This is a genomic window from Pseudomonas iridis (genome assembly GCF_017980685.1).
Classification (GTDB): Bacteria; Pseudomonadota; Gammaproteobacteria; order Pseudomonadales; family Pseudomonadaceae; genus Aquipseudomonas; species Aquipseudomonas iridis.
The window spans coordinates 1-57,062 of record NZ_JACXXO010000010.1; the positions used below are offsets into that span (position 1 = coordinate 1).

Annotated in this window: 50 protein-coding genes and 1 riboswitch (1 of these 51 running past the window's edge); of the genes, 25 read left to right on the forward strand and 25 right to left on the reverse strand. The window is 58.0% G+C overall.

What is annotated here, in order from left to right:
* Positions 1-74: 74 nt before the first annotated feature.
* The 4 genes from IEQ42_RS17015 to IEQ42_RS17030 all read right to left on the reverse strand — a co-directional run bounded on the left by IEQ42_RS17015 (position 75) and on the right by IEQ42_RS17030 (position 3,057).
* A complete protein-coding gene (locus tag IEQ42_RS17015) occupies positions 75-587 on the reverse strand; it encodes a radical SAM protein (RefSeq protein ID WP_228732000.1) in 513 nt (170 codons plus the stop codon).
* Positions 588-609: 22 nt separating this feature from the next.
* On the reverse strand, positions 610-1,671 hold the full coding sequence (locus tag IEQ42_RS17020; RefSeq protein ID WP_210704237.1) for a hypothetical protein: 1,062 nt from the start codon (positions 1,669-1,671) through the stop codon (positions 610-612).
* A gap of 275 nt (positions 1,672-1,946) precedes the next feature.
* Complete coding sequence (locus IEQ42_RS17025) at positions 1,947-2,552, reverse strand: pyridoxamine 5'-phosphate oxidase family protein (protein ID WP_210704238.1); 606 nt, start codon at positions 2,550-2,552, stop codon at positions 1,947-1,949.
* Positions 2,553-2,571: 19 nt separating this feature from the next.
* Entirely contained in the window at positions 2,572-3,057 is a 486-nt protein-coding gene (locus tag IEQ42_RS17030) for a GNAT family N-acetyltransferase (protein WP_210704239.1), read from the reverse strand.
* Positions 3,058-3,198: 141 nt separating this feature from the next.
* On the opposite strand from IEQ42_RS17030, the gene IEQ42_RS17035 reads away from it, so the two are divergent.
* From IEQ42_RS17035 to IEQ42_RS17045, 3 genes are read left to right on the forward strand one after another with little or no spacing between them, the layout of a single operon-like run.
* On the forward strand, positions 3,199-3,624 hold the full coding sequence (locus tag IEQ42_RS17035) for a YybH family protein (protein WP_210704240.1): 426 nt from the start codon (positions 3,199-3,201) through the stop codon (positions 3,622-3,624).
* Positions 3,625-3,664: 40 nt separating this feature from the next.
* Positions 3,665-4,009 (forward strand): YciI family protein, encoded by a 345-nt coding sequence (locus tag IEQ42_RS17040; RefSeq protein WP_008081988.1) that lies wholly within the window; start codon positions 3,665-3,667, stop codon positions 4,007-4,009.
* Complete coding sequence (locus IEQ42_RS17045; RefSeq protein WP_210704241.1) at positions 4,002-5,243, forward strand: RNA polymerase sigma factor; 1,242 nt, start codon at positions 4,002-4,004, stop codon at positions 5,241-5,243. Before IEQ42_RS17040 ends, IEQ42_RS17045 begins: the two co-directional genes overlap by 8 nt.
* A gap of 167 nt (positions 5,244-5,410) precedes the next feature.
* Here IEQ42_RS17045 and IEQ42_RS17050 read toward each other — a convergent pair whose 3' ends face one another.
* Positions 5,411-6,265 (reverse strand): LysR family transcriptional regulator, encoded by an 855-nt coding sequence (locus IEQ42_RS17050; RefSeq protein WP_150592921.1) that lies wholly within the window; start codon positions 6,263-6,265, stop codon positions 5,411-5,413.
* Positions 6,266-6,354: 89 nt separating this feature from the next.
* Between IEQ42_RS17050 and IEQ42_RS17055 the strand changes: the two genes are divergently transcribed.
* Entirely contained in the window at positions 6,355-6,792 is a 438-nt protein-coding gene (locus IEQ42_RS17055; protein WP_210704242.1) for a multidrug/biocide efflux PACE transporter, read from the forward strand.
* Positions 6,793-6,848: 56 nt separating this feature from the next.
* On the opposite strand, the gene IEQ42_RS17060 is transcribed toward IEQ42_RS17055, so the two are convergent.
* Positions 6,849-8,351, reverse strand: a complete 1,503-nt coding sequence (locus IEQ42_RS17060) for an inorganic phosphate transporter (RefSeq protein WP_395593809.1) — start codon at positions 8,349-8,351, stop codon at positions 6,849-6,851.
* Between the two features lie 290 nt (positions 8,352-8,641).
* On the reverse strand, positions 8,642-9,664 hold the full coding sequence (locus tag IEQ42_RS17065) for a transporter (RefSeq protein WP_042560570.1): 1,023 nt from the start codon (positions 9,662-9,664) through the stop codon (positions 8,642-8,644).
* A 274-nt stretch (positions 9,665-9,938) separates the two neighbouring features.
* On the opposite strand from IEQ42_RS17065, the gene IEQ42_RS17070 reads away from it, so the two are divergent.
* Positions 9,939-11,561, forward strand: a complete 1,623-nt coding sequence (locus IEQ42_RS17070; protein ID WP_210704244.1) for a methyl-accepting chemotaxis protein — start codon at positions 9,939-9,941, stop codon at positions 11,559-11,561.
* Positions 11,562-11,827: 266 nt separating this feature from the next.
* On the opposite strand, the gene IEQ42_RS17075 is transcribed toward IEQ42_RS17070, so the two are convergent.
* Entirely contained in the window at positions 11,828-12,133 is a 306-nt protein-coding gene (locus IEQ42_RS17075; protein ID WP_210704245.1) for a PepSY domain-containing protein, read from the reverse strand.
* Positions 12,134-12,295: 162 nt separating this feature from the next.
* Positions 12,296-13,423 (reverse strand): glycerophosphodiester phosphodiesterase, encoded by a 1,128-nt coding sequence (locus IEQ42_RS17080; RefSeq protein ID WP_210704246.1) that lies wholly within the window; start codon positions 13,421-13,423, stop codon positions 12,296-12,298.
* A 222-nt stretch (positions 13,424-13,645) separates the two neighbouring features.
* On the opposite strand from IEQ42_RS17080, the gene IEQ42_RS17085 reads away from it, so the two are divergent.
* Positions 13,646-13,972, forward strand: a complete 327-nt coding sequence (locus IEQ42_RS17085) for a DUF2025 family protein (protein WP_210704247.1) — start codon at positions 13,646-13,648, stop codon at positions 13,970-13,972.
* A 290-nt stretch (positions 13,973-14,262) separates the two neighbouring features.
* On the opposite strand, the gene IEQ42_RS17090 is transcribed toward IEQ42_RS17085, so the two are convergent.
* The 4 genes from IEQ42_RS17090 to IEQ42_RS17105 all read right to left on the reverse strand — a co-directional run bounded on the left by IEQ42_RS17090 (position 14,263) and on the right by IEQ42_RS17105 (position 18,315).
* Positions 14,263-14,793 (reverse strand): DUF1003 domain-containing protein, encoded by a 531-nt coding sequence (locus IEQ42_RS17090; RefSeq protein ID WP_210704248.1) that lies wholly within the window; start codon positions 14,791-14,793, stop codon positions 14,263-14,265.
* Positions 14,794-14,976: 183 nt separating this feature from the next.
* Entirely contained in the window at positions 14,977-16,296 is a 1,320-nt protein-coding gene (locus tag IEQ42_RS17095) for a methyl-accepting chemotaxis protein (RefSeq protein WP_210704249.1), read from the reverse strand.
* A 178-nt stretch (positions 16,297-16,474) separates the two neighbouring features.
* Entirely contained in the window at positions 16,475-17,551 is a 1,077-nt protein-coding gene (locus tag IEQ42_RS17100; RefSeq protein ID WP_210704439.1) for a diguanylate cyclase, read from the reverse strand.
* A 155-nt stretch (positions 17,552-17,706) separates the two neighbouring features.
* Positions 17,707-18,315 carry a TetR/AcrR family transcriptional regulator gene (locus tag IEQ42_RS17105; protein ID WP_210704250.1) on the reverse strand — a complete coding sequence of 203 codons (609 nt, stop codon included), beginning with the start codon at positions 18,313-18,315 and terminating at the stop codon, positions 17,707-17,709.
* A 216-nt stretch (positions 18,316-18,531) separates the two neighbouring features.
* Here IEQ42_RS17105 and IEQ42_RS17110 point away from each other — a divergent pair, with 216 nt between their 5' ends.
* Positions 18,532-19,587, forward strand: a complete 1,056-nt coding sequence (locus IEQ42_RS17110) for an MBL fold metallo-hydrolase (protein ID WP_210704251.1) — start codon at positions 18,532-18,534, stop codon at positions 19,585-19,587.
* Positions 19,588-19,654: 67 nt separating this feature from the next.
* On the opposite strand, the gene IEQ42_RS17115 is transcribed toward IEQ42_RS17110, so the two are convergent.
* Both IEQ42_RS17115 and IEQ42_RS17120 read right to left on the reverse strand, forming a co-directional pair.
* On the reverse strand, positions 19,655-19,972 hold the full coding sequence (locus tag IEQ42_RS17115; protein ID WP_210704252.1) for a helix-turn-helix domain-containing protein: 318 nt from the start codon (positions 19,970-19,972) through the stop codon (positions 19,655-19,657).
* 93 nt (positions 19,973-20,065) lie between these two features.
* The gene (locus tag IEQ42_RS17120; protein WP_210704253.1) at positions 20,066-20,833 is read right to left on the reverse strand and encodes an AraC family transcriptional regulator; all 768 of its coding nucleotides are present in this window, start codon (positions 20,831-20,833) and stop codon (positions 20,066-20,068) included.
* 113 nt (positions 20,834-20,946) lie between these two features.
* Between IEQ42_RS17120 and IEQ42_RS17125 the strand changes: the two genes are divergently transcribed.
* From IEQ42_RS17125 to IEQ42_RS17135, 3 genes are all read left to right on the forward strand, one after another.
* A complete protein-coding gene (locus tag IEQ42_RS17125; protein ID WP_210704254.1) occupies positions 20,947-21,762 on the forward strand; it encodes a sulfite exporter TauE/SafE family protein in 816 nt (271 codons plus the stop codon).
* Positions 21,763-21,810: 48 nt separating this feature from the next.
* Positions 21,811-22,497 carry a DUF6933 domain-containing protein gene (locus IEQ42_RS17130; protein ID WP_210704256.1) on the forward strand — a complete coding sequence of 229 codons (687 nt, stop codon included), beginning with the start codon at positions 21,811-21,813 and terminating at the stop codon, positions 22,495-22,497.
* 118 nt (positions 22,498-22,615) lie between these two features.
* Positions 22,616-23,812, forward strand: a complete 1,197-nt coding sequence (locus tag IEQ42_RS17135; RefSeq protein WP_210704257.1) for a hypothetical protein — start codon at positions 22,616-22,618, stop codon at positions 23,810-23,812.
* Between the two features lie 3 nt (positions 23,813-23,815).
* Here the strand turns inward: IEQ42_RS17135 and IEQ42_RS17140 are convergent, their stop codons facing one another.
* The 8 genes from IEQ42_RS17140 to IEQ42_RS17175 form a co-directional block, all read right to left on the reverse strand.
* Positions 23,816-24,805 (reverse strand): hypothetical protein, encoded by a 990-nt coding sequence (locus IEQ42_RS17140; protein ID WP_210704258.1) that lies wholly within the window; start codon positions 24,803-24,805, stop codon positions 23,816-23,818.
* A 138-nt stretch (positions 24,806-24,943) separates the two neighbouring features.
* Positions 24,944-25,174, reverse strand: coding sequence for a DUF7683 domain-containing protein (locus tag IEQ42_RS17145; protein WP_210704259.1), 231 nt, complete (start codon positions 25,172-25,174; stop codon positions 24,944-24,946).
* A gap of 43 nt (positions 25,175-25,217) precedes the next feature.
* Complete coding sequence (locus IEQ42_RS17150; RefSeq protein WP_150592936.1) at positions 25,218-25,451, reverse strand: DUF7683 domain-containing protein; 234 nt, start codon at positions 25,449-25,451, stop codon at positions 25,218-25,220.
* A complete protein-coding gene (locus IEQ42_RS17155) occupies positions 25,448-26,641 on the reverse strand; it encodes an S-type pyocin domain-containing protein (protein ID WP_210704261.1) in 1,194 nt (397 codons plus the stop codon). The genes IEQ42_RS17150 and IEQ42_RS17155 overlap by 4 nt, the downstream gene beginning before the upstream one ends.
* Positions 26,642-26,999: 358 nt before the next feature.
* Positions 27,000-27,734, reverse strand: coding sequence for an HNH endonuclease (locus tag IEQ42_RS17160; protein WP_210704262.1), 735 nt, complete (start codon positions 27,732-27,734; stop codon positions 27,000-27,002).
* Positions 27,735-27,850: 116 nt separating this feature from the next.
* The gene (locus IEQ42_RS17165; RefSeq protein ID WP_210704441.1) at positions 27,851-28,384 is read right to left on the reverse strand and encodes a BRO-N domain-containing protein; all 534 of its coding nucleotides are present in this window, start codon (positions 28,382-28,384) and stop codon (positions 27,851-27,853) included.
* A gap of 350 nt (positions 28,385-28,734) precedes the next feature.
* Positions 28,735-29,985 (reverse strand): ribonucleotide-diphosphate reductase subunit beta, encoded by a 1,251-nt coding sequence (locus tag IEQ42_RS17170; protein ID WP_042560552.1) that lies wholly within the window; start codon positions 29,983-29,985, stop codon positions 28,735-28,737.
* A 551-nt stretch (positions 29,986-30,536) separates the two neighbouring features.
* Positions 30,537-30,797 (reverse strand): DUF2790 domain-containing protein, encoded by a 261-nt coding sequence (locus IEQ42_RS17175; protein WP_042560551.1) that lies wholly within the window; start codon positions 30,795-30,797, stop codon positions 30,537-30,539.
* Positions 30,798-31,261: 464 nt separating this feature from the next.
* On the opposite strand from IEQ42_RS17175, the gene acs reads away from it, so the two are divergent.
* From acs to argR, 7 genes are all read left to right on the forward strand, one after another.
* A complete protein-coding gene (gene acs / locus IEQ42_RS17180; RefSeq protein WP_042560550.1) occupies positions 31,262-33,217 on the forward strand; it encodes an acetate--CoA ligase in 1,956 nt (651 codons plus the stop codon).
* A gap of 734 nt (positions 33,218-33,951) precedes the next feature.
* Positions 33,952-34,725, forward strand: coding sequence for an ABC transporter substrate-binding protein (locus IEQ42_RS17185; RefSeq protein WP_210704264.1), 774 nt, complete (start codon positions 33,952-33,954; stop codon positions 34,723-34,725).
* Between the two features lie 91 nt (positions 34,726-34,816).
* Positions 34,817-35,506 (forward strand): ABC transporter permease, encoded by a 690-nt coding sequence (locus IEQ42_RS17190; protein WP_007912702.1) that lies wholly within the window; start codon positions 34,817-34,819, stop codon positions 35,504-35,506.
* A complete protein-coding gene (locus tag IEQ42_RS17195; RefSeq protein WP_042560548.1) occupies positions 35,503-36,201 on the forward strand; it encodes an ABC transporter permease in 699 nt (232 codons plus the stop codon). The genes IEQ42_RS17190 and IEQ42_RS17195 overlap by 4 nt, the downstream gene beginning before the upstream one ends.
* A 1-nt stretch (position 36,202) precedes the next feature.
* A complete protein-coding gene (locus tag IEQ42_RS17200; RefSeq protein WP_210704265.1) occupies positions 36,203-37,315 on the forward strand; it encodes a M14 family metallopeptidase in 1,113 nt (370 codons plus the stop codon).
* A gap of 23 nt (positions 37,316-37,338) precedes the next feature.
* Positions 37,339-38,103, forward strand: coding sequence for an ABC transporter ATP-binding protein (locus IEQ42_RS17205; protein WP_210704266.1), 765 nt, complete (start codon positions 37,339-37,341; stop codon positions 38,101-38,103).
* A gap of 246 nt (positions 38,104-38,349) precedes the next feature.
* On the forward strand, positions 38,350-39,330 hold the full coding sequence (gene argR, locus IEQ42_RS17210) for a transcriptional regulator ArgR (protein ID WP_042560546.1): 981 nt from the start codon (positions 38,350-38,352) through the stop codon (positions 39,328-39,330).
* Positions 39,331-39,346: 16 nt separating this feature from the next.
* Here the strand turns inward: argR and IEQ42_RS17215 are convergent, their stop codons facing one another.
* Positions 39,347-47,134 carry a leucine-rich repeat domain-containing protein gene (locus tag IEQ42_RS17215; RefSeq protein WP_210704267.1) on the reverse strand — a complete coding sequence of 2,596 codons (7,788 nt, stop codon included), beginning with the start codon at positions 47,132-47,134 and terminating at the stop codon, positions 39,347-39,349.
* A 304-nt stretch (positions 47,135-47,438) separates the two neighbouring features.
* Between IEQ42_RS17215 and IEQ42_RS17220 the strand changes: the two genes are divergently transcribed.
* The 7 genes from IEQ42_RS17220 to astE all read left to right on the forward strand — a co-directional run bounded on the left by IEQ42_RS17220 (position 47,439) and on the right by astE (position 55,312).
* Positions 47,439-48,659, forward strand: a complete 1,221-nt coding sequence (locus tag IEQ42_RS17220) for an aspartate aminotransferase family protein (protein ID WP_047302712.1) — start codon at positions 47,439-47,441, stop codon at positions 48,657-48,659.
* 205 nt (positions 48,660-48,864) lie between these two features.
* Positions 48,865-49,884 carry an arginine/ornithine succinyltransferase subunit alpha gene (gene aruF, locus IEQ42_RS17225; RefSeq protein WP_042560545.1) on the forward strand — a complete coding sequence of 340 codons (1,020 nt, stop codon included), beginning with the start codon at positions 48,865-48,867 and terminating at the stop codon, positions 49,882-49,884.
* 52 nt (positions 49,885-49,936) lie between these two features.
* Positions 49,937-50,962 (forward strand): arginine N-succinyltransferase, encoded by a 1,026-nt coding sequence (gene astA / locus IEQ42_RS17230; protein WP_150604283.1) that lies wholly within the window; start codon positions 49,937-49,939, stop codon positions 50,960-50,962.
* Positions 50,959-52,428 carry a succinylglutamate-semialdehyde dehydrogenase gene (gene astD / locus IEQ42_RS17235; protein ID WP_210704443.1) on the forward strand — a complete coding sequence of 490 codons (1,470 nt, stop codon included), beginning with the start codon at positions 50,959-50,961 and terminating at the stop codon, positions 52,426-52,428. Before astA ends, astD begins: the two co-directional genes overlap by 4 nt.
* 166 nt (positions 52,429-52,594) lie before the next feature.
* Positions 52,595-53,941 (forward strand): N-succinylarginine dihydrolase, encoded by a 1,347-nt coding sequence (astB, locus tag IEQ42_RS17240; RefSeq protein WP_042560542.1) that lies wholly within the window; start codon positions 52,595-52,597, stop codon positions 53,939-53,941.
* 57 nt (positions 53,942-53,998) lie between these two features.
* Positions 53,999-54,289, forward strand: coding sequence for a topoisomerase II (locus tag IEQ42_RS17245; protein WP_150604280.1), 291 nt, complete (start codon positions 53,999-54,001; stop codon positions 54,287-54,289).
* 12 nt (positions 54,290-54,301) lie between these two features.
* Complete coding sequence (gene astE, locus IEQ42_RS17250) at positions 54,302-55,312, forward strand: succinylglutamate desuccinylase (protein ID WP_210704268.1); 1,011 nt, start codon at positions 54,302-54,304, stop codon at positions 55,310-55,312.
* Positions 55,313-55,465: 153 nt separating this feature from the next.
* On the opposite strand, the gene IEQ42_RS17255 is transcribed toward astE, so the two are convergent.
* On the reverse strand, positions 55,466-55,975 hold the full coding sequence (locus IEQ42_RS17255) for a 6,7-dimethyl-8-ribityllumazine synthase (RefSeq protein ID WP_115146184.1): 510 nt from the start codon (positions 55,973-55,975) through the stop codon (positions 55,466-55,468).
* A gap of 103 nt (positions 55,976-56,078) precedes the next feature.
* A riboswitch (FMN riboswitch) is annotated at positions 56,079-56,251 on the reverse strand.
* A gap of 276 nt (positions 56,252-56,527) precedes the next feature.
* Here IEQ42_RS17255 and ltaE point away from each other — a divergent pair.
* On the forward strand, positions 56,528-57,062 hold the 5' portion of the coding sequence (gene ltaE / locus IEQ42_RS17260) for a low-specificity L-threonine aldolase (protein ID WP_210704269.1). 470 nt of this gene lie beyond the right edge of the window; the window shows 535 of its 1,005 coding nt (coding positions 1-535); the start codon lies at positions 56,528-56,530; the stop codon falls past the right edge of the window.

Genomic DNA, 57,062 nt, shown 5'->3' on the forward strand with positions numbered 1-57,062 from the left:
CACGATCAGAGGAAAGAGCCGTGAATTAAAGACAAGAAGGGTCTGTTTTTCGGCCGACTTGGATTTTTTGAACCTCAAGCAGCGAGGGCCTCAAAAATCGGTGGGTACTTCAGACCTTCCCTAAAGCCTTCTCTCTGATAAATTTCTGACATTTTTTTACCGAGTGTATTTAAAAAGTCGACGGAAGGACGCGCTTTTGTGGCGTAGTGTGAGCCAGCGTCGGGGTGAAATACTGCAACCGCAGGCACCACTCCCATGTTTCCGAAATACTCGATTCCTTCAATTATTGACTCTAAAGGTTCCATGCCAGCTACAAAACCCGCGTAGACGTTTCCACGACCTAGAACCTCGACAGCAGCTTCAAACGCAGAAAGGAAACGTGGTCTTGTATAATCCTGTGACTTTCCAGGGCAAACTTCAGAAAACAGATCTGCGTTGAATACTTCCAAACTCATCGATAAGTTGTGGCCCAGTCCTTTGAATCGCTCAAAAAGTCGGAAATCTTTGGGGGGCATCGAAATTAAGTGGTAATCCAGATTGCTTGCAGTGTTTCTTTCCTTTACTCGTTCCATGAGATCTAGATGCATTGAGTAACCTGGGGGGTAACTGTTAATCCCATTCTTTGAGTAAGGTTGTTAGGCGTGGGGTATGGGAAGCAGCAAAGTATTTTTTTCTGAAGTAGTACTCGCACATTGAGGTTTTATGTTTGGTTTGTTTGCGCTCGTTGAACTCATTATCTAGTGCGGCAAGAGAAATTTTTGTCGTTGGATAGATGTCTTTTGTTTTTAGCAGGTCCTCAATTGCTAAGAATACCAAATCCATGTAGTCCAGTATCTCTTGGATGTAGGATCTGCATTCCATTTCTGTAGTTGCTCCTTGCCTAGCTAAAACAAAAAACGTGTTTTTGATGGTTTCGAATCCTTCAACTCGATACATATTTGAGTACACCCACTTATAGTGCTTGTTCGACGTGCCAGTGAGGTAGGTGAAACTCATAGTAGTCTTTAACATCATGTCTCTGGCTATCTCACAACCCATCCATAAATTTCCTGACTGCCAACAGCCTTGAATGTCCTGAAACGCGTAAAAGACGGGGAGTTTCTCACGATGTGCAATGTAGATATGCTTGTCCAAAGGGATTCTTGATTTTATAGATTTTAATCTTTCTTCGTTTGTAATGGCATGTCCGATAATAGAACGATGAATGATGTTGTTCTCTGTATTTGTTAGTATTGGGTTATATAGGAAGCGCTGATCAGAAATTACCTCGGTAAACGCCTTGTCGATTTTTTTATATATGTCTTCAATTTCCGAGAAGGTGATATAGTCAGCGTCAATGTGGATGCTGGAGTCTCCATAGAAGTCGGTTGTATTGTGAACTTCTTCGTTTTTTGTGATATGGCGATAATCTTCGTCTGTGACAAATGCGTGTTCGATATCCTTAATGCTTCTCGCTGTAGGGCGTTGCTCGCAGAGAATGATGCAGTCGATGTCGGAGTGAATCGTTCCTATGCCCTCTATGAGAGAGCCGGAAACAATAAGGATACTTTTCGGTTCTAAAAAAACTTTCTCTCGAATATAGGTTTTCGGAATAGAGATCTTTCCATTTAATATGATTATTTCATTATTTGTAATTTTTGACTCGGAGGTTTTAATTAGAGTGTTTGTCATACGGTGCTCCCCGTAAGATATCGAGTGCTGCTTTGCTTTAAGTGTTGGCCTCCATTCCGGAGTCCGCTTTTCGAAAATGGTAAATCTATTGAGTAAGTAATAAATTCGCATATGGCTAAAACCTAGAGTGTTTGACAGTGGGTCGTCAATCTCTAGGGAGAGAATCAGAATTTACTTACAGAGATATATGAGTTTTGGCCAGTTGAGACTTTCTGAGTGGGATAACTCTTACAGGATAATTCCACAGTCCTGTAAGAGAACATCAGATCTGTTTTTCAGTAGAGGCTTTCACGCGTTCGCTTCGACGCTTCGCTGTCGTAGTTTTCGGCATCAAACTGGCCGTCATTCAGGCGCTTGTGGAAAGTGCCAGCAGAGGGCAGTGCCGAGCGCGGCAGGTGCGTTTCCGGGTTCCACGCATCCGAACGCACAAACGCCTTCGAACAGTGGAAAAATGCCGCTTCCACCGTCACCAGCAACACCGTTTTCGCCGGTTTGCCGTTTACCGAAAAACTCTCCAATAACGCCGGTTCATCACTGATCAACGCCGTGCCGTTGACCCGCAACGTCTCGCCAATCCCCGGAATGATGAACAGCAGCGACACCCGTGGATCGTGCAGCACATTGCGCAAGGTATCGATGCGGTTGTTGCCCGGGCGGTCCGGCAGGGCCAGCGTGCGTTCATCGACGATCCGCACAAATCCCGGGGCATCACCGCGCGGCGAATTGTCGAGACCATCGGCACCCACCGAGCTGACGATTACCAGCGGCGAGAGCCGCACCATCGCCTGATAGTCTTCGTTGAGAAAAGTGATCTGCTTGCGCACCGCACGTTCGTGGGGCAATCCGTAAATAGCTTCCAGTGCTTCGATTGAATCGATCATCGTGCATCCCCTCGATGACTTAAAAAAACAGACCCATGCGCCGCTCGTAACCGATTCGGCCCTTGTACGCTTCGCCGCTGTCGACGTAGCCGTGTTTGGCGTACAGCGCGATGGCGGCATCGTTGTCAGCGTCCACCGACAGTTCCAGCCCCCTGATCTCAGGCCAGGCCTGGCGGGCAACCTCGGGCAACGCATGCAGACACGCCTTGCCGTAACCCTTGCCCTGCGCCCGGCGATCGACCTGCAACGCATGCAGCGTGGCGCTGTGTTCATCGGCCCATGCCGGTAACACCGGCGGACGCTTGAGCAGCAGGAACGCCACCGGCACTTCATCGGCCAGCAGTGCAAAACCCTTCACGCCAGGGCCGGGTTTCGACAGCAAGGTGTGCAGGGCGCCGTGGATGTCGCCGGAGAACTTGATTTGCTCGGGATGGATTTCAATCGCCTCGACTTGCTCACGCTGCTGCGCGTTCAGGCTGTCGTACGGCACGAGTTGGGCTGACACGGGAATTTCCTTTTTCCTACAAAGATAAGCCTCGGATTCTAGCGACTTTGCTTCCTGCGGAATTTTTTTGTTTCGTCTGTCGATCTGCCGAAGTGCCGAACGACTAAGGGTGTCTTTCCAACAAAAATCACGGAGAACACCATGAGCGCACAAGCTGACATCCAGACTCTGATCAATACCTACCGCGACGCCGTCATGACCAAGGACGTGGAGAAAGTCATGGCGCTGTACGCCGATGACATCGTCTCGTTCGACGCGATCAAGGCCCTGCAATTCAAGGGCAAACCGGCCTACCGCGCGCATTGGGTGGACTGCATGCAAATGTGCCCCGGGCCGCACATCTTCGATTTTCAGGAAGTCGTCATCGAAACCGCCGACAACATCGCCTTCGCCCACTGGGTCGCCAATTGCGGCGGTACCAACGAGAAAGGTGAAACCCAAAGCTGCTGGATGCGCGTCACCGCCTGCTATCGGCAGGTCGACGGCGCGTGGCGGATTGCCCATGAGCACTGGTCGGCACCGTTCGATCCGATGAGCGGCGCGACGCTGTTCGATGTGCAACCGTGATCTTCAGCCATAGTTGATCCGTTCGAATCAGGAGAGCGCCATGAAATATCTATGCCTGGTCTACAGCGATGAACGCCTGCTGCACTCGTCGCCCGACAGCCCCGAAGACGCTGAATGCTGGGCCTATGCCGAGTCGATCCAGGGCAGCGGGCGGATGGTTGCCGCCGAGGCGCTGGAGTCGGTGCAGACCGCCACCACGGTGCGCATGCGAAACGGCAAATTGTCGATCACCGATGGGCCGTTCGCTGAAACCAAGGAGCAACTGGCCGGCTTCTACCTGATCGACGCCAAGGATCTCAACGAAGCGATTCAGGTCGCCGGGAACATCCCGGCGGCCCGAGTGGGCAGCGTTGAAGTGCGCCCCGTGCGGCAGTTGAATGTCTGAGGTCGCGGCGCGGGTCGAGCAGGTGTATCGCGAAGACTCGCGGCGGATTCTGGCGACATTGATCCGCCTGCTCGGCGATTTTGACCTTGCCGAAGAAGCCTTGCACGAGGCGTTCTTCGTCGCGGTCGAGCGTTGGCAGCGTGACGGCGTGCCGGACAATCCGCGCACCTGGCTGGTGTCGACCGGGCGCTTCAAGGCAATCGACGTGCTACGCCGCCGTGCACGCTTCAAAGCCTCGCAGCCATTGTTGCTGGCGCAACTCGAAGAGCTCGAAGATGCCGACTGGAGCGACGAAGACGTGGAAGACGATCGCCTGCGGCTGATCTTCACCTGCTGTCACCCGGCGCTGGCGGCGGATGCGCAAGTGCCGCTGACCTTGCGTGAAGTCTGCGACCTCACCACCGAGGAAATCGCCCGCGCCTTTCTCTCGGCGCCGGGGGCCATTGCCCAGCGCATCGTGCGCGCAAAAGCCAAGATCCGTGACGCGAAAATCCCTTATCAAGTCCCCAGCCTGAGCGAACTGCCCGAGCGTCTGGACAGTGTTTTGCGGGTGATTTATCTGGTGTTCAACGAGGGCTATTCGGCCTCGATGGGTGCTGAGCTGACCCGCGAGGACCTGACCCGTGAAGCGATCCGGCTCGGGCGATTGCTGATGGAATTGTTGCCGGAACCCGAGGTGATGGGGTTGCTGGCATTGATGCTGCTGCATGAGTCCCGGCGTCCGGCGCGCACCTCGCCCGATGGCGAACTGGTGCTGTTGGATGATCAGGATCGCTCGCAGTGGGATGCTGAGTTGATCGCTGAAGGTTGCGCGTTGGTGGAGCGAGCGCTGACCACGCGACGATTCGGGCCGTACTGTCTGCAAGCGGCGATTGCCGCCGTGCACGCCGAGGCGCCAACCGCTGAGGAAACCGATTGGCAGCAGATCGTCGGGCTGTATGACGTGCTGTTGCGGGCGATGCCTTCGCCGGTGATCGAGTTGAATCGCGCGGTGGCGGTAGCCAAACGGGATGGGGCGTTGGCGGGGTTGACGTTGATCGAGGGGATATTGGCGCGAGGGGAGTTGCAGGGCTACCACTTGGCGCATTCGGCGCGGGCGGAGTTTTGTCGGCAGTTGGGCCGGGTCGAGGAGGCGCGGGTGGCTTATTTGCGGGCGTTGGAGTTAACCCGGCAAGCGCCTGAGCGGCGTTTTATTGAAGGGCGGCTCAGGGTGCTGGAATGGCCCTCACCCTAACCCTCTCCCAATGGGAGAGGGGACCGATCGGGGAATATTGGAGAGTCTCACCGACTTGCACGATTAACTTTGAATCCATAATCGACGAAATCTTTCAGGTCGCTGAATGACGCCAGACACCTCGGTCAACCCCCTCTCCCCCGGGAGAGGGTTGGGGTGAGGGGCTTCTATTCCAGCATCTTGCTCAGCAACCAGCTCCCCGCCGGCCCCGGCGGATACAGCCGCGACCACAAGGCATCGACAAACACCGGTTTCGGCCAGCCGCGCACTGTCAGCTCCACCAGCGTGCCATTGCCGAAACGCCCCACCAGCCAGCGCGGCAACGGCGCCCAGCCGAAACCCATTTCGGCCATTTCCATCAGCATCAGATAACTCGGCGCCGACCACACCCGGCCCTTGGCGCGACTGTCGTAGGGATTGACGATCGTCGCCAGACGCAACTCGCGATGCTGCTCCAGGATTGGCTGATCGACGTGTTCCAGTGTCGCCAGCGCATGTCCGCGACTGACGAACAGGGCGATATCGGTGCGCTCGGCCACAGTCGAGGTCACCAGGTCCGGCGGGTAATTGTCCTGCATCTCGGCAAACGCCAGATGCGCCCGACCGCGCTGCACCAGTTCGATCAAGTCATCGCATTCGGCAATCAGGCATTCGAGTTCCAGATCCGGATAGCGCTGTTCAAAACCGAACAGCGCCGCTTCGAAGCGCGCGGATTGATAAGTGTCGGAAATCGCCACGGTCAACTTCGGCTCAACGCCTTGGGACAATTGCCGCGCGGTCATTTCCAGGCGACTGTTGGCCGTAAGGATCGCCTCGGCGCGTTGCAGCATGACGTGGCCGGCAGGTGTCAGCGTTGGTTTGCGGCTGCTGCGATCAAACAACACCAGGTCCAGATCAATCTCCAGACTCGCCACCGCCGCACTGATAGTCGACTGACTGCGCCCGAGTTTGCGCGCCGCCGCCGAAAACGATCCCTGGGTCGCCGCCTGAACGAATGCCAAAAGCACTTCTTGCGATGCCATGAACTATCGCCTCAATCGATGGTTATTGGTTTTGAAGTATCGATGCGAGGATGGATCATGGCAACCATCTTCACTCAAGGAGTCAGGCCATGACTGCCCAAAAATCCATCACTGAACGCATCTTCCAGGCTGTTGGTTTCGAATTGCTGGCGATTCTGATCTGCACGCCACTGCTGGCGTGGATCATGAAAAAACCGCTGCTCGACATGGGCGCGGTGACGGTGTTGATCGCGATGCTGGCGCTGGGCTGGAACGTGGTGTTCAACCGGTTTTTCGAGCGCATGCTCGAGCGCATGAATGTTGCCCACAACGCTTGGGTGCGGGTCGTTCACGCCTTGCTGTTCGAGGGTGGATTGATCGTGATGGGCGTGCCGCTGATTGCCTGGTGGCTGTCAGTCAGCTTGTGGCAGGCGTTCTTGCTCGACATCGGCGTGTTGCTGTTTTTTCTGCCGTACACCTATGTGTATCACTGGGGCTACGACGTACTGCGCGAGCGCTTCCTGATGCGCAACGCCTGCCAGGGCTAACCCTCATTTCCGTGTAGGAGCTGCCTTCCGCAGCTCCTGCAGTGGGATTATTTCGGTTAGAAGATCTGGGTGAACAGCCAGTAGAGGCTACCCGACAGCAGGATCGCCGCCGGCAGCGTCAGCACCCACGCCATCAGCAGATTACGGATAGTCCTCATCTGCAATCCACCGCCATTGGCGACCATGGTCCCGGCCACGCCCGAGGACAGCACATGCGTCGTCGACACCGGCAAACCAAACATGTCCGCTGCACCAATAGTCAGCATCGCCACGGTTTCCGCCGAGGCGCCTTGCGCGTAGGTCAGGTGGGTGTTGCCGATCTTCTCGCCCACCGTCACCACGATGCGTTTCCAGCCGACCATGGTGCCGAGCCCCAATGCGATAGCAACGGCGATCTTCACCCACAGCGGGATAAATCGTGTGGCGTTGTCGATCTGTTGCTTGAACAGTTGCAGCTTGCCAGTGGTGTCGGCGTCGAAGTTGCCGACCTTGTTCTTGTCCATCAGGCGAATCGATTCGCTGGCCAGGTACATGTCATTACGCACGTTGCCCATCGCTTCGGCCGGGACTTTCGCCAGTGAACCGTAGCCTTTGACTTCCTCGCCGATGTGGCCTGTGAGGGCGGCGAGGGCGGGGATCAGTTGCGGCGTGGCTTCCTTGCTGCGCACGTAATCCGAGAGGATCGGGCGCGGATCGGCAGGTGCCGGCTGCGGCGCACTTTTCATCAGGGCTTGTTGGGTGACTTGCGCCACGGCGGCAAACTGCAGCGATTGTTCTTCGGGCATGGTGCGGTTCAATGCATAGGCCATCGGCAAGGTGCCGACCAGAATCAGCATGATCAGGCCCATGCCTTTCTGGCCATCGTTGGAGCCGTGGGCGAACGATACGCCGGTGCACGTCAGGATCAGCAGACCACGAATCCACCATGGCGGCGGGGTGTTGCCTTTCGGTGCCTTGTACAACGCGCGGTTCTTCACGAATGCGCGCAAGGCCAGCAGCAACAGCGCCGCACAACCGAAACCCACCAGCGGTGAAAGCAGCAACGCATAACCAATCTTGGTGGCCTGCGCCCAATCGACACCGCTGGTGCCGTCGCGGCCATGCATCAAGGCATTGGCCACGCCGACGCCGATGATCGAACCGATCAAGGTGTGCGACGACGAGGCCGGCAAACCCAGCCACCACGTGCCGAGGTTCCACAGGATCGCTGCGATCAACAGGGCGAAGATCATCGCGAAACCAGCAGACGAACCGACCTGCAGAATCAGCTCCACCGGCAACAGGGCGATGATGCCGAAGGCCACCGCACCGCTCGATAGCAACACGCCGAGGAAGTTGAAAAACCCCGACCAGACCACCGCAACATTCGGCGGCAGCGAGTGGGTATAGATCACCGTAGCCACGGCGTTGGCGGTGTCGTGGAAACCGTTGACGAACTCAAAACCCAGCGCAATCACCAACGCCACGCCGAGTAGCAGAAATGGCGTCCAAGTGGTGACCGTCGTGCCGAGCTCCTGCACGTCGTGCATCAGACTGTAGGCGGTGAACAGCATCCCCATGGCCAGCACTGCGAAAAACAATACGTAGGTGAACGGGCTGGTTTTCTTGTCGAGGGAGGGCCTGCCGCTGGCGGCGGACGCTGGGCTGGCGGTCAGGGAGGGAGTAGCCATGAGAGAACAATCCTGAGCGAGGGAAGGAATGTCGCCCATGATCGTTGCAGAATGTTACAGAGAGACTGCCTCAGGTCAGTGTTTGGATGAATCGCTGGAGGCAAAGTCAAAAAATCGCAGCCTTCGGCAGCTCCTGCAGTGGCAGTGTGGGAGCTGCCGAAGGCTGCGATCTTTTGATCTTAATAATCTCCACGCTTACGAAACGCCCACCGCCCCGCAATCACCGTAAACGTCGCCACCAACGCGACCAGTATCCAGAACCCATGCGCGTCCTGCGACAGCGGCACGCCGCCGACATTCATCCCGAAGAAACCGGCAATGATGTTGATCGGCAGCGCCAGCACCGTCACCACGGTCAGGGTGAACAGCGTGCGGTTGCTCTGTTCGTTGAGGTTGGCGGCGATTTCTTCCTGCAACAGTTTGATGCGCTCGCCGAGGGCCGTGAGGTCATTGATGATCAGCGCAAACTCCTCGGTGGATTTGCGCAGTTCCTTGACGTCCTCCTTCTGCAACCACGGCGGCGGGCGGTTGAGCAGGCGCAGTAACGAACCCGGCTCCAGTGCCAGCAGACGTTGCAATCTCACCAGCACTCGGCGGTTGGCACCGAGTTCGGCGCGGTTGGTTGACAGGCGCGAGGAGAGCAACTCGTCTTCGACCGTATCAACGCTCATGCTGGTCTTGCGCACGATCTGCGTCAGCACTTCGCCCTGATCGCGCAGCAGGTGCACGAGCAATTCCGAGGGCGAACGAAAACGCTCGCCGGCCTTCACCGACGAGCGCAACTTATCCACCGAGTGCAGCGGTTGCAGGCGCGCACTGACGATCAGTTTGCTGCGCACGCATACCCACAACGTCGACACGTCTGACGACACCATGCTGCTGAGGTTGAACACCACATCGTTGACCACTGCCAGCAACGCCGAATCAACGTGCTCGATGCGCGTCGAGCGCGAACCTTCGTGCAGTGCCTCGAAAAATTCTTCGGGTAATTGCAGATGGCTTTTCATCCAGCGCTCGCATGCCGCGTGGGCCAGGTTCAGATGCAGCCAGAGGAATTCGCCGCTGTCGTTGTCGTCTTGCAGGCAACGCAATGCAGTTGTCGAATCGACTTCGCGACCCCGTTCGCCGGGCAGGAAACGAAAGCCGTAGAGCAAACCGAACAGGTCCGGATCGCGATGGCTGATATCGAGGCTGTGGTTCATGGAGGCTCGCTGCGAGGAGGGCGCTGGGCGGGATTTTCAGATTCACCTGTGCCGAATCATCGCAATGTCACATGACGTTTGTGTGACAGCTAAATGACGTCAAATCAAAGTGTTACCGGCGGTCGGGATTTGTTCAAGAAGCACTCTGGCGCGCCGATCTCAGGTGAGTTAGGTTGCGCGCCACTGGCCGTTGGCCAAGGTTCGCCGACAGGGATGTCCGGCAATATTTCACGCCTTTTCCTGGCGTGTCTCATCCCTGTCCTGAGTATCTGCGATGCTGCAAAAATCCCTGAGAGCGCAAATTCTCGCCCTGCTGAGCGGCAGCCTGCTGGCGGTCTTGTTGATCGCGCTGGCGTGTTTCCATTTCCTGTCGAATGGCGTGCAAAGCTACAGCCAATTGATTGCCGGCCCGTTGCACACTTCGCAATTGATCGATGAAGCCAACCTGCAATTCAAGGTGCAGGTACAGGAATGGAAAAACGTCCTGTTGCGTGGCAAGCAGCCTGCGGATCTGGCCAAGTATTGGAGCCAGTTTGAAGATCGCCAGCGCGATGTGCAGAGAATCCTCGGCGAACTGGCCAGCCAGAAAGGCATCGAGCCAAGCCTGAAAACCCGCATCGAACGCTTGCAGGAAGAGCATCGTCAGTTGGCAGGCGCCTACCAGAAGGGCCGTGATGCCTACGTCGCCGCGGGTGGCGATGCTGCTGTCGGCGACGCCGCTGTCAAAGGTGTCGATCGCGCTGCCAGCGATCAGATGAGCGAGCTGGTCGCCGAATTGCGCAAGCAGGGCACCGAGCAGTCGGCGCTGATCAGTGCTGATGCCGATCGCACCGTATGGCTGGGGCTGTTGGTGATGCTCGCTTCGGGTCTGTTGATCGGGCTGTTGAGCCTGTGGCTGGTCAACCGCAACCTGATCGAGCCGATCCGCAAACTCATCGACTACGTCACCCAACTGAGCCGCGGCAAACTGGCCGAGCGAGTGGTCAGCGACCGTCAGGATGAGCTGGGTAACCTCGCCGCCGCAGCCAATACCCTGCGCGATTTCCTCGCTGATACGTTCACCCGTTTGCAGCGCAGCGCCAGTGATCTGGACAGCGCCAGCGGCGAGTTGAACGCCATCGCCACGACCATGGCCGGCGGCACCAACGAGCAGTTCAACCGCACCGACCAGGTGGCCACGGCGATGAACGAAATGTCAGCCACCGCCCAGGAAGTCGCGCGTCACGCCGCCGATGCCGCGCGAGCCGCCGACGATGCCGACCAGTCCGCCCAGCAGGGTGAAAAGGTCATGCAAAGCACCATCCATTCCATCACGCTGATGCGCAGCGAAATCGCCAACACCGCCACGGTCATTCGTCGTCTCGAAACCGACAGTGGCCGCATCGGCAAAGTGCTGGAAGTGATTCGCGGCATCGCCGAACAGACCAATCTTCTGGCGCTCAACGCTGCGATTGAAGCGGCGCGTGCCGGTGAGGCCGGGCGCGGTTTTGCGGTGGTCGCTGACGAAGTTCGCAACCTGGCGCAGCGCACGGCGGAGTCGATCATCGAGATCAACCAGATCATTCAGAGTGTGCAGACTGGCGCGATAGACGCGGCGCAAGCCATCGATAGCGGCCAGACCCGCAGCGACGAAAGCGTTGAGCAAGTGACGCAGGCAGGCGCCATGCTGGAGCGCATCACCCACGCGGTGGAAGCGATTCGCGACATGAACCGTCAGATCGCCACGGCGGCCGAAGAGCAGACTTCGGTCGCCGAGGACATCTCGCGCAACCTGACCGAAATCACCTCGATTGCCAGCACCAACCTCGACAACGTGCAGCGCACCGAAAGCGCCAGCCAGAATCTGCACGGCCTGTCCGGGCAACTGAACGAAGTCACCGCTCGCCTGAGCGCGTGATGCCATGTCCCCTCACCCTAGCCCTCTCCCGGGGGGAGGGGGGGCCGACCGGAGTGTTCTCGCGTCATACATCGACTTGAAGATTCAGTGTCGAACTCCGGATTCGAATATTCCCCCAATCGGCTCCCTTTCCCCCTCGCCCCCTCGGGGGGAGAGGGCTGGGGTGAGGGGGGGCGATCTTTCTTGCGACACATCATCCAGGCCAGACCCCAGACGTAAAAAAGCCGCACGATCTTTCAATCGTGCGGCTCTGGTTAAACGGTGTATCAAGTGTCTTGCTTGTCGCTCAGCACTTTGCCAGTGGTGGCATCGAAGTCGACATCGAACTCTTTGCCATCAGCCGTTTTCAATTCAACTTCATACTCGTAACCGTTGAAGTGGTTGTCCAGGTCAGTGTCAGTGATGGTTGCACCCGGATGCAGTTTCAATGCTTCGGCGTTCATCGACTCCAGCGACTTGATCTTGCCGGACTTGACCAACTCAGGGATCTGATCAACGCGAACATCAGCCTGAGCGATACCAGCGGTGAGGGTCAGGGCAGCAGCGGTAAACAGGGCAGTCAAAGTTTTCATAAGTTCATTCCTTGGTTTGTTTAAGTGCGTGTTCTGTTGAAGTGAGTTCAGATTAGCCAGCGCAACTTAATTCACCCTTAAATTTGCAAACTCTGGATACAACGCGGGCATAGAACCTGTGGGAGCGTACTTTGCCCGCGATGAAGGCGCGTTGTTCAGCGATCAGAAACCGTTGCGCTTTAACACCTGATCAACACTACCGGCCGCCGGGCGTTTGTAGAACTTCAACAGTTCACTGGCGCGGTTGGTGAAGATGCCGTCGACGCCTGCGGCCATGACTTTGTCGAAGTCCACCGGTTCATCGACCGTGTAGACATGCACCAGCATCCCTTGGTCGTGGGTGTACTGGTTCATCCACGGCTGCACCAGATCCGAATAGCTCTGGTCGCCACCTTGGGTGAGCTTCGCCGAAGGGCCTGTGCCGATTGCGCCCTGAGCCTTGGCGTAATCAATCCACTTTTTAAATTCAGCTTCGGATTTCGGCTCCTGCTTGCCGTAGAAAGCGTTTTTGTCTTTCTCACCGGACTCGGCAAACGTCACCTTGGATTTCGGCTCAATGCTGCCTTCGCCGACCCACAGAAGCAGGATCTTCGGCACTTGCGGCATTTCCTTTTGCAGCAGCTCGAGGCTGTTCTTCTCGAAGGTCTGCAGGATCACCTTGCCTTTGCCTTGACCGACACCCAGCGCACTTTTCGCCAGTTTCGAGCCGGCCGGGCTGAGCCAGCCGCGATCCTGCAGTTTCTCCTTCAGGTCTTTTTCGAGACCGGGGAACAACTGCGGCTCTTTGGTCTCGATGTACAGGCCCGGTTTGTGCTGCGGATTGGCTTGGGCGATGTCGATGACTTCATCGAGAGTGAGGATCTTCAGCCCGGCGTAGGACGGGCGCGCGCGGTCCGGGTATTTGGTGTTGTACCAACTGCCGGCATCGAGGGTTTTCAGCTCGGCCATGGTGAAGGCGTTGGCCGGGCTGTCCTTGCGATCCGGGAATTTGCTGGCAACGTCGGTGGTGCGCTGCAGATTATCGTCGTGCAGCACGAACAACACGCCGTCCTTACTGCGTTGCAGGTCCATTTCCAGATAGTCGGCACCGAGGTCACGGGCCAGTTTATAGGCCGCAGCGGTGGATTCCGGTGCATCGAAGGACGCGCCACGGTGAGCGATTACCGCCGGGTGCGGGATGCCGTGAGCTCCAGCCACGGCGTTCGGATCGCTGTGCGTGGCGGCATGCGCCTGACTGAAGCCGAGCAACAGGCTCAGCATGAGGGCGCTTTTGGTGAAAGTGGCGGGCATGGTCGAGGTCCTTTCGCAGGGCATTTTCAAAGACGCACCTTTTAACAACTGAATCGATTGCATGCTATCGCCAGACCGACATAAACCTATTAAAAGCGATATTTCCTGCACTTTTGTGGTGCTGTTTGCAGTACGCTTGCCCTCGGCAGACGTCCCGGCAGAGGGCGCGCCGTTCAGTTGTCCTGCGTGTAAACCATCGATCAACATTTCGTGAGGTTTACCATGCGCATCACCTCCCAACTCATCTGCCAGGCGGCCGACGACCTCAAGGGCTTTGTCGGCCTCAACCGCAAGACCGGCCAGTACATTGTGCGTTTCAGCGAAGACTCGTTCGGCATGGACGTAGCGGATGACGGCATTATCCCGACCAGCGAATTCGTCTGGGCCCAGATTTCGCCAACGACCATGACCTTGAAGCGTGAGTTGATTCAGTTGCTGCTGGATCAGAACATTGATGACCGCATCAACATCACCGAACCGTTGCGGGTGTATATGAGCAAGCGTGAAGTGCCGGAGATTGAGGCGGTGCGGAGTTTGGTGCGGGGCTGAGGTTTTTGCTGTGGCTGTCAGGGCCTCATCGCTGGCAAGCCAGCTCCCACAGGTACGGCGTGATCTTCAGAGCAACACCTAACCTGTGGGAGCTGGCTTGCCAGCGATGGGGCCAGTGAGTACACCGCAATACTCACTGGCCAAACCGATACTCACGCTCCACCCGACACACCCGCGTATGAAACGACGAATACCATCGACCGACCCCGCTGCTGAATAAATTCCGTAGATCGTGGCCATTATGCGCTGGGCGGTCACGTGAACCAGGGCGGGCCTTGCGGTTGCCCTGATCAACGCTGTGGGTTCTGGCACACGTGAGCGTGCAACTCGCTGGTCAGGCCTTCGATGCGCTCCGTGAGGTTTTTCGTCATTTCGGTAAGGCGGGTGTTTTGTTCCAGTAGCGCCAGCAATTGCGCGGAGTTCTTCGCCGCCTCAGCCTGACGTTCGGTATTGGCCTGTGCCAGCGCTTCACGGTGCTGCGCATCGGCGTCGGCCTGCGCTTTGTCGCGTGCGGCCTGACGGGTTTGTGCGAGCAGGATCAGTGGCGCGGCGTAGGCCGCCTGCAGGCTGAAGGCCAGGTTCAGCAGGATGAACGGGTAGACGTCGAATTGAGTCACGCCCCAAACGTTGAGGCCGATCCACACCGCAACAATCAAGGTTTGCGCGCCCAGGAACAGCGGCGTGCCGAAGAACCGCGCAAAGGCTTCGGCGCGCAGGGCGAAGGCGTCGTTGCCGAAAGTCGTGTTCAGGTGGGCGTGGGGGCGGTGGAAGCGCAGGTGATCGATGGGGGCGGGGGATGTTTCGGTTTTTTCGTTATTCATGGTGTGCTCGGCAGGACTTCGGACGTGCCGTCACTATAGCTCTGCGTTGTGGCGGCCCGCCTCTTCGCGGGCAATCCCGCACAGGTTCAGCAGTCGTACACAGCATGTGTGATTGACTCATTCCCTGTGGGAGCGGGCTTGCCCGCGAAGGTCGCGACTCGGTCTATCGCTCCTGCACAACCCTCAATTGGGCGCCCGCTCATTGGCAAACATGCTCACCGCCTGAACCGCTTCACTGGCGCCATCACGAATCTGCAAGATCACCGTACCCGCCTGATCCGCCAGTTCCACGCCCTGAGCCGCGCGATCGCGGGTGCCGTCCATGCTCTTGATCGCCTGGCGGGTTTCGCTCTGGATCAAACCGATCATGTTGGAAATTTCCGCTGTGGAGCCGCTGGTACGCGCCGCCAGTTGCCGCACTTCATCGGCCACCACCGCAAAGCCACGGCCCTGTTCACCGGCGCGCGCCGCTTCGATGGCTGCGTTGAGCGCCAGCAAATTGGTCTGGTCGGCAATCCCGCGAATAGTATTGACGATGGCCGTGATCTGCTCCGAGCGCTCACCCAGGTGGGCGATCAGCGTCGAAGATGCGGCAATATCCTCAGCAATTTCGCGCATTTCGCTGGCCGCTTGTTGAATGACCTGAGTGCCTTGTTCGGCGACTTTCCGCGTCTCAACCGAGATGTGATAGGCGGCGCTGGCACTGCGTGCGTCTTGCTCGTGCTGTTCGACCCTAGCGGTGACGTCCGAAGCGAATTTCACCACTTTGCACAAACGGCCGGAGGCGTCGTAAACCGGGTTGTAATTGGCCTCCAGCCAAACGGTCTGGCCGCGTTTGTCGACGCGTTCGAACTGCCCCTGAAAGAACTCGCCCTGATTCAACCGTCGCCAGAAATCCTGATACGCGCTGCTGTTGACTAATTCAGCGGTGCAGAACAAACGGTGATGTTTGCCTTTGAGCTCGGCGAGTGTGTAACCCATGCGCGTCAGAAAATTCTGGTTGGCCGTGATAATGCTGCCGTCGAGGTTGAATTCAATCACCGCCATCGCCCGGTCGATCGCCTGCAACCTGGCGTTGGCCTCGCTTTCCTGCTGCACCTTGGCCGTGACGTCCATCGCGTACTTGACCACTTTCACCACAAGTCCGGCGGCATCCTTGATCGGGTTGTAACTGGCTTCGAGCCAGACCGATTCGCCTTTGCTATTGATGCGTTCGAACGTGCCGGATTGAAATTCACCTCTTTTCAGGCGTGACCACAACTCGCTGTACTGAGCACTGCGGCCAAACTCAGGCGTGCAGAACAGACGATGGGGTTGGCCAATGGCTTGTTCGGCGCGGTAACCCATGGTTTTGAGGAAGTTGTCGTTGGCGCTCAACACCACTGCGTCGAGATCGAATTCGATCACCGCCATGGAGCGGTTGATTGCATCGAGCAGGCCGTTCTGTTGAGTGAGGGTTTGTTGAAGGTCGTCGAGGGCTGATTTGTGGCGATTGAAGAACATGGCGCATACCTGGAAGTAGGGAAAGACGGGGTGTTGTCCCTGTTTCCGCGGGTGCAGACCAAGCTGAGGGTTATTGGCATTGGCTGCAAAGTGCCAGCATCCAGGCTGACCAGCGAATCTTATACAGACTTGTAGGTTCTGTACAAGAAACTGCTGCTTCGAAATTGTACGAACGTGCTCAGATGCCAAGCGCACTGGCGTCACTTGAGGCCGGATCGCTCATCGCCACGCCGATGGTGTTGCGACCGGCGTGCTTGGCGGTGTACAGCGCCTTGTCGGCGGCATCCAGCCAGACAATCGCATCGCAATAGGAGGGCTGGAACTGCGCCAGGCCGATACTCAGGCTGACCCGCAGTTGTGGCACATCGGGATGGCGATACTGATCCAGCGCCTGGCGTAGTTGCTCCATCAGTGCTTCAGCCTTGTACAGCGGCAGGTTCGGCAGAATCACGCAGAACTCATCGCCGCCGTAGCGTCCGGCCGGTTCATTTTCGACCAGCAGACGTTTCAACTCGCGACTCAACTGTTGCAGCACGGCATCGCCGACGATATGCCCGTAGCTGTCATTGATGACCTTGAAATGATCAATGTCGATCAGCGCCACAATGGCTTGGCTGTTGTGCTGGTGACATTGTTGAAACTTCAGGTGCAGCACATCTTTCCAGGCCCCGTGATTGAGCAACCCGGTCAGGCTGTCAGTGCGGCTCAGGGCGCTGAGCGCGCGTTTGTGTTGGGCCAGTTTGATCGCCAGTTGGTAACAGACCATGCCCAGAGCCAGCGGATACAGGGTCAGCATCGGCAAGCAGGCCCAGACCTGCATTTGCGTCATGATCGGGTTGAATGTGAAGCCCAACAGCATTGCGCCGAGCAGCACGCCGGCCACTTGGGCGAGAGCGCCGAAGACGAACAGGCGACGGCCACCGGCCGCGACATTGTTCATGGTCATCATCGACAAGACGGTCACGGTGGTCAGCGGATTGAACTGGAAACACGCGACCCAGAAACCGCCACACAGCGAGTCGTACAACAGATTGCGGCGTTCGGCCTGATAGGGGAATGCCGAGTGGGTCGATATTTGATAGGCCACATGCGGCCAGAAAAAACCGTTGAACACTAACAGCGCCCATAGCCAGGTCGGCGTGCTCAGCGGATACAGCGCCGCGGCGACGCTGAAAAAACCGACACCCAGCCCAATGGCGCGTGGCAGGTAAATACGTCTGGAGAATGACAAGCCTTTGCCGCGTTGGTTTTCCATGATGTCCTGCGCCAGATCGTCCTGAAATACTTTGCAGTATTTTTCTCGAATTGACCGTTCGTCGGTCATTGCCGGACATTGTCATTTATTCCAGCGGGAATAATCAGTGTCCTTTCGAGCCATTTAATCCGGGGGATGCGCAGGGGAGGGTCGATCTAGAGCTGATAGTGCGTCAGAAACATCTCCAGAGCCGATTCGGCCACGGTGTTCTGCATGGCCTCATCGAGCGGTGGCCGCCCCATGGAAATCTGTGGCCAGAAGCCGAACGACTTCAGCAGACCCTGCAACTGTTGCGCGGCAAAATCCGCATCAACGGCTTTCAACCGGCCATCTGCCTGGGCGGCACGAATCCATACGGTCAGGCCTTCTTCCCGCTCTCCCATACGCGCCACCATGTTCTGCGCGCGTTCCGGGGAGTGAATGGTCGCGGCAATTGCCACGCGAGCCAGGCTCAGAAAATTGTCATCAGCCAACAACTGCAGTTTGGCCAACAACATCTGCCGCAACTGATCGCGCAGCGGCTGATCGGCTCGGTAAATGACCGACTGTTCAGCGCTGATCCGCGCCCACAACTGGTTGAGAATTTCGGCGAAAAGTTCTTCTTTGCTGGGGAAATGGTTGTACACCGTGCGCTTCGACACACCGGCAGTCGCCGCGATTTTGTCCATGCTGGTGATCTCGAAACCGTTGGCACGGAATTCGGCAATCGCCGCCTGAATGATGGCTTCGCGTTTGCGGTCGGTGAGGCGCTGTGGAGCTGTCATAAGTACGCTTCGGCAGGAAAAGGGTGAAGTTACACTTGGCAGTTTACTTGTCATCTCGTTTGATGCAACCTTGAAACTACACCGTCCAGTGTAATGTTGCGTTAATCCTCGCAACCTAAAAAACAGACCGTTCGGCTGATGCGTGCGTGCTTTGGCCATTTATCGTCCCACCGAGGAAAACCGTGAATCGCGCGGGTTTTCTGGAGTCACTCAGTCATGGCCAATCCAGTTTCCGTTCCGGATAAAACATCCACGCCTGAAGCCTCTCGACAGGATCAGGGGCTGTTCCGCAATCATGCGCCGGTGCAACGCGAAGGTGTGCGCAAAATGCTGCGGATCATGTGGAACATGATTTTCCACAAACCGAGCAACACCCGACCTGCCGCGGCAATCCCGGTGCAACCGCTGACCCGTGAAGATCTGCTGGCAGCGCCAAACCACAGCGTCTTTCGCCTAGGTCACTCGACTCTGTTGCTGAAGATGCAGGACAAATTCTGGATCACCGATCCGGTCTTCGCCGAACGCGCCTCGCCCGTGCAATGGGCCGGCCCGAAACGTTTCCACCAACCACCGATCAGCCTCGACCAATTGCCACCGATCGAGGCCGTGATCCTTTCGCACAACCACTACGACCACCTCGATTACGAGGCGGTGCTCAGGCTGGCGGTCAAAACCAATCTGTTCCTGACCCCGCTGGGCGTTGGCGACACGCTCATCAAGCGGGGCATCGACGCGAACAAGGTGCGCCAGTTCGACTGGTGGCAAGGTACAGAAATCGCCGGTGTCCGCTTCATCGCCACTCCGTCGCAGCACTTTTCCGGTCGTGGCCTGTTCGACGGCAACAGCACCTTGTGGGCGTCATGGGTGATGATCGACGGCGATACACGAATCTTTTTCAGCGGCGACAGCGGCTATTTCGACGGTTTCAAACGCATCGGCGAACAGTTCGGCCCGTTCGACCTGACATTGATGGAAACCGGCGCCTACAACGTCGAATGGCCGCATGTGCACATGCAACCCGAACAAACCCTGCAAGCCCACATCGACCTAAAGGGCCGCTGGCTGTTCCCGATCCACAACGGCACTTTCGATCTGGCGATGCATGCGTGGCATGAACCGTTCGACCGGATACTGGCGCTGGCCTGGGAGCGCAGCATTTCGATCACGACGCCGCAAATGGGTGAGGCGTTCAACATCAGTCAACCGCAGCGCGGCAATGCCTGGTGGTTGGGGGTTGAAGGGGAGAGTGAGGGAGTTGTGCAAAACGCCTGATCCCCTTCAGTCGGTGCTGATGTTGATTTTCGTGGTGACGAGGAATCCATCCCGTCGCCACAAACCCTCACTCAGCCATCGCATATTCCCCATGCCCTGCTGGTTCCGAAGCCATCGCGTTCAAACTCGCACTACGCCCCGGCGCAAACCCGGGAAAGAACACCAGCCCCTGCGACTCAAACCGGTACGCCAACGCCAGGCGTGCCGCATCCGCCACTTCTTGCTGCGCTTCAAACCGTTGAATGTCGCCTACCGAAACTTCAGCCTCCCGCGATAGCTGTTCCACGCTCCAGCCCAGCATTACTCTGGCCTGCACGCAGTGCGTAGGGGTGAACTGGAAAAGGGCAATGCGTTCGAGGATGTGGTTCATCGCAAGAGAGGCCATGGTGTGCTCCGGGCTCAAGAGTGCTGATTGAAAATGTACTGTGTTTTTGTACAGTTGTTTTCAGTCGGGATCAAACGCATTTTTTGATTTTGCCTATTTTGCCGCCTCCAACCAGACGGACGGTGGCTGACCGAGGATGCGCCGGAACATCGTCGAAAACGCTGCGGGGCTTTCGTAGCCGAAGTCCAGGGCGATCCGAGTCACCGTTTCACCCGCCGCCAACCGTGCCAGTGCGAGCACCACGCAGGCCCTTTGCCGCCACTCACTGAAGCTCATTCCGGTCTGCTGGCGAAACACTCTGTTGAAGGTGCGTAAGCTTATGTGTAACTGCTCGGCCCAATGTTGTGGCGACTGATGGGCGTTGGGCTGATGCAGAAAGTTCTGACACAGCGCGAGTAGTTTTCCGTCGATCGGCAACGGAATGTGCAGGGGCAACGGAGCACTGCGTGTAACTTCGTGCAGCAATAAATCGATCAGCAAACCGTCGCGCCCACTCGGGTCGTAGGCCTGCGGAACCTCCACCGCTTCCATGAGCAGATGGCGCATCAACGGTGACACGTCGATGACCTGACAGCGCTCGCCCAAATCAACCGCTCCCGGTTCGATGTAGAAACTTCGGGTACTCACCCCAAGCATCAACACCTCATGCGCCACCCCCGGCGGAATCCACACCGCCCGTTGCGGCGGCACCACCCAGTTGCCGTCATGGGTGCTGACCTGCATCACTCCCGTCGCGCCGTAGAGCAATTGCGCTCGACGATGCGTATGAAATGGCAGCAGATGGCCGTGGGAATAATCAGTACCGATCGCCACCACCGGGCGCGGTGTGTCATCCAGCAAATTGATTGAAACATTGCGCATCGAGCGGCACCCCAGCGTTTGGCGTAAACGCAAACATTATTGGCTGAGTTGCTGAAGCAGGCCAAGTCATGTCGCTCTATCGTCGACCGCTCCCCATCACCGGAAGACGCGCCATGTTCTACCTCCTGCTAACCCTCTTTGGCTGCCTGACCGGCATCACCGCCGTGCTCTTCGGCTTCGGTGGCGGCTTCGTCGTTGTGCCGCTGCTGTACCGCATGCTTACCGCCAGTCACGGGGCCGACGACCCCATCGGCCAATCAGCGATGCACATTGCCGTCGCCACTTCGACCTGCGTGATGATCGTCAACGCACTGATCGCCACCGACAAACACCGCCGCGCCGGCAACCTCATTCGGGATTACCTTTGGCCGTTGGGCGGGTTCATCGGATTGGGCGCGATCCTCGGCGCGATCGCCGCCGTGTGGGTCAGCGGCGAAGTCATCCGCTATGCGTTCATCGCCTACCTTGGCGTGACCATCGTTGATTGCCTGCTGCGACGCGGATTTCTCACACACGCTAAAGACGTAGTCCCACGCCGATTGGGCAGGATGGAAACGTCCGGCGGCGGTGTAGGCATTGGCGCTATCGCGACGTTTCTTGGCGTAGGAGGAAGCGTCATGACCGTGCCGCTCCTGCGCCGCAGCGGGTTGAGCATGTCCCAGGCGACGTCCATGGCCAATCCGCTGAGCGTGCCGGTGGCAGTGGCCGGGACCCTGACGTACATGGCGCTGGCCGGTTTCAGCAAGACAGATCTCGGGCCGTGGTTCATCGGGTATGTGGATCTGCTGGCGTTTGCGCTGTTGACGGTGGGGTCGTTACTGGGGATTCGATTGGCGACGCGATGGATCGGGCGCATACCGGATCGGGTGCATGCGTGGGTTTATGTTGGATTGTTGATAGTCGTGATGCTGGGTATGGTGATCAGATAAGTGATTACTCGGCTCAGCTCAAGTTAGCCGTCTTAGCAGAGAACCAAGATGTTGATCTTCAATTGCACCGAAGCTGCCAGCAAGTTCTTCAGCCGCATCCATAAGGGCAAAAAGATTACGCCCGTGGACAACAAACCGCCGTCGCCGGCCATCGAAGACGACGAGGCCAGCCGTTCTGTAGAGCAGTGGCTAGTCCATGCGATCACTGTGCAACGTAAGCACGTATTGTTTGTTATCCATGTGAAAACCCGTTACTGCATGGTCTTCGCCGATGCGAAAAAGGCTGACGCAGAAGGTTTTGTTGCCTGGTTTGCTGATCGCTGGCGTGAAGGCTTGATTCGCGATGCGATCAATCACGGTCTTATGGATTGGGTCGATGCTGGCATCATGCCGGAGCGTATGGATCAAAGCTGTCGCGAGTACAGGTTTTATCGGCGCAGCCATCGCAGCGCACAAAAACACATTGATGAAATCGCCTGGTATTTCCAGGGCAGTGCAGCTGAGTGGGGCTGTTTACCACAAGGTGAACGTGCAGCCATTGGTTTCGATGCCGCGATGAATGACACGCCCAGAAGCAGCAAAGGTCAGAAAGATATGTACTGGCCGAATGTTGAGATGGTCGCTCACTGGTTACGTGAATATTGCGCTGTTAATGAGTCGGGTATCGAAAGTGCCTTGGAGCGGCGTCTGGCGGCGTGGCGAGAGATCGAAGCTTTTCATTCAGCGCCAGGGTGAGGCCGAAATGTGCGGTTGCACTCGATTCTCTGGTTTAGCCTCGCCATAATCCGCCCCGACTTTAACCGCGCCGGCGTGCAAGCACCGGCGCCGCCTCCGCCTCTTTCAAGGATCGATCATGTTCAAGGGACTGTCGCGCCTGGCGCCATGCGCCGCGGCGCTGTTCACACTGATTTCCACCGCCCATGCTGAAGATGGCCGACGCGTGTTCACCGGTACGTTGGGTAAAACACCGATTGTGGTGGAGCTCAACACTACGCAACCGGACGAAGTGAATGGCCGCTATTTCTACGAGAAATACCATCGCGATCTGGCACTCAGCGGTTCGTTGCACGAAAGCACTTTGACGCTGGTAGAAGGTGAAAACCGCTATGGCGAAGATGAGCCGTTAGCAACTTTGAAGCTGGAAGAAACCGGTAATGGCTGGCAGGGCGAATGGCAAAGTCCACAGGGTAAAAAATTGCCGGTGAAGCTGGCTGAGGCCAAACTCCCAGCGCCGACCTCAATGACTTTGCCATTTATTGCCACGCTGCCCCAAAGTGCACCGTATGAGTATTTGCGCTTACAGGGACTCAAGCTCAAACCCGCGAAGAAAGAAAACTTCATGGGCTACGACCTGCAATGGTGGACTGAGCCAGAGTCGAAGATCTCCTTGTTCAGCGTGGAATCCGGTTTACCCAAAGATGACCTTCAGCGGGTCAATCAGCAGTTGCTCGGCAGGTTGTGGCGCGAGGTGATCAGTTATCACGGTTGCCTGCTGCAAGGCGGCGTGAACACCGACTTCATGCAACAAGCAGAACCGAAGATGATCTCGCCAGCGGTGATCAGTCTTAACATCTCCACCAGCTATTACTGTGGCGGTGCACATCCGGACTTCGGCGATTCACCCCTCAATATTGATGTACAAACCGGCCATCCGCTGTCTTTGGCAGACGTGTTATGGGTCGGAGCGGGCAAGCCACTGTCACATGCCGACCGCGACAGCACAGGTGACCAGCCGTTGAGTGCTTCGGAAAGTGAAGCGTATTCAACTTATCAGCGCGAAGCGCTAGTGCCTTGGCTGATCAAGCAGTTCACCACGCTTTACCCCAATGAAATGAAGAAACCAGCGGAGGACGACGACAACGCTTGCGACTACAGCGACGAAAGCATTTGGGGATACTCACCCTGGTACTTCACCACGAAAGGTCTCTATCTCGGCCCTTACTTTGCTCGTGTGGCCCGCGCTTGCGATGCGCCAGACTGGTCGATCCTGCCGTACTCCGTCGTCAAACAACACCCAGGCGCAGTCAACTTGCACCTGCCTCAGGACTAACCATCACTCCAGACCCGGCGCCTCACGAATAATGAAGTGATCCAGGTTCTCGATATTGGCATTGAAGACCTCGAAAGGCTTTTCGGGGTTCTTCTTGCCCGGCACCTGCTTCAACTCCGGCGTCACACCATAGAAGAAACAGAACAACGCCTTGTCGCTATCAGCAGCGTGCTTGATCTCCTCCAGAAACGCCTTGCGCTTGCGGTAGTTGTCGATCAGCTTCTTGTTCAGATAAACACTGACCGCATAAGGCTTCTTCTTACTGTCCTCCGGCTTCTTGAACCAGACCTTGTCTTCGAAATCGATCCGGAAACTGGCGCCACTGTGGAAGTCTTCAATCTTCTTGATCCGCCCCCAGTAAATCAGCCCCTTGTTGTCCGTCAGATACTCAATCTTCTTGAAGAACGAACTGTACGGCGCCGAATGCTCACCGACCTTCAACGGCATCCGCTTGAGCAACTCCTTATCCGCGAAGTTCGAAACAAAGCACTCCACCGGATGCGCGAAAACACTGGTCTTGTCCGGAGCCGATTCACGACTCGCTGATTCCTTGCCACTGTCCGCCGTCACTCGTACCGGATCATCGCGCAACACATCCGCCGCCCCCGCTGGCGCGACAGGCTTGCGCACATACTCACGGCGGGTCAGCAACAGCTCTGATGGGAAGTGTTCCTCGCCACCGTCATCCACCTCGCCATCTGCCGCTTCAACACCCGAGGCTGAAGCTTTCAAACTCACATACGGACAACCCACCACATGCTGCGTCGTGGGCAGATTCTTGAAGTGCGGCGTGCGCACGTAATTCACATTCTTGGCGTTGAACGTACCCAACTCGTTGGAGGCCTCGAACGCAGAGCGACAGGCATCATTGGGGCACTGGAAATGTTCTTTGGCGGAATCGAACGCCACCGTCTCGTCGAAATTGAGATCGCGAACGTCATAGATCGACAACTTGTCGTCGAGGCTGAGGCAGTAGGCGAGATCGAATTTCATGGTGGGGCTCGGATCCTTGAGTGGGGGAGGGGTATTAATAGCGGGAGGCGGCGCGGGTTGCACTGATTGTTTTCAGGATGATGCGGAATCTCTCTGGATCAAACGGTTTGTCATGCTCACCGGTGTCAGACCCATCATTTACACATTGCAGCTGAGCTGGAATTTGTAAGCAGGGTTATGGATTTCTTTCCCCAGTAGTTTTTCCAGGGCTCCAAGCTGTTCGTGCGAGAGATCGTATCCCTCCCATCCTTGCTGTTCCACCGTCCATCCCATGATGGTTTTTATCGCCTGATCTGATCCGGTTGGGAGTTCCTCTTCAAATGCCAAGAAACCGCTTTCTTTATCAAATGCCTCGATTAGATAGATCATGGTTCTACTGTCCTCGTGCCGTCCGCTGGTTTGCTCTGAACTTTTAATGTCCGTAGCTAGCGAGTTGGTAATCGTATTGAGGATCGTAGAAAGATTTTCCGGTCAACGTTTCCAGTTGTGCTAGCTGCTGAAAATCAAGATCGTAACCGTAGAGTTCGTCTTCTGCGTCGTTCCATTTCATGATGACTCGCAGCTGCTCGATGGCCTCTGCCGAGATAGGCACTTCGAAAATCAGAGCTTCGGTGGATCTATCAAACGCATAAATTACGTGAGTCATGGTTCTATCCTTCTCTTTGAATCGGCCGGTTTGTTCTGCTCACCAGTGTCAGCATCGAATTCGCCAAGATGCCGACCGCGTTTGTCGTACATCTCTACTGCTCCATGTTGATAATCCCATTCCAGAATTTGCCCATCCTTGGTTTTCCAACGCATACGAGTACCTCGTCCTTTGACCCTGGTCTTCTGTTTTGCTGGTGTTGCGTCGGGAAACGCACTTAATCCTTTGGGGGCCGGATGATATTTGTGATCAGAAACACTCACCACAATATAAACCGGCCTTACCCCCGAACTCTCTGGAAACACCAGAATGAAATCCCTGTACTCCGGTGGGTAAACCGGATTCACAAGGATGTCGTTCGCCGCTTTTGTTGGCGGGTAAACCCAGATGTGCGGGGCCTGCGGGGCGGCTTCCAGAGCAGGGATGCCGAGGATGTCGGAGCCGTCAACGGCGGGTGTCCAGATCAGCTCGACGCCTTCCCCCAGATTGGCGACGTACTGGCTGTCGCGGGTTTCCAGCTTCACGACATCGACCATTTCCCAGTCGCGATTCTTGCCGGTGTAGAAGGCATAACCTTTGAGCGCGCCGTCGGTTTGTTGCTCGATGCGCAGGCGAACACGGGTGCGGGCCTGCTTGAGGGCGCGCAATTGTTCCTCGGTGTAAAGAGCGCTGTCACCCAGGCTGGGCGTCCAGAGCAAAGCGACCATGCCGGTCATGATTGCTGCACCGGTAGTGCCAATGGCGGCTCCAAGACCTGTTGCTGGCGTGGCGAGTGACGGGCTTCGCAGAGCAAGGCGCCCGAGGCCAAGTGAAACGGTATTGCCGCTGATGGTCTGCAGGTTCAGCAGCCCGGCATCATCGGCCTCACGGGTGCCGAGCAACGCGAATTCGCCGTAATCCCTCAGGCTGTCGGTCGGCACCATCCCGGAGGGATTCGAGTAATCAATGATTGCATCCGGCAGCTTGCAAGACTTCGCGAACACGCACCCAGCCCGGACCGCCTCGTCTTTTTTGACAGCGACCTGACGGCTGCGCTCAAACGCATCCTGCCGGGCCAGCATGGCCTCGTAAGCGTTCTGCCTGGCTTCGCGCTCGGCCAGTTCGGTCGTGTTCATGAACCGGTAGGTGACGTGATGCCCGTCGCCTGAAGGTGGGTTCCTGACCCGGGGAATATCCTTTTTGCCAGCCACTGATCATCCTTTCGTTCATTTATCGGTAGCACCGGAAAGAAGCCGGGCGACGTTAACGAAGGTGATGCATTGAGGCTGTAGGATGGGTCTGGGATAGGGTTAGGAGTTTTCGCTGTTTGATTTGGGGGGGGGGCAGTGCAAACTATGTGGGGCGGTGGGCGTCGCTTGCTGGCGATTTTCGGCATCAACCAGACTTCAATCCTCGCACCGCCATTGCAGGCCACGCATAACCCTGTGGCGAGGGAGCTTGCTCCCGCTGGGGGCGGAGCAGCCCCAAAAAGGTAAATGCGATGAATTAAACAGAGCAAGTAATGAGCTTGGCGACCGCTCCACGGCCGATCGGGAGCAAGCCCTCTCGTCACATAGTTTTGCGGTTCGGGTACTCACGCTTCAACCGTTTAACCCTGTCATAAAGCGATTCGGTGAACTCCTTGCTGTCATTCGAATGATGGCAGCGCCGATGGCAGTTCGGACAAAGTGCTACAGCGTTGCTGATTCGATCAGAACCCTTATTCGCCAAATGCCTCACGTGATGAACTTCAAGGTAAGGAGAGTCATTTTTAGTGAATGGAGCCGGTTCACCGCACCCTTCACATATCCCTTTGGCTTTCTTACGGACCCAGGCTCTAACCTTCGGGTCACGTATAAATGCAGTGCTTTGGGTGGGAGCGCGCTTCGGTTTCACAATCCCTTCAGGTTCGTCTTCAAGAGGCAGTTTCTCTAACGCCAGAGCTCTCTGCTCTAGTGCTTCTTCATCCGCAGTCGCAACCGTTGGGTCTCCAAGCGTGACCCCTTTGGCAATCAACACTGCTCGGATGGCAGGCTCAACGTTAGTCCCAACGTTTCTGGCTGGCTTGTACCCTTTGATGTATTCCCTATGCATTCTCAATAAAACGGCAGAGATGTTCTGCATGCGGAATTCAACTGAGCCTTCAGTGCGGTTGTGCAGCGCAGATGCTCGCAGCACGCGATTCTTATGTGCTTTGTTAAATTTTTGGCCGATTCGCTCAAGCTCAAACATCTTCAGATAGGCATCTACTGCTGCCTCAATCTCAGCAACAGTCCAGTCAGTGTCTTTTTTCTTGTCGCTCATAAAATCGCCGAGGGTTGAAAACCCTCGGACGATACTGAGTGGCCATTACTGCTGTCTACGAAAATTCCTACAAGAAATAGCGACGGATCTCGCATGTGATCCTACAAGCGCATCGCTCACCCCATCGAATGCTTCGACGACTGAAACGCGTGAGCGAGCCTTCGCCACCAAGGCTTCGTCGCCATCGCTTTTCGTGGTGTCTGATCGCTCAACAGATAAGGCATGTCCCGCAGCCGAATCCAACTTTCATCCTGCCAATGCAGCAGACTCAATGACATCTCCGGCCAATCCAACAAACTCAACATCGGCCGATCTGAATGCCCCAACTGTTTTGCATCACGCAAGGTCGGCACCACCTGATGAGTCAACCACTCACGCAACAATCGATTCCCCGGAACGTAGTGATACACCAATAGCGCGTAGACGCCGGACTCGCTGAGCATCAGTTGCTTTTCGGGTTGCCGGAAATACTCAATCCACAAAACGCGACGCTGATCCTTGTCCAGTTTGTTGACCATGCGCTCGCTCAGATGAACACCCATCAAACGGCCGATATCGCGGGCGCAGAACCATGGTTGGTTTTCGAGTAGAAGGGTATGAAGAGCGAGGTTGTGGCGAGAGAACACTGTTACAGAAAAAGGATTGGGCATATCCATGACCTCTACGTTTAGATATTGGAGGGCCTGACCCCAACGTAGAGCGGACTTAAGAAATCCCAACGAGCAGGCAATCACCACCGACGACATGTGCGTCTGTGGGTTGACCATGCTTTCCACGTTGGGCGTTTCTTAGGCACCTGCGATTGAGCTTAGAGGTGCTTGTGATGGGTATCAATGCGGAAGCGGCTGTAACTGCTGTAGGAGATTTAGCGCTCGGATGTAGGGATGGAAAGGGATTACCCATCGCCCATAAAAAAGCCCCGATCATATCGGGGCTTTTTGCTTTCTCGACTTGTCGACTCAGGCAGCAATCGTCAAATCGTGGCGAGCGAGACTATTAGTTAGTCCCAGCTCAACGCACCACCAGTTTGGTATTCGATCACACGAGTCTCAAAGAAATTCTTCTCTTTCTTCAAGTCCATAATCTCGCTCATCCAAGGGAACGGGTTAGTCGTCCCTGGATACTCTTCTTTCAAACCAATCTGCGACAAACGACGGTTAGCGATGAACTTCAGGTAGTCCTCCATCATCGCTGCGTTCATGCCGAGTACGCCGCGAGGCATGGTGTCGCGGGCGTATTCGATCTCCAGCTGCGTACCCTGCAGGATCATCTGGGTCGCTTCTTCCTTCATTTCGGCATCCCACAGGTGCGGGTTTTCGATTTTGATCTGGTTGATCACGTCGATGCCGAAGTTCAGGTGCATGGATTCGTCGCGCAGGATGTATTGGAACTGCTCTGCGACGCCGGTCATTTTGTTGCGGCGGCCCATGGAGAGGATCTGGGTGAAGCCGCAGTAGAAGAAGATGCCTTCCAGAACGCAGTAGTAGGCGATCAGGTTGCGCAGCAGCTCTTTGTCGGTTTCGACGGTGCCGGTTTCGAACTTCGGATCGGAGATCGAACGGGTGTATTTCAGGCCCCAGGTGGCTTTTTTCGCGACCGATGGGATCTCGTGGTACATGTTGAAGATCTCGCCTTCATCCATGGCCAGCGATTCGATGCAGTACTGGTAGGCGTGGGTGTGGATCGCCTCTTCGAAGGCCTGGCGCAGGATGTACTGGCGGCATTCCGGGTTGGTGATCAGGCGGTACACGGCCAGGACCAGGTTGTTGGCAACCAGCGAGTCGGCGGTGGAGAAGAAGCCGAGGTTGCGCATCACGATGCGGCGCTCGTCGTCGGTCAGGCCTTCCGGGTTTCTCCAGAGGGCGATGTCGGCGGTCATGTTGACTTCTTGCGGCATCCAGTGGTTTGCGCAACCGTCCAGGTACTTCTGCCAGGCCCAGTCGTACTTGAATGGCACGAGTTGGTTGAGGTCGGCGCGGCAGTTGATCATGCGCTTTTCGTCAACGGCGACGCGGGCGGAGGCGCCTTCGAGTTCGGCGAGGCCTTCGGCGACGTCGAGGGAGTTCAGTGCAGCCTTGGCGCGGGCCACGGCAGCCGAGTCACTGGCCGTTACGGCGCGTGCTTCGAGGGCGGCGGCACCGCCGGCGCTGTCGAGGCGGTCCATGTTGGCTTCGGTAGCGTGGCCGGCGTTGGCGCCTTTCACTGCTGCTACTTCACTGTCTTCTTTGTCGAATTCGTCCCAGCTCAGCATGACGTGTCGTCTCCTGCGTGAGGGCCTGTCGCCCGTGTGAAACCTGATGGTTGGTTTTTCACACGGCCATACAGACCGCGTTGGATCTAAAGGAATCGTTTTTTGCAGCAGCTATACGCAGGCAATAAAACAGAATTTTGTTCGGGGTTCCGAGAGCCTCTGACGGGCGCAATCAGCGTTGGACGCTGCTGCGGGGCTTCAGACTGGCTTTTCATCCCTGTAAGGGAATATTGCTGTCCCGATTAGGGCGGCATTATAGGGAAAAAAACACGGCTGTGCTGAGGCGAATCCGCACATGGAGCGGTCGAGGAGGATGGTTTTTCGAGGAGAGTGAGGGTTTACAGGGCTTTGCCGGGGAAAGATTTTTTTTTGGAAAAATATCGCAATTGTGGATTTGATCAAAAAACGTACAAAAAACCGCGTTTTTCACTACATCTAGTGTTTTGCAACCCTTTTAAACGACTTCAGACACAACTGAGCCCGACCGAAGTCGGGCTGGAATCGACCCTCGATGTTGCGCAGAGCGGTTCAATTCGGTGCAGTCTCAATCATCAATTGGTGCAGCCGTTGCCCATCACGCTATAGCGCAGGATGTGACGCTGGCCTTTGGAGTCGTCGTACTCCATTTTCGCCGGTACCACTTCGCAGACATTGGGAATCTCGCTCATGGATACAACGTTGGCGATGTCCAGGTGGGTCGAGTAGGTGTATTCCTCGATGATCGGTTGTTGCTGTGCGACATCAGTCGGGACCTCGTCTGCCATGGCGGTTACGCACAGACTGCTGAGGGCCAGAACCAATAAAGCTTTCATTTCAAAGTTACCTTTTTGAGGTCGAGTGGGGTCACGCAACCTTTTTGGGGTTGCGTGTGGAGCTTGAGTATTTGATGCATTACCTGGAGAGCTGGATTAACGGCCTTCGTGGGGGCTGTAACGTTGTTAATCGCGTTTGCCGTGTTGGCGAGGTGAATTTTAGGGAGGTAGGGCAGGGGTAAACAGAGCGGGTTTTGATAAACACTTTTGGCAGATTTGGTAACAATCGCCGGATGTCGTGTCTGCGGCGATGCGGTGTGTCTGATAGACCGAGTCGTCTGAATCGCTGGCAAGCCAGCTCCCACAGGGGCGCGCGGTGATTTGACCGAACGGTGTAAGGCCTGCGCGAGGGGTATCTGGACGTTTTGTAGGGGCTTGTTACTACCATCGTCGAATGGTTCTATGGGCCCGGCCCCGTTACAACAGGGTCATACAAAAACAACTATTACACCGAGGTAGGAAAGATGAGTGCGGCTTCTCTGTATCCCGTTCGTCCCGAGGTTCTGGCTAACACGCTGACTGACGAGGCGACCTACAAAGCCATGTACCAGCAGTCGGTCGTCAACCCTGACGGTTTCTGGCGCGAGCAGGCCAAGCGTCTCGACTGGATCAAACCTTTCACCACGGTGAAGCAGACGTCGTTCGACGACCACCATGTCGACATCAAGTGGTTTGCCGATGGCACCTTGAACGTTTCCTACAACTGCCTCGACCGTCATCTGGCCGAGCGCGGCGATCAAGTCGCGATCATTTGGGAAGGTGACGATCCTTCCGAAAGCCGCAACATCACCTACCGCGAACTGCACGAGCAAGTGTGCAAACTCGCCAACGCCCTGCGTGGTCAGGACGTACACCGCGGCGACGTGGTGACCATTTACATGCCGATGATTCCCGAAGCCGTGGTCGCCATGCTGGCCTGCACCCGGATCGGCGCGATTCACTCGGTCGTGTTCGGCGGTTTCTCGCCGGAAGCGCTGGCCGGTCGCATCATCGACTGCAAATCGAAAGTGGTGATCACCGCCGATGAAGGCATCCGTGCCGGCAAGAAGATCCCGCTCAAGGCCAACGTCGACGACGCGCTGACCAATCCGGAAACCAGCAGCATCCAGAAAGTCATCGTGTGCAAGCGCACCGGCGGCGAGATCAAGTGGAACCAGCATCGCGACATCTGGTACGAAGACCTGATGAAAGTGGCGGGCACCGTTTGCGCGCCGAAAGAGATGGGCGCTGAAGAAGCGCTGTTCATCCTTTATACCTCCGGCTCGACCGGCAAGCCGAAGGGCGTGCAGCACACGACTGGCGGTTACTTGCTGTACGCGGCGATGACCCACGAGCGCGTGTTCGACTATCGCCCGGGCGAAGTTTACTGGTGCACCGCCGACGTCGGCTGGGTCACTGGCCACAGCTACATCGTCTACGGCCCGCTGGCCAACGGCGCGACCACGTTGCTGTTCGAAGGTGTGCCGAACTATCCGGACATCACCCGGGTGGCGAAGATCATCGACAAGCACAAGGTCAACATCCTCTACACCGCGCCGACCGCGATCCGCGCGATGATGGCGTCGGGTCAGGCAGCCGTTGAAGGCGCTGATGGCAGCAGCCTGCGTCTGCTGGGTTCGGTGGGCGAGCCGATCAACCCGGAAGCCTGGGACTGGTACTACAAGAATGTCGGCAAGTCGCGTTGCCCGATCGTTGATACCTGGTGGCAGACCGAAACGGGCGGCAACATGATGAGCCCGCTGCCGGGGGCTCACGCGCTCAAGCCGGGTTCGGCGGCGCGTCCGTTCTTTGGTGTGGTGCCTGCGCTGGTCGACAATCTCGGTAACATTATTGAGGGCGAGGCTGAAGGCAATCTGGTGATTCTCGATTCGTGGCCGGGTCAGGCGCGTACGCTGTATGGCGACCATGACCGCTTCGTCGACACCTACTTCAAGACCTTCCGTGGCATGTACTTCACCGGTGACGGCGCACGTCGTGATGCCGATGGTTACTACTGGATCACCGGGCGTGTCGACGACGTGCTCAACGTGTCTGGCCACCGCATGGGCACAGCCGAGATCGAAAGTGCCATGGTTGCCCACCCGAAAGTCGCTGAAGCTGCGGTGGTCGGTGTGCCGCACGACATCAAGGGGCAGGGCATTTATGTCTATGTCACGTTGATTGGCGGTGAAGAGCCAAGTGAGCAACTGCGTCTGGAATTGAAAAACTGGGTGCGCAAGGAGATCGGGCCGATCGCTTCGCCGGACGTGATCCAGTGGGCGCCGGGCTTGCCGAAGACGCGTTCGGGCAAGATCATGCGCCGGATTTTGCGCAAGATTGCTACGGCCGAATATGACGGGTTGGGCGATATTTCGACCCTGGCTGATCCGGGTGTGGTGCAGCATTTGATTGATACGCACAAGACCATGAATGTGGCGTAAGCATTCGGTCTGATGCATTGAAAGCCTCGCCCGGTGATTGCCGGGCGGGGCTTTTTTTTGTCTGGAAGTTTTGTTGTGGCAGGTCTGGCCCCATCGCTGGCAAGCCAGCTCCCACAGGTTTTGTGGTGTGTTTGGGATTCTGGTTTCAACCGAGATCCCTGTGGGAGCTGGCTTGCCAGCGATAGCCATCTGGCAGACCCCGGTATAGCCACTGTCAGTCCGCAAACCCACCCAACCAATAATTATCGATCTGCGCCGTAAGACATTTCCCACTGTTACCGGACCAGATCCACGTAACCCAATATGTAACCGCTGGCGCCAAACCGGGGCATAGGGAAACGCATCGCCCCGTTTTAGAGCCTCCAAACCCCTGCTGAAAAATAAGACATAACGCTGCGCTTGCCGGATTAGAAGGGTTTGCGAATAATAGGCCCGCAATTTGCAGCATAGATCGGTTCACAATCGTTCGCTCTTGCATGAAAATGCGGGGCTGTCAATGTGCTCAAGCGGGTTTCTCTGTGCATCTGTAATTAGTTGTCGCATTGAAGAAATATCGGCTTCGGGCCTGTCGTTAGAATGCCGATCACCCGCTCATCGTGGCTGACGTTGAAACCTGCGACGGTTTCAATGGGAAATTTCCCACCGATGCAGCAACCGATTTCCCGTTTCACCCATTCGCATATTGGGCTGTCGCTCACTCTGCCGTTTTTGCCCTTTACCGATGGAGTCCCAAGATGAAGAAACTTGTGCTGCTTGGCGCCCTGGCACTGTCCGTGCTGTCGCTGAATTCCTTCGCAGATGAAAAACCTCTGAAAATCGGTATCGAAGCGGCTTACCCTCCGTTCGCGTCGAAGTCGCCGGACGGCAACATCGTCGGTTTCGACTACGACATCGGCAACGCCCTGTGCGAGCAGATGCAGGTCAAGTGCGTGTGGGTCGAGCAAGAATTCGACGGTCTGATTCCGGCACTGAAAGTGCGCAAGATCGACGCGATCCTGTCGTCCATGTCGATCACTGAAGATCGCAAGAAGTCTGTGGACTTCACCAACAAGTACTACAACACTCCGGCCCGCCTGGTCATGAAAGCCGGCACTCAGGTCAGCGAAGGTCTGACTGAGCTCAAGGGCAAGAACATCGGCGTGCAACGTGGTTCGATCCACGAGCGTTTTGCCCGCGAAGTCCTGGCCCCACTGGGTGCCGAGATCAAGCCGTACGGTTCGCAGAACGAAATCTACCTGGACGTGGCCGCCGGTCGCCTCGACGGCACCGTGGCTGACGCAACCCTGCTGGATGACGGCTTCCTGAAAACCGACGCTGGCAAAGGTTTCGCCTTCGTTGGCCCGGCATTCACCGACGTCAAATACTTCGGCGACGGCGTAGGCATCGCAGTGCGCAAGGGCGACGCCCTGAAAGACAAGATCAACACCGCTATCACGGCCATCCGTGAAAACGGCAAATACAAAGCAATCCAGGACAAGTACTTCGCCTTCGATATCTACGGCAAGTAAGACGTCTCTGCGACAAGTCCGAAATGGCGCAAGCAACAGGATCTCTGAGGTTTGCGCCATTTTTTCATCCCAACTTTCGAGGACCTGAATCATGTTGAAAGGCTACGGGGCTGTCATCCTCGATGGCGCATGGCTGACGCTTCAGCTCGCCTTGTCTTCCATGGCCCTGGCCATCGTTCTCGGGCTGATCGGTGTCGCGTTGCGCCTGTCGCCGGTGCGCTGGCTGGCCTGGCTGGGCGATCTGTATTCCACGGTGATCCGCGGCATTCCCGACCTGGTGCTGATCCTGCTGATCTTCTACGGTGGTCAGGACTTGCTCAACCGCGTCGCGCCGATGCTGGGCTATGACGATTACATCGATTTGAATCCGCTGGCCGCCGGTATCGGCACCCTCGGTTTCATCTTCGGTGCGTACCTGTCGGAAACTTTTCGTGGTGCGTTCATGGCCATTCCCAAAGGCCAGGCCGAGGCGGGCATGGCGTACGGCATGAGCAGTTTTCAGGTGTTCTTCCGGGTGATGGTGCCGCAGATGATTCGTCTGGCGATTCCGGGCTTCACCAACAACTGGCTGGTACTGACCAAGGCCACTGCGCTGATTTCCGTGGTCGGTCTGCAAGACATGATGTTCAAGGCCAAGCAGGCGGCTGATGCTACCCGCGAGCCTTTCACCTTCTTCCTTGCAGTGGCGGCGATGTACCTGGTCATCACCAGCGTTTCGTTGCTGATACTGCGTCAACTTGAGAAGCGCTACTCGGTAGGCGTAAGGGCGGCTGATCTATGATCTTCGACTACAACGTCATCTGGGAGGCTCTGCCGCTGTACTTCGGCGGCTTGGTGACCACCCTCAAATTGCTCGCGTTTTCGCTGTTTTTCGGTTTGCTGGCAGCGTTGCCACTGGGCCTGATGCGCGTCTCGAAGAACCCGGTCGTCAACGGCGCCGCGTGGCTCTACACCTACGTGATTCGCGGCACGCCGATGCTGGTGCAGCTGTTTTTGATCTACTACGGTCTGGCGCAGTTCGAGGCAGTACGTGAAAGCTTCCTCTGGCCATGGCTGTCCAGCGCGACGTTCTGCGCGTGCCTGGCGTTCGCGGTCAACACCAGCGCCTACACCGCTGAAATCATCGCCGGCAGCCTCAAGGCCACGCCGAACGGTGAGATCGAAGCGGCCAAGGCCATGGGCATGTCGCGCTTCAAACTGTACAAACGCATCCTGTTGCCGTCGGCCCTGCGCCGGGCGCTGCCGCAGTACAGCAACGAAGTGATCATGATGCTGCAGACCACCAGTCTGGCGTCCATCGTGACCCTGATCGACATTACCGGTGCGGCGCGTACCGTCAACGCGCAGTTCTATCTGCCGTTCGAGGCGTACATCACCGCTGGCGTGTTCTATCTGTGCCTGACCTTCATTCTGGTGAAGCTGTTCAAGCTGGCCGAGCGCCGCTGGCTGAGCTACCTGGCCCCGCGGAAGCACTGATATGGAACGCATCGATCACGTATTACCGTGGAGCCATCTGGGCAGCGAGCGCAAGATTTCGGTGTTCCGTTTCGGAGGCGGCGAGCGCAAGGCCTACATTCAGGCCAGCCTGCACGCTGACGAATTGCCGGGCATGCGCACCGCCTGGGAGCTGAAAAAGCGCCTTGGCGAACTCGAAGCAAAAGGCTTGCTCAACGGCGTGATCGAGTTGGTCCCGGTGGCCAATCCGCTGGGGCTGGGGCAATTGCTGCAAGGCAATCATCAGGGCCGTTTCGAGGCGGGCAGTGGCAAGAACTTCAACCGTGATTTCGTTGAGCTGAGCGCGCCGGTTGCGGCAGCTTTGGCCGACAGCCTCGGTGATGATCCACGCGCCAACGTTCGCCTGATTCGTCAGGCGATGGCTGATCATCTGGCGGCGTTGCCTGCGGCGAGCAGCCAGTTGCAAGGCATGCAACGCGTCTTGCTCAGCCATGCCTGCAACGCTGATGTGGTGCTCGACTTGCACTGCGACGCCGAAGCTGCGCTGCACATGTACGCGCTGCCGCAGCACTGGCCGCAGTGGCGTTCGCTGGCAGCGCACCTGAATGTGAAAGTCGGTTTGCTGGCGGAAGATTCCGGCGGCAGCTCCTTCGACGAAGCGTGTTCGCTGCCGTGGTTGCGTCTGTCGCGTCAGTTCCCCGATGCGCAGATTCCATTGGCGTGCCTGGCAACGACCATCGAGCTGGGCGGTCAGGCCGACACTGGCCGCGCTGAAGCCCAGGCGTATGCTGAAGGCATCCTGGCGTTCCTCGCCGAGCAAGGTTTGATTACCGGCGAGTGGCCGAATGCGGCGCACGAAGCGTGCGAAGGCATGCCGTTTGAAGGCACGCAATTGCTGTTCGCGCCCCACCCGGGCGTGGTGAGTTTTCTGCGTAAACCCGGCGAGTGGGTTGAAGCCGGTGACGAGATTTTTGAAGTGATCGACCCTGTGTCCGATCGGGTCAGCACGGTGTGTGCTGGTACGTCCGGGGTGCTGTTTGCCATTGAACGGCTGCGCTATGCCCAACCCGGTTTCTGGCTGGCCAAGGTGGCGGGGCGCGAAGCGCTGCGTCACGGGCGCTTGCTCAACGACTGACTGTTTTTGTGAGAACCGACCGCATGTACAAACTTGAAGTCCAAGACCTGCATAAACGCTATGGCAGTCACGAAGTGCTCAAGGGTGTTTCCCTGAAAGCGGCAGCCGGCGATGTGATCAGCATCATCGGCTCCAGTGGCTCCGGCAAAAGTACTTTCCTGCGCTGCATCAACCTGCTCGAGCAGCCGCACGCGGGCAAAATTCTGCTCAACAACGAAGAGCTGAAACTGGTCGCCAACAAGGACGGCGCGCTCAAAGCCGCTGATCCGAAACAGCTGCAACGCATGCGTTCGCGCCTGTCGATGGTGTTCCAGCATTTCAACCTGTGGTCGCACATGACCGCGCTGGAAAACATCATGGAAGCGCCGGTGCATGTGCTCGGTGTCTCCAAGGCCGAAGCCCGCGAGAAAGCCGAGCACTACCTGAACAAGGTTGGCGTGGCGCATCGCAAGGACGCGTTCCCGGGACACATGTCCGGTGGCGAGCAGCAGCGTGTGGCGATTGCCCGTGCGCTGGCGATGGAACCGGAAGTGATGCTGTTCGACGAACCGACGTCGGCGCTCGACCCGGAACTGGTCGGCGACGTCTTGAAGGTGATGCAGGCGCTGGCTCAGGAAGGCCGCACCATGGTGGTCGTGACCCACGAAATGGGCTTTGCCCGCGAAGTGTCGAACCAGTTGGTGTTCCTGCACAAAGGTGTTGTTGAAGAGAGCGGTGACCCGCGCGAAGTGCTGGTCAATCCGCAATCGGAACGTCTGCAGCAATTCCTGTCGGGTAGCCTCAAGTAAACGGGTCTGCCGATATGCACTGAAATAGTGCATGCTTCGCAGCCTGAAGGCTGGCTACAATTCCTGTGGGAGCTGGCTTGCCAGCGATAGCGGTGGGCCAGTTGGCATATCTGGTGCAGATACACCGCCATCGCTGGCAAGCCAGCTCCCACAATGGATCTGCGCCGGTTTTGCGATTTACGTTCATTTACGGGCTAGCATTGGCCCATGCCTTCATCACCGTTGTTCGTTTCGGATCGCCCACCCATGACTGCCCATCGAATTGGTTTCCTGATTTGGCCCAGCACTAAAGCGTTGACGCTGGCGCTGGCGGAGGAGGCCTTGCGTGTTGCTCAGCGTGTGCATCCGGACGTGGTTTACGAACTGTCGTTCTTGCAGGCCGAGCCGCCGAGCGACGGCGCCTGGCAATTACCCGGCGAGCCGTGGGCCGGCAAGCTGGAAAACTTCCAGAAACTGTTTCTGGTCGCCGATGAACCGCCGACTACCCTGGCCCCGGCACTCAGCAGTGCGCTCAAGCAACTGGTGCGTGCCGGTTGTGTGATCGGTGGTTTGTCCGCCGGTGTGTACCCGTTGGCGCAAATGGGTTTGCTCGACGGTTACCGCGCGGCGGTGCACTGGCGTTGGCAGGACGATTTCGCCGAGCGCTTTCCGAAGGTCATCGCTACCAGTCATCTGTTCGATTGGGATCGTGATCGCCTGACCGCATGCGGTGGCATGTCCGTGCTTGATCTGCTGCTGGCATTGCTGGCCCGTGATCACGGTGCAGAGTTGGCCGGTGCCGTTTCGGAAGAGCTGGTGGTCGAGCGCATCCGCGAGGGTGGCGAGCGTCAGCGCATTCCGTTGCAAAATCGCCTTGGCTCCAGTCATCCAAAGCTCACGCAAGCCGTGTTGCTGATGGAAGCCAACATCGAAGAACCGCTGACCACCGACGAAATCGCCCAGCATGTGTGCGTGTCCCGTCGACAGCTTGAGCGGATCTTCAAGCAATACCTCAACCGCGTGCCGAGCCAGTACTACCTGGAACTGCGCCTGAACAAGGCCCGGCAAATGTTGATGCAGACCAGCAAGTCGATCATCCAGATCGGCTTGTCGTGTGGCTTCTCCTCGGGGCCGCACTTCTCCAGCGCCTATCGCAATTTCTTCGGTGCCACGCCGCGGGAAGATCGTAACCAGCGGCGCAGCAGCAGTCCGTTTGAATTGTCGTCGGTGCCGTCAGAGCGCGGTTAACCGGCCCCGTCCCCGGTCATTCTGAAATAGCGGATGAGTCGATCGACATGTCTGAACCTTCCGTTTCTGTGGAAGCGGATGTCGACTCGGACGGCGTCGGAACTCGCTGTGTTTGTCGCTCTGCCAATGCGGCAATTCTTCTGAGTCGATAACTTTCCAGGTGTTGCGCACTGTGCGCAGATAGCGGATTACCGCTGAAATCGAACTCGGTAGTCCTGGCGTTCCAGAAGTTTTCGGGCAACTCGACAATGGCGTTATTGGAGAAATTGACGTACTCCAGGCGCTCCACGGGGAGCGCGAGCGGTGGTTCGCTGATGCCGGTGTTGCTCAGATCCAGCCAGGACAGCTGCTCCAGGCGGCTAAGATCGGGGCTGAGGCCTAGCGGGTTGTCTCTCAGGATCAGTGTGTTGAGATTGCTCCTGGTGGCCAGCATTTCAACGCTGGCTGGGGTGAGCGTGATGTGGCAGCCCGACAGGCTCAATGCGGTGAGTTTTTCCATGGACGACACGACCGCTGCAACGTCGTTGAGCTGATAACCCTGAATCGCCAGCTTCTCTGCGTTAGGAAACAGCTTCAGAAACTCACCGAGACGCGACGGCGCGCCAGACCCGTTCACCAGGAAGACAGTGCGCACATGTGCGAAGTCTGCTGTAAGTGTGGGCAGATCCCCGCTCACGGGGACGTCGGGGTTGAATTCGAATTCGTTTTGCCCCTGTGTAACGATCCGGCGCCAGCATTTTTCCAGACTTTGCTTGAGCGACTGCCTGTTGGCTTGTTCCTGTCGCAGGGCGTCGCCCGTCAGTGGACTGCGGCTGGCCGGATGCAGCGGTGTCTCGTTGGCCCATAGATCGAGCTCGTGTGTCAGCGTGGCGAGTTCAGTGGTGCGGCGCACCAGTTCGACATGACCATCAGCCAGCGTGCCGGGCAAACTGTAGACAAGCTCGTTGATTTGGCTGTCAGTCAAATCTGGGTAAAGCGTAAGGGCCAATTCCCTGTCCATGGCTTCGACCGGCACGCTGAATGTGTAGCCACTGGTCTGGTAGCAGACTTTGATCCGTTCCCGCGCAACTGCCGAGATCGGGTTGTCATGCAAGTCGATACTCTGGGCGACGTCGGCGGGCAGGTTGAGCAGTTCATCGGGCAGTTCGCTGATGTTGTTCTCATTGAGCATTACGTCCTCCAGATTGGGCAGGCTGGAGAGTCCGGGCGGTATACGGTCGATCGAGGTTTTGGAGAGATCCAGGAACATCATTTCCGGCAGCGCCGAGACGTCTGGCACTTCGACCAATGGGTTGTTGTGAAGATCCAGTGCCCGGAGTTGCGACAGTGAAGAGAGCGCAGCTTGCCCCTCTGCATCGAAGACGATGCCGCAACTACTGAGCACCAGCGATTTGAGCGTAGGCATCCGATTGAGCGCCGGGGGAATCCGCCCCAAAGCGAAGGTGCGCAGCTCCAATGCCTGTAGCCTGCGGAAGCCACTCAGAAAGCCATCAGACACTTTCAGCGCATCGTTGCCCAGCAACGAGAGCTGGGCGACATGACTGAAATCAGCAGTCAGCGTCGGCATGTCGCCGGAAAACCTGAGTTCGGCAACGAAGATGTTGGAGCGAATTTCAGGTTTATCGATATGTCGGCTGCGCCAGAAAGTCTGCAACTCTCGGCTGAAATCCGTCCTGGCAAAATGCTGTGTGGCTCTCTCGAATGCATCGAGGAAACGACCCGTGCTCGGGTCGCGCGGGGGAATGCGTTCGGCCCACTGCGCGAGGTCACTGATCATCGTCGCTATCTCGGCTTCCCAACGCAGCAGTTGAGCGCTGCCAGCCGCCAGCGAGCCGGGCAGGGAATAGATCATGTGGACGGCGTCTTTGGTCTTCAGTGCTGGAAACAGTGCCTTGGCTTTGGCGATATCCGCCCTCTCGGGGAACACGCCGAAATTGTTGAGGGCGTGGTAATGCCCCTTGATTCGATTGCGACTGCTCGCAGACAGCGGGTTGCCCGCCAGGTTGATGCCATCGGCAAGCTCGGGAAGGACCTCAAAAAAGGTGTCGGGCAGTTCGACGATACGGTTGCCATCAAGCCGGACATCGCGCAGGTTGGGATGGTCGGTGAGCCCGTCCGGCAAGCCGGAAATACCGGTATTGGAAAGGCGAAGATCATTGAGCTGCGGCATTGTCTCCACGTCAGGCGCGCCCCCCAGCGGGTTGTTGCGCAGATCAAGCAGCTCAAGTTCACTCAATGATTCCAGAGCGCTCTGCCCGTCGGCGGTCAACGTAATGCCGCAATTTATCAGCGACAGCTCCTTGAGTTCTGTCAGGCGAGTGAGATTGTCCGGCATTTGACCCAGCGCGAAATCGCGCATTTCCACCACTTGCGCGTAGGGGAAGTGCTCTAGAAAGCCGCCAACTTCAGTGATGCCCGGATTGCCGGTGAAATCCACCGTCAAAACGTGACTGAAGTCGACCGTCAACCTTGGCATATCTCCCGAAAAGCCCAGGTTCGCTTCGAAGAAGTCGTTACGCGTGCCGGTGCCGTCCGAGCGGCTTTCCCAGAATCGTAAAATCTGCTCGCGAAAGTCCTCTCGCGCCCTGAAGTCATTGAGAAAATCCACGGGCGTGCGAGCTTCGCCGGTCACTGGGTGATGCGTCGAGCCTTGGGTGGTCCACGCAGAGAGATCCGCCCTCAGGGTTTCCCGCTCCGCTTGCCAATGTTGCAGTTGAATCCTGCCCTCCGCCAGGGTGCCGGGCAGGGCGTAGATCATGTTGCTCGCATCCTGCACGTCGAGTGACGGAAACAGCTCTCTGGCCAGTTCGACATCGGCGGTGTCTGCTGACACTTCGAAGTCATGGCTGGTCTCGCGGAAGTAGGTTTTTATCCGGTTACGCGATTCGGTTGAAAGCGGATTATCAGCAAAGTCGAATCCTCGTGTACGGTCCAGCGGTAGCTTGAAAATCGCTTCCGGCAACTCCGTGATGAAGTTGTCGCGCAGAACCGCGATGTGCAGTTCGGGAAGATCAAGCAGCCTGGGCGGGAGTTCGTTGATGCCGGTCAGGGACAGATCGATGCTCGTGAGCATGGGCAAAAGATTCAAATCAAACAGGGCGCCTAATGGGTTGTCGCTCAGCTCCAGGATCTCGATCTGGTTCATCTTCAGCAAGGCTGCCTGGTTTTCAGGCGTGAGTACGAAGCCGCAGCTCTTGAGCTCCAGTGCGGTGAGCCGGGGCAGGTCGAGGGTTGGCAGAAAATCCGGCTCCAGATCGAAAGAACGCAGCTCCAGAATGGTCAGACTCTTGAACCGTTGCAGGAACGGTGACATTGCCGTAATGCTCTTGTTGCCGTTAAACGTCAATCGGTTCACATGGCTGAAGTCTGCGCTGAGCACAGGCATGTCACCCATGAACTCAAGGGTCGCCGCTAAATGGCTGTCTCTGGCTCCGGGCTGGCGAGGCGACCTGTTGCGCCAGAAGTGTTCCATTTTGTCGGCGAAGTCCTCCCTCGCCAGATGCTCACTGACCTGCTCGTTGAGATTCAAGGGTTGGCCATGGGAAGCCGAGTGCTCTGGAATCCGGGTTTTCCATTGAGCAAGCTCAGTGCGTAATTGCGTGACCTCTGCCTCCCAGTTGGCGAGTTGGCTTCGGCCTTCGGCCAGGGTGCCGGGCAACTTGTAGAGCAGGTCATTCGCTTGCTCAGCGCTCAGCGCTGGAAACAGTTCGGTGGTGCGATGAATATCCGCCTGTTCGATCGTGACGCCGAAATTTTTCTGCATTCGGTTGAAGAGGGTTTTGACCGACTCCCGACTGGCGGCGGATAGCGGGTTGTTGGTAAAGCTCAGTTGCCCGGTCAAATAGTGCGATGAGGTCAGCAACTCTTCGGGTATTTCAGTGATCTGGTTGCCATCGAACTTGCCGGTAAACAGGTTCGGATGGTCGAGCAATCCCGGGGGCGTGGTGGCGATGCCGGTATTGTCGAGGTTGAGGTAGTGCAAGGCAGGCAGAGTGCTGATGTCGGGCGGCACGCCCAGCGGGTTGTCTTGCAAATCAAGGATCGAAAGCTGTTCCATGGGCGGGAAGCCAGCGGAGTCCGCAGTCGAAAGCCTTATGCCGCAGTTGCGCAGCGCCAGATGCTGCAGGTTCGGCATGTGGGCAAAGCTCTGCGGTAAATCGGGCACGTTCAGGTCATGCATGTCGAGGTAGCGCAGGGACGGGAAATGCTGCAGAAAACGCTCAACACCGCGTGTACCGGCGCTGCCCTTGAAGGACAGCATGGTGACATGGCTGAAATCGGCATGCAGCGTCGGCAGTTCTCCCGACACCGGCTCCAGAATCTGCAGCATGTAGGTGTCGGCCCCTCCTGGTTCTCTACGCCAGCAACCCTCTACGGCTTTCATGAACAGCGCACGGTTCTGCGCGGCGGCCCGGCGCTGGATGTTGGTCAGTGCTACCCCGGTGTCCGGGTCATTCACAGGCGCCTCGTTCTTCCAGCGCCGCAGGTCATCCTTGAGTCGGCTGAATTCCGTCCGCAAGCGCGACAGTTCATTGCTCAGCCCGGCTCGATCATGCTGAAACCGCGCTGCGAATGCCCGTGCATCTTCAGGTGTATAGGTCGGAAAAATCGCCCGTACCCGTTCTACATCCGTTGCTGCGGCAGCCGGCGCGACAAAGGAATAAGCCGCATCAATTCCGGCGCTGCCACTACGGCCACCGCGCCCCACAAGCCGCAGCGTGTCCACGGTCGGTTCCGGGATCGGCACAGGAGAAATCGCGAGGCGCAACTCGCTTCGCTCCATCGGCCGCTTGCGGATCGCTGCCTTGAGGCTGTCGCCCTGACCGATCTGGACACTCAGGTTTTGGCGTTCGCTGTCGGGCAGGGCGTAGAGAATGCCGGAGTACAGATCGGTCGCTGAATGCAGTTCCTGACCTCGCTCGTCATAGGGTTGATAAGTGCCGTCGCTTTGCCGCACCAGGACTTTTTGAGCGGGCGCCTCCACGCTTCCGGTGCTGTCGACTAATCGTCCTTCGTAATGCCCGTCACGAATCTCCAGTCGCACCTCACCGCTCCAGCCGGGCAGACGTTTAAGGCTGTGCAGTGCCAGGGTGTCGGTATCCGGGCTGTTGACCGAGTCCAGCACCAGCCCCTCGTAGGCGCGGGTGACACGCAGCTCCTGATTGGCCAGTTGCATGAGCGCCTGTTGGCGTGGGGGCAACTGACCTTCGCTGATTTGCACCAACTCTTCTCCGGTCGCGGTGCCGAGCAGTTCGCGCGTGACGCTGGCGGGCAATCCTGAATCGTGTTGTGCGAGCAGGTTGGCCAGCGGATCGTCATTGCGCTGAAGCGCGTCGTAGCGGGATTCGAAGATTGAAGTTCGCTGCTGTGTGGCGATCTCTGCCAGCTGCTGTCTCAACTTCTGGCTTCGCACATCCAGCGCCAGTGTCGGGCCGGCGAACGACTCGCCGAGCAGGGCCTTGGCTTGCTGTTCGTCGAGCAAGGAGAGCAGGGTCTTGAGCAGGTCGCCGTCCTTGAGGCTGCCTTGGGCAAGGGTTGTCAGCGGCAGGCTCTCATCGCTGGACGACTGCCAGACGAGTTCGCCCGCAGGGTCGAGCAGGCGCAAGCGCTGGCCCTTCGGCCAACGACCCTGTTCGGTCAACAGTTGTAACTGCAGAACAGGATCAGCGCGTAAATACGCCTCGGGCGATTCGCTGTGTAAATCATCGGCAAAGCGTTGCAGGTCCTGATCGATCCTGAAGCGCTGGATGCTGTCCGCCAGCAGCGGTGGAACCGTTTCCTGATCGACGTGCATGGTGCGCAGCACTTCTTCGTCGAGGCCGCTGACCTGCAGAATCGTTTCTCGTTGGGCGGCTGAAAACGACTCGACCGAATGGCCGATGCGGCGCAGCGCCGTCGGTCTGTCCCACGTCAGCGGTTGTTCGATTTCGCTGTGCCAGGCGCCTTCGCCGTTATGGCGAACCCAGGGTTGATAGGCGTCGGCCTGGGTCGGGTGGGCAATCCGGTATTCACCGGCATCGGGTGTTTCGCTCACGGCAAAATGCGCGTTATCAAGGGGCAGCAGTTGACGGCCCTCGTGTGCGTGCAGGCCCAGTTCATTCGGTGCGGAATTTGCGGCGGGAGACGCTGTGTGCTCGTACCGGGTCAGGTTCGGCTCCCAGTATTTGGTCTGGCCGCCGGGCATTTGCACAGGTTTGAAACGGTCGATGAACTCGACGATTTCCGCGGGCAGGACTTTGCGGAACTCACCGGCGCCAATCGCCCCGCCGATGGCGAAAGTGCCTAACTGCACCAGCGATTCGAGGGTTCCCATCAGGTAGGTGAACGCTTCGGTGGTTCGGCCTTGCGCCCAGGCAATGATCCCCTCGAACACTTCGTCGAGCAGTTGATAAGCCATGTAAGCCATCATCAGTTCGCCGAGGCCGGGCACGAACGGCGCGATGATGAACGCGACCGTCTGCAGGATCGTCGAGACAATGTTGACGACCGAGTCCCAGAACGCCCAGCGCACTTTCTGATCAACCGTTGCCGTGGGCACTGCGATGATCGCCGCATCGTTGAGGATCTTGTTCAGCTTGCTCTGGTAGAGGTGCTGCCACAGTGGAGCGCTGATCGGCGTGACGGTCAGTTGCAGTTTGGGCTGCTCAAGTGGGGTCTCGCGCCAGGGCGGCTCGCTGCTGCCGGCGACCGGTTCGTGCCATTTTATCTCGCTCAGGCGTGCGTTCAGCGTGGCGAAGAACACGCCGCGCTGTTCGAGATTGACGAACCGGCTGAAGAATTTCTGGTAATCACTGGAGCGCAGTTGTCGCGTCAGTTCGGTGTACATCTCGGCGGGCGAGGCATATTCCTTGACCGGATGCTCCGGGTCATCCGGTATGTAGGCCACAACACGCGCCGACGTTCGCGGCTCGAGCAACTCGGGCGCAAAGACGACGATGCCGGTCAGGGGCGTTTCCAGCATCGACAGGTCCTGGCATTTCAATGCTGGCCGATCACCTGGCGCGACTGGCGCTGCATCGAGCAGCGCTTCTATCCGCAGGAAATAGTCCTCGCTGATGTCACCGCTCATCCGTGCCCATTGCAGCGCGGCCTGCATCGCGGCCTTCTGGCTTGCGTCGATTTTATGTCGCAGTACCGCCGCCGCGACGGGATGGCTGGAGCCAAGGGCTTCCCGCAGGTAGGTCTGGTATCGGGCGCCGATATCCAGCTCGCGGCACAGTTTGGTGAACGCCACGATGCTCAGCCTGGCCTTGAGCGAAGGCAGGGTTTCAAACTGCCCTCTGGCGTCGGGTTGGGTGATGAAGGTCGACTCGGGTTCGTAGGCGTCGTCTTCGGTCTCGGCGAGTTCGAAGTTGTGCAGCGCGGCATCCAGCAACGAGACCGTCCAGGCGCGAGCCCCGGTTTTGATTGGGAACCACGGCGTCTTCGCGGGAATATAAAGGCGCACGAACGTGGTCCTGACATCCACATCCAGATCGAAATTCTCCTTCAGCTCTGCCTTGAGCAGCGGTTCGGCGAAGGCGCTGGCGTCCTGCAGGTGTTCAAGGCGTTTCTCAACATCGTTTTGCGCGCGCCAATGCGTGGCGTTCAGCGCCATGAGGGCTTGATGCCTGACGTCCGGCTGCGTCTTCAGTTTTGGTGGCAGGAAGGGAGCCTGGCGCCCAAAGGCCTGGCGCTTGGCGGCCGAAGCGGTGCCGAGCCAGTCAGGGATGCCGGCTATGAGCGGGTGGAAGTGGGCGTCATGTATGTCGTCATAGGGTGGCTTGGGGAGCTTGGCAGATTGCCGATCAGGGGTTGGGTGCATCGGGACCGTTCCTTGGTCTGGAAAGGCCCCAGCAAATCAGAGTCATGCGATGGCGGTGCGGTACATATATATACCGCTGGCACCGGGTTGAATTGATATCCTCCCGGGCCTGCCGCAAATCGGCGGCGGCAGTTTAAACTGCGCCTTTGCGACGTTATTTGTCGCATTGCCGTAAACCCGGAAAAATCCGGGGTTGGCGCTATAAGAAGTTGTCGCCTGGCGGCAAGGCCGGGCCGATAACTGTCCTTACAATCCCCCCATCGCTCGCCAGTTTCCGGCGGGTGGCCCTCATCAGGAGACTCCGATGTCCGTTGAGCACGCTGCGGTACAACGCGCCGATTTCGACCAGGTTATGGTTCCCAACTACGCGCCTGCCGCTTTCATTCCGGTGCGTGGCGCCGGTTCCCGCGTCTGGGATCAGGCCGGCCGCGAGCTGATCGACTTCGCCGGCGGTATCGCCGTCAACGTATTGGGCCATGCGCATCCGGCGCTGGTCGGTGCCTTGACCGAGCAAGCGAACAAGCTGTGGCACGTTTCCAACGTGTTCACTAACGAGCCAGCCCTGCGCCTGGCGCACAAGCTGATCGACGCCACGTTCGCCGAGCGCGTGTTCTTCTGCAACTCCGGCGCTGAAGCCAACGAGGCCGCGTTCAAGCTGGCCCGTCGTGTTGCATTCGACCGTTTTGGCAGCGAGAAATACGAAATCATTGCCGCGCTGAACAGCTTCCACGGCCGTACCCTGTTCACCGTCAACGTCGGTGGCCAGTCGAAGTACTCCGACGGTTTCGGCCCGAAAATCACCGGTATCACCCACGTTCCTTACAACGATCTGGCTGCCCTCAAGGCTGCCGTTTCCGACAAGACCTGTGCGGTCGTGCTGGAACCGATTCAGGGCGAGGGCGGCGTGCTGCCGGCCGAGTTGGCTTATCTGCAAGGTGCACGCGAGTTGTGCGATGCGAATGACGCGCTGCTGGTGTTCGACGAAGTGCAAACCGGCATGGGCCGCAGCGGCAAGCTGTTCGCCTACCAGCATTACGGCGTGACCCCGGACATCCTGACCAGCGCCAAGAGCCTGGGCGGTGGTTTCCCGATCGCAGCGATGTTGACCACCGAAGCGTTGGCCAAACATCTGGTCGTCGGCACCCACGGCACCACTTACGGCGGCAACCCGCTGGCATGTGCTGTCGCGGAAGCGGTGATCGACGTGATCAACACCCCTGAGGTGCTGAACGGCGTCAATGCCAAGCACGACAAGTTCAAGACCCGTCTGCAGCAGATCGGCGAGAAGTACGGCCTGTTCACTCAGGTGCGTGGCCTCGGTCTGCTGATCGGTTGCGTGCTGAGCGATGCCTGGAAAGGCAAGGCCAAGGACATCTTCAACGCCGCTGAACAAGAAGGCCTGATGATTCTGCAAGCCGGCCCGGACGTGATCCGTTTCGCCCCGAGCCTGGTGGTGGAAGATGCCGATATCGATGCCGGTCTCGACCGCTTTGAACGTGCCGCAGCGAAGTTGACGCAAGCCTGATAAACCCTTCGGCGCCTGAGCATCTCGGGCGTCGATCAAATTTTTTGATACCGGGCTAATTCCATTGTGGGAGCGAGCCTGCTCGCGAAGAGGGCGTGTCAGTCAACATTTTTGCTGACAGATAGACCGCTTTCGCGAGCAGGCTCGCTCCCACAATATCCGGTGTTTTTTCAGTAAATTTTTATAAATAGAAAGGAGTGACACCATGCTGGTGATGCGCCCCGCGCAAATGGCTGATCTGGGCGAGGTACAGCGTCTGGCTGCGGACAGCCCGATTGGTGTCACTTCCTTGCCGGATGACGTGGAACGTCTGAGCGACAAGATCGCGGCGAGCGAAGCCTCGTTCTCTGCCGAAGTGAGCTTCAACGGTGAAGAGAGTTACTTCTTCGTTCTCGAAGACACCGCCACCGGCAAACTGGTCGGCTGCTCGGCCATCGTTGCTTCGGCCGGTTATTCGGAACCGTTCTACAGCTTTCGCAACGAAACCTTCGTCCACGCTTCCCGCGAGCTGAAGATTCACAACAAGATCCACGTGCTCTCGCAGTGCCACGACCTGACCGGCAACAGCTTGCTGACCAGTTTTTACGTGCAGCGCGAGTTGGTGGGGTCGCCGTGGTCGGAGCTCAACTCCCGTGGTCGCTTGCTGTTCGTCGCCAGCCACCCGGAGCGTTTCGCCGATTCGGTGGTGACCGAGATCGTCGGTTACAGCGACGAGAATGGCGACTCGCCGTTCTGGGATGCCATCGGTCGCAACTTCTTCGACCTCAACTACGCTGCGGCTGAACGCCTGTGTGGCCTGAAAAGCCGTACGTTCCTCGCCGAACTGATGCCGCATTACCCGATCTACGTGCCGCTGCTGCCGGATTCCGCCCAAGAGGCGATGGGCCAGGTGCACCCGCGTGCGCAGATCACCTTCGACATCCTGATGCGCGAAGGCTTCGAGACCGATCACTACATCGACATCTTCGACGGTGGCCCGACCCTGCATGCGCGCGTTTCGGGGATCCGTTCGATCGCCCAGAGCCGCGTCGTGCCGGTAAAGATCGGCGAGCCGGTCAAAGGTGCCGGGCGTCAGTATCTGGTGGCCAACGCGCAATTGCAGGATTACCGCGCCGTGTTGCTCGAGCTGGATTACGCGCCGGGCAAACCGGTGACTCTGGATCTGGAAGCGGCCGAAGCCCTGGGCGTCGGTGAAGGTGCCAGCGTGCGCCTGGTGGCGGTTTAACGCCTTAGCGAGTTTTACGGGTGGCCGCAGGCGGCCCGTTTGAGGAGATAGCATGATTGTTCGTCCCGTACGCAGCAGCGATTTATCCGCGCTGATCGACCTGGCCCGCAGCACCGGCACCGGGCTGACCACGTTGCCGGCCAACGAAGAACGCCTGACCCACCGGGTTGGCTGGGCCGAGAAGACCTTTCGCGGCGAAGCCGGCCGTGGCGATGCGGACTACCTGTTCGTGCTCGAAGACGACGACGGTCGCGTGGTGGGGATTTCCGCCATTGCCGGCGCGGTCGGTCTGCGTGAGCCCTGGTACAACTTCCGTGTCGGCCTGACCGTCAGCGCTTCGCAAGAGCTGAACATCTACCGCGAGATTCCGACGCTGTTCCTGGCCAACGACCTGACCGGCAATTCCGAGCTGTGCTCGCTGTTCCTGCACGCCGATTACCGCAACGGCCTCAACGGTCGCATGTTGTCCAAGGCGCGGATGCTGTTCATCGCCGAGTTTCCGGAGCTGTTCGGTAACAAGATCATTGCCGAGATGCGCGGCGTGTCCGATGAAGCTGGCCGTTCGCCGTTCTGGGAAAGCCTGGGGCGTCACTTCTTCAAGATGGAATTCAGCCAGGCCGATTACCTTACCGGTGTCGGCAACAAGGCATTCATTGCTGAACTGATGCCGAAATTCCCTCTGTACACCTGCTTCCTGTCGGAAGACGCGCGCAGTGTGATCGGCCAGGTTCACCCGGACACCGAACCGGCGCTGGCGATGCTCAAGAGCGAAGGCTTCAGCTATCAGGGTTACGTCGACATCTTCGATGCCGGCCCGGGGATTGAATGCGAGACCAGCAAGATCCGCGCGGTGCGTGACAGCGAAGCGTTGGTGCTGGCCATTGGTACCCCGGGCGATGACGCTACGCCGTTCATCATCCATAACCGCAAACGCGAAGATTGCCGCATCACCGCCGCGCCGGCCCGTTTGGCTGCCGGCACGCTGGTGGTCGATTCGCAGACTGCCAAACGTCTTCAACTTAACGCAGGCGACCAGGTTCGCGCCGTGGCGTTGTCCGCTGCTCGGGAGTCGAAATAATGAATTCGCTATACATCGCAGGTGAGTGGCTGGCCGGCCAGGGCGAAGCTTTTCAATCGCTGAACCCGGTGACCCAGCAAGTGCTGTGGTCGGGGGAGGGCGCTACCGCCGCTCAGGTTGAGTCGGCGGTGCAGGCTGCGCGTCAGGCGTTTCCGGGTTGGGCACGTCGCACGCTGGAGGAGCGCATCAGCGTTCTTGAAGCCTTTGCCGCCGCGCTGAAAAACCACGCTGACGAACTGGCTCGCACCATCGGTGAAGAGACCGGCAAACCGTTGTGGGAAGCCACGACCGAAGTCACCAGCATGGTCAACAAGATCGCGATCTCGGTGCAGAGCTACCGCGAACGCACAGGCGAGAAGAGCGGCCCATTGGGCGACGCCACCGCTGTATTGCGTCACAAGCCGCACGGCGTGGTAGCGGTGTTCGGCCCCTACAACTTCCCGGGTCACTTGCCGAACGGTCACATCGTGCCGGCGCTGCTGGCCGGTAATAGCGTGCTGTTCAAACCAAGCGAATTGACGCCGAAAGTCGCCGAGCTGACGGTCAAGTGCTGGATCGAGGCCGGCCTGCCCTCAGGCGTGTTGAACCTGCTGCAAGGCGCACGCGAAACCGGGATCGCGCTGGCCGCGAATGCCGGTATCGACGGTCTGTTCTTCACCGGTTCGAGCCGCACCGGCAATCATCTGCATCAGCAATTTGCCGGTCGTCCGGACAAGATTCTGGCTCTGGAAATGGGTGGCAACAATCCGCTGGTGGTCGATCAGGTCGCGGATCTGGATGCGGCGGTTTACACGATCATTCAGTCGGCGTTCATTTCTGCCGGCCAGCGCTGCACCTGCGCCCGTCGTCTGCTGGTGCCGCAAGGCGCGTGGGGCGACAGCCTGCTCAAGCGTCTGGTTGAAGTGAGCGCAACCATTGAAGTCGGTGCGTTCGATCAGCAACCCGCGCCTTTCATGGGTTCGGTGATTTCCTTGGGCGCTGCGAAAGCGCTGATGGATGCTCAAGAACATTTGCTGGCCAACGGTGCCGTATCGCTGCTGCAAATGACTCAGCCGCAAGCGCAAGCCGCACTGCTGACGCCGGGCATTGTTGATGTGACCGCGGTTGCCGAGCGTCCGGACGAAGAACTGTTCGGCCCGTTGCTGCAAGTGATTCGTTACACCGATTTCGCAGCGGCAATCAGCGAAGCAAACGACACCGCTTATGGCTTGGCCGCCGGTTTGTTGTCGGATTCTGAAGATCGCTACCAGCAATTCTGGCTGGAAAGCCGCGCCGGTATCGTCAACTGGAACAAGCAACTGACGGGTGCTGCGAGCAGCGCACCGTTCGGCGGTGTGGGTGCCTCTGGCAACCATCGCGCCAGCGCCTACTACGCAGCGGATTATTGCGCGTACCCGGTGGCGTCGCTGGAAACGCCGAGCCTGGTGTTGCCTGCCACCCTGACACCCGGCGTGAAGATGGTGTGATGCCTATCGCTGGCAAGCCAGCTCCCACAGGGATCGAGTCGTCCACAAAATCTGTGAACACCGCCAATCCTGTGGGAGCTGGCTTGCCAGCGATGGCCGCGACGCGGTCGCACTGAACAGTTAGTTACTGAAGCCTATAACAACAGATTCTCGTGGAGCCTCGCTGATGAAATCCTATGAAGTCAATTTTGACGGTCTAGTGGGGCCGACTCATAACTACGGCGGTCTGTCCTACGGCAACGTCGCGTCCCAGAGCAACAGCCAGCAATCCTCGAACCCGAAGGAAGCCGCGCTGCAAGGTCTGGCAAAAATGAAAGCGCTGATGGAAATGGGCTTTCAGCAAGGCGTACTTGCACCGCAGGAACGTCCGGACGTGGCTGCACTGCGCCGTCTGGGTTTCAGTGGCACCGACGCTCAGGTGATCGAGCGTGCCGCCAAAGAAGCGATGCCGCTGCTGGTTGCCAGTTGCTCGGCATCGAGCATGTGGGTGGCCAACGCCGCCACCGTCAGCCCGAGCGCCGACACCGCTGACGGTCGTGTGCATTTCACCGCCGCCAACCTCAACTGCAAATATCACCGCAGCATCGAGCACCCGACCACCAGCCGCGTACTCGGCGCGATGTTCGCCAATCAGCAGCACTTCGCCCATCACGCGGCGCTGCCGGCAGTGGCGCAGTTCGGTGACGAAGGCGCAGCCAACCACACGCGTTTTTGCCGTGAATACGGTGAAGCCGGTGTCGAGTTTTTCGTGTTCGGTCGCAGTGCCTTCGACAACCGCTACCCGGCGCCGCAGAAGTACCCGGCGCGCCAGACTCTGGAAGCCTCGCAAGCTGTTGCGCGTCTGCACGGACTGCGTGACGAAGGCGTGGTTTACGCGCAGCAGAATCCTGGCGTGATCGATCAGGGCGTTTTCCATAACGACGTGATTGCGGTGGGCAACGGCGAAGCGCTGTTCTATCACGAGGACGCGTTCCTCGACACCGAGCAGATGCTGGCCGAGTTGCAAGGCAAGCTCGCCAGGGTCGGCGGCAATTTCCAGTCGATCTGTGTGCCGCGTTCGGCGGTCACCGTGGATGACGCGGTGCGTTCGTACCTGTTCAACAGTCAGCTGCTGTCGCGTCCTGATGGCTCGATGCTGTTGATCGTGCCGCAAGAGTGCCAGGCCAATGAGCGCGTGTGGAATTACCTGCAAGGCCTGACCAGCTCCGGCGGCCTGATCCGCGAAGTGAAGGTGTTCGACCTCAAGCAGAGCATGCAGAACGGCGGTGGCCCGGCGTGCCTGCGACTGCGCGTCGCGCTCAACGAAACCGAACTGGCGGCGGTCAACCCAGGGGTTATCATGACGGCCCCGTTGTACGGTTCGTTGACCGCATGGGTTGAAAAGCACTACCGCGACCGCCTGAGCGAAACCGATCTGGCGGACCCGCAATTGCTGCTTGAATGCCGGACGGCACTGGATGAACTGACGCAAATCCTTAAACTGGGCGCGGTTTATCCATTCCAGATCAATTGATGGCCGGCGCGTCGCCTGAACGCGGCGCGCGGCTTGTCTCCCCAAGAGAGTAAAAACATGAGCGATTCCCTGCAGCTGATCCTTGAAGACACCGACGGCACGCAACTGGAAACTTCCTGCACCCGCGTCGCGGTCCTGTGGCAAGGCAAAGAGCTGTGGATCCAGCAGGACGGCCGCGGCCAGCTGCTGATCGGCGTAGACGTCGAAGAAGGTGATGCCGAGTACGCCAACCTGCTGTTGCGCCCATTGGCGACTAATCTGGTAAGTCTGCAACTGGAAATGGAACCGGCCGAAGTCGGCGACGACGAAGATCACGTGCACGGCCCGGATTGCAACCACGACCACTAAGGAAACCGCTCTATGCTCGCTCTCGGCAAACTGCTTGAACTGACCCTCGCCGGCCGCGAACCGGCGGAGAAGACTCAACTGACTGTCGAAGGCGTGCGCATGCGCTGGTTGAGCGAGGGCGCGCTGGAAGTCCGGCCTCCCGAAGCTCGCGACAATGGCCTGGATCTGCTGCTCTCGGCAGGCATCCATGGCAACGAAACAGCGCCGATCGAGTTGCTTGATCGGCTGCTGCACGACATCGCTCGCGGCGATCTGAAGCCGCGCGCACGCATTCTGTTCCTGTTCGGCAACCCCGAGGCGATTCGCAAAGGCGAGCGCTTTGTCGAACAGGACGTCAATCGGTTGTTCAATGGCCGTCACGAGCAAAGCAGTGGCAGCGAAGCGCTGCGTGCCTGTGAGCTGGAACGGTTGGCGGCGGTTTTCTTCAGCCAGCCGGATCGCCAGCGTTTGCACTACGACCTGCACACAGCGATTCGTGGCTCGAAGATCGAGCAGTTCGCCTTGTATCCGTGGAAGGAAGGTCGCCAGCATTCACGCCTCGAGCTGGCGCGTCTGCGCGCCGCCGGCATGGAAGCAGTGTTACTGCAAAACAAGCCATCGATCGTGTTCAGCTCGTACACCTACGACAAGCTCGGTGCCGAATCTTTCACGCTGGAACTGGGCAAGGCGCGGCCGTTCGGTCAGAACGACGGGGTCAACGTGTCGTTACTGGAAACGCGTTTGAAGCAGATCATCGAAGGCAACGAACCGGAGCAGACCACGCAAGAACTGGACGGTTTGCAATTGTTTAGCGTGTCGCGGGAAATCATCAAGCACAGCGATGCGTTCCGCCTGAACCTGCCGGCGGACATTGAAAACTTTTCGGAGCTGGAAGTGGGTTATGTACTGGCCGAGGATCTGGCCAATACCCGCTGGATCATCGAAGAGCCTGGCGCGCGGATCATCTTCCCCAATCCCAAGGTCAAGAACGGCTTGCGCGCTGGCATCCTGATCGTCCCGGCCACTGACGAAAACCTCGCCTGACCTGATCGCCATAAAACCCTGTGGGAGCGGGCTTGCCCGCGATGGCGTACGGTCAGTCGACATCTGAGGCGACTGATACACCGCTATCGCGGGCAAGCCCGCTCCCACAGTGGATTGAGTGAAGCTCTAGACCTCACTCAACGCGGGATAAGCTCAGACCGCTAGAGCGCGCGGCTCGCTACGGCGCAGCGCGCGAACCTTTTGCAGCGTATCCGCACACGTCTTCGCCGCTTCCTGGCCCTTGTGCACAAAGTGCTCGAAGAAGAATTTCTGGTGTTCTTCGCCGGCATGGAAGTGGTGCGGGGTGAGTGACACCGAGAACACCGGCACTTCGGTTTCCAGCTGAACCTGCATCAGGCCGCTGACGACCGACTGGGCGACGAACTCGTGACGATAGATCCCGCCGTCCACCACCAGGGCTGCCGCAACGATACCGGCATAGCGACCGGTTTTGGCCAGCAGCTTGGCGTGCAGGGGCATTTCAAAGGCACCACCGACTTCAAAGAAGTCGATGTCCGATTCCTGATACCCCTGGGCAAGCATTTCGGTGACAAAGCCTTTACGGCTCTGGTCAACGATTTCCTTGTGCCAGCAGGCCTGGATGAACGCTACGCGCTCGCCGTGAGGGTGTTTGCTTTTGCTGTCGATAGCGGTGGGTTGCATGTTCTGACTCCTGTTTGTGTGAAAAACAGGGCGTTATGAATCGAAAGGGATTCAAGGGTGCGCACGCTGGCACGAATGCACGCGGACGACCCTCTGGCGTTAATCCCGTTCTCTCTTCATCCGGACTATGACCGTCGGCCCCGGGATCACACCGGGTCTGCTGACCTTGCCGTCGATCACCGGCCAAAACCGTGTTCGTCGCCAAGCGCTCGCGGGCTATGCGCATTGCGCGCAATTACCGCCGGTGGGGAATTGCACCCCGCCCTGAGAACGTTTTTGCCGCCCCTTTTTGGGCGACGCGGCGTTTTTAACACATATTTTCCGGCCCTGCACAGAACCTGTGGGAGCGAGCCTGCTCGCGAAAGCAGTGTGTCAGTCAGCAGATGTGTCCCTGACAGACCGCTTTCGCGAGCAGGCTCGCTCCCCACATGGATGATGTGTTCTCAAGAAGTAACCTGACCTTTTCGCGCTCAAGGGTTGATTAATCGCCGCGATGACCGCAGTAATTCACCTTCGTAAAGGGATTTCCCCTGCTGACTTGAGGCCAGGTTCATGAGCGTTATCGATCTTCGCAGCGACACCGTCACCCAACCGACCCCCGCCATGCTCGACGCGATGACCGCGGCAGACACCGGTGACGACGTCTATGGCGAAGATCCGACGGTCAATCGTCTGGAAGCGGAACTGGCAAAACGGCTGGGTTTCGCTGCTGCGTTGTTTGTGCCGACGGGCACCATGAGCAACCTGCTGGGGTTGATGGCGCATTGCGAGCGCGGTGACGAATACATCGTCGGCCAACAGGCGCACACCTATAAGTACGAGGGCGGTGGTGCGGCAGTGCTCGGTTCGATTCAGCCGCAGCCGCTGGAAGTTCAGGCTGACGGTTCGCTGGATCTTGCGCAGGTCGCGGCGGCGATCAAGCCTGATGACTTCCACTTCGCCCGGACCCGGCTGCTGGCGCTGGAAAACACCATGCAAGGTAAAGTGTTGCCGCTGGAGTATCTGGCCCGCGCGCGCAAATTCACCCAGGACAACGGTCTGCAACTGCACCTGGACGGCGCGCGGCTGTATAACGCGGCGGTCAAAT

What these genes read in the sequence shown, in the direction of transcription:
- IEQ42_RS17015 (WP_228732000.1), bottom strand. Translation starts at nt 587, where the DNA reads ATGCATCTAGATCTCATGGAACGAGTAAAGGAAAGAAACACTGCAAGC.
- IEQ42_RS17020 (WP_210704237.1), bottom strand. Translation starts at nt 1,671, where the DNA reads ATGACAAACACTCTAATTAAAACCTCCGAGTCAAAAATTACAAATAAT.
- IEQ42_RS17025 (WP_210704238.1), bottom strand. Translation starts at nt 2,552, where the DNA reads ATGATCGATTCAATCGAAGCACTGGAAGCTATTTACGGATTGCCCCAC.
- IEQ42_RS17035 (WP_210704240.1), top strand. Translation starts at nt 3,199, where the DNA reads ATGAGCGCACAAGCTGACATCCAGACTCTGATCAATACCTACCGCGAC.
- IEQ42_RS17040 (WP_008081988.1), top strand. Translation starts at nt 3,665, where the DNA reads ATGAAATATCTATGCCTGGTCTACAGCGATGAACGCCTGCTGCACTCG.
- IEQ42_RS17045 (WP_210704241.1), top strand. Translation starts at nt 4,002, where the DNA reads ATGTCTGAGGTCGCGGCGCGGGTCGAGCAGGTGTATCGCGAAGACTCG.
- IEQ42_RS17050 (WP_150592921.1), bottom strand. Translation starts at nt 6,265, where the DNA reads ATGGCATCGCAAGAAGTGCTTTTGGCATTCGTTCAGGCGGCGACCCAG.
- IEQ42_RS17055 (WP_210704242.1), top strand. Translation starts at nt 6,355, where the DNA reads ATGACTGCCCAAAAATCCATCACTGAACGCATCTTCCAGGCTGTTGGT.
- IEQ42_RS17060 (WP_395593809.1), bottom strand. Translation starts at nt 8,351, where the DNA reads ATGGGGATGCTGTTCACCGCCTACAGTCTGATGCACGACGTGCAGGAG.
- IEQ42_RS17065 (WP_042560570.1), bottom strand. Translation starts at nt 9,664, where the DNA reads ATGAACCACAGCCTCGATATCAGCCATCGCGATCCGGACCTGTTCGGT.
- IEQ42_RS17070 (WP_210704244.1), top strand. Translation starts at nt 9,939, where the DNA reads ATGCTGCAAAAATCCCTGAGAGCGCAAATTCTCGCCCTGCTGAGCGGC.
- IEQ42_RS17075 (WP_210704245.1), bottom strand. Translation starts at nt 12,133, where the DNA reads ATGAAAACTTTGACTGCCCTGTTTACCGCTGCTGCCCTGACCCTCACC.
- IEQ42_RS17080 (WP_210704246.1), bottom strand. Translation starts at nt 13,423, where the DNA reads ATGCCCGCCACTTTCACCAAAAGCGCCCTCATGCTGAGCCTGTTGCTC.
- IEQ42_RS17085 (WP_210704247.1), top strand. Translation starts at nt 13,646, where the DNA reads ATGCGCATCACCTCCCAACTCATCTGCCAGGCGGCCGACGACCTCAAG.
- IEQ42_RS17090 (WP_210704248.1), bottom strand. Translation starts at nt 14,793, where the DNA reads ATGAATAACGAAAAAACCGAAACATCCCCCGCCCCCATCGATCACCTG.
- IEQ42_RS17095 (WP_210704249.1), bottom strand. Translation starts at nt 16,296, where the DNA reads ATGTTCTTCAATCGCCACAAATCAGCCCTCGACGACCTTCAACAAACC.
- IEQ42_RS17100 (WP_210704439.1), bottom strand. Translation starts at nt 17,551, where the DNA reads ATGGAAAACCAACGCGGCAAAGGCTTGTCATTCTCCAGACGTATTTAC.
- IEQ42_RS17105 (WP_210704250.1), bottom strand. Translation starts at nt 18,315, where the DNA reads ATGACAGCTCCACAGCGCCTCACCGACCGCAAACGCGAAGCCATCATT.
- IEQ42_RS17110 (WP_210704251.1), top strand. Translation starts at nt 18,532, where the DNA reads ATGGCCAATCCAGTTTCCGTTCCGGATAAAACATCCACGCCTGAAGCC.
- IEQ42_RS17115 (WP_210704252.1), bottom strand. Translation starts at nt 19,972, where the DNA reads ATGGCCTCTCTTGCGATGAACCACATCCTCGAACGCATTGCCCTTTTC.
- IEQ42_RS17120 (WP_210704253.1), bottom strand. Translation starts at nt 20,833, where the DNA reads ATGCGCAATGTTTCAATCAATTTGCTGGATGACACACCGCGCCCGGTG.
- IEQ42_RS17125 (WP_210704254.1), top strand. Translation starts at nt 20,947, where the DNA reads ATGTTCTACCTCCTGCTAACCCTCTTTGGCTGCCTGACCGGCATCACC.
- IEQ42_RS17130 (WP_210704256.1), top strand. Translation starts at nt 21,811, where the DNA reads ATGTTGATCTTCAATTGCACCGAAGCTGCCAGCAAGTTCTTCAGCCGC.
- IEQ42_RS17135 (WP_210704257.1), top strand. Translation starts at nt 22,616, where the DNA reads ATGTTCAAGGGACTGTCGCGCCTGGCGCCATGCGCCGCGGCGCTGTTC.
- IEQ42_RS17140 (WP_210704258.1), bottom strand. Translation starts at nt 24,805, where the DNA reads ATGAAATTCGATCTCGCCTACTGCCTCAGCCTCGACGACAAGTTGTCG.
- IEQ42_RS17145 (WP_210704259.1), bottom strand. Translation starts at nt 25,174, where the DNA reads ATGATCTATCTAATCGAGGCATTTGATAAAGAAAGCGGTTTCTTGGCA.
- IEQ42_RS17150 (WP_150592936.1), bottom strand. Translation starts at nt 25,451, where the DNA reads ATGACTCACGTAATTTATGCGTTTGATAGATCCACCGAAGCTCTGATT.
- IEQ42_RS17160 (WP_210704262.1), bottom strand. Translation starts at nt 27,734, where the DNA reads ATGAGCGACAAGAAAAAAGACACTGACTGGACTGTTGCTGAGATTGAG.
- IEQ42_RS17165 (WP_210704441.1), bottom strand. Translation starts at nt 28,384, where the DNA reads ATGCCCAATCCTTTTTCTGTAACAGTGTTCTCTCGCCACAACCTCGCT.
- IEQ42_RS17170 (WP_042560552.1), bottom strand. Translation starts at nt 29,985, where the DNA reads ATGCTGAGCTGGGACGAATTCGACAAAGAAGACAGTGAAGTAGCAGCA.
- IEQ42_RS17175 (WP_042560551.1), bottom strand. Translation starts at nt 30,797, where the DNA reads ATGAAAGCTTTATTGGTTCTGGCCCTCAGCAGTCTGTGCGTAACCGCC.
- acs (WP_042560550.1), top strand. Translation starts at nt 31,262, where the DNA reads ATGAGTGCGGCTTCTCTGTATCCCGTTCGTCCCGAGGTTCTGGCTAAC.
- IEQ42_RS17185 (WP_210704264.1), top strand. Translation starts at nt 33,952, where the DNA reads ATGAAGAAACTTGTGCTGCTTGGCGCCCTGGCACTGTCCGTGCTGTCG.
- IEQ42_RS17190 (WP_007912702.1), top strand. Translation starts at nt 34,817, where the DNA reads ATGTTGAAAGGCTACGGGGCTGTCATCCTCGATGGCGCATGGCTGACG.
- IEQ42_RS17195 (WP_042560548.1), top strand. Translation starts at nt 35,503, where the DNA reads ATGATCTTCGACTACAACGTCATCTGGGAGGCTCTGCCGCTGTACTTC.
- IEQ42_RS17200 (WP_210704265.1), top strand. Translation starts at nt 36,203, where the DNA reads ATGGAACGCATCGATCACGTATTACCGTGGAGCCATCTGGGCAGCGAG.
- IEQ42_RS17205 (WP_210704266.1), top strand. Translation starts at nt 37,339, where the DNA reads ATGTACAAACTTGAAGTCCAAGACCTGCATAAACGCTATGGCAGTCAC.
- argR (WP_042560546.1), top strand. Translation starts at nt 38,350, where the DNA reads ATGACTGCCCATCGAATTGGTTTCCTGATTTGGCCCAGCACTAAAGCG.
- IEQ42_RS17215 (WP_210704267.1), bottom strand. Translation starts at nt 47,134, where the DNA reads ATGCACCCAACCCCTGATCGGCAATCTGCCAAGCTCCCCAAGCCACCC.
- IEQ42_RS17220 (WP_047302712.1), top strand. Translation starts at nt 47,439, where the DNA reads ATGTCCGTTGAGCACGCTGCGGTACAACGCGCCGATTTCGACCAGGTT.
- aruF (WP_042560545.1), top strand. Translation starts at nt 48,865, where the DNA reads ATGCTGGTGATGCGCCCCGCGCAAATGGCTGATCTGGGCGAGGTACAG.
- astA (WP_150604283.1), top strand. Translation starts at nt 49,937, where the DNA reads ATGATTGTTCGTCCCGTACGCAGCAGCGATTTATCCGCGCTGATCGAC.
- astB (WP_042560542.1), top strand. Translation starts at nt 52,595, where the DNA reads ATGAAATCCTATGAAGTCAATTTTGACGGTCTAGTGGGGCCGACTCAT.
- IEQ42_RS17245 (WP_150604280.1), top strand. Translation starts at nt 53,999, where the DNA reads ATGAGCGATTCCCTGCAGCTGATCCTTGAAGACACCGACGGCACGCAA.
- astE (WP_210704268.1), top strand. Translation starts at nt 54,302, where the DNA reads ATGCTCGCTCTCGGCAAACTGCTTGAACTGACCCTCGCCGGCCGCGAA.
- IEQ42_RS17255 (WP_115146184.1), bottom strand. Translation starts at nt 55,975, where the DNA reads ATGCAACCCACCGCTATCGACAGCAAAAGCAAACACCCTCACGGCGAG.